At 61.3% G+C, this 54,609-nt stretch carries 58 protein-coding genes and 1 tRNA gene (1 of these 59 only partly in view); 35 read left to right on the forward strand and 24 right to left on the reverse strand.

Annotated features, from left to right (window positions below):
* Window positions 1-418 precede the first annotated feature (418 nt).
* Window positions 419-491 (forward strand) — tRNA-Thr (locus ACK4FZ_RS11890).
* 65 nt (window positions 492-556) lie between these two features.
* Here the strand turns inward: ACK4FZ_RS11890 and fabI are convergent.
* Window positions 557-1,345 (reverse strand): enoyl-ACP reductase FabI, encoded by a 789-nt coding sequence (gene fabI / locus ACK4FZ_RS11895; RefSeq protein ID WP_409821170.1) that lies wholly within the window; start codon window positions 1,343-1,345, stop codon window positions 557-559.
* A gap of 167 nt (window positions 1,346-1,512) precedes the next feature.
* Between fabI and trxA the strand changes: the two genes are divergently transcribed.
* The 4 genes from trxA to ACK4FZ_RS11915 all read left to right on the forward strand — a co-directional run bounded on the left by trxA (window position 1,513) and on the right by ACK4FZ_RS11915 (window position 4,591).
* Window positions 1,513-1,839 carry a thioredoxin TrxA gene (trxA, locus tag ACK4FZ_RS11900; protein WP_144372646.1) on the forward strand — a complete coding sequence of 109 codons (327 nt, stop codon included), beginning with the start codon at window positions 1,513-1,515 and terminating at the stop codon, window positions 1,837-1,839.
* Window positions 1,840-2,007: 168 nt separating this feature from the next.
* The gene (gene rho, locus ACK4FZ_RS11905) at window positions 2,008-3,264 is read left to right on the forward strand and encodes a transcription termination factor Rho (protein WP_144372647.1); all 1,257 of its coding nucleotides are present in this window, start codon (window positions 2,008-2,010) and stop codon (window positions 3,262-3,264) included.
* A gap of 77 nt (window positions 3,265-3,341) precedes the next feature.
* Entirely contained in the window at window positions 3,342-3,980 is a 639-nt protein-coding gene (locus ACK4FZ_RS11910; RefSeq protein ID WP_144372648.1) for a trimeric intracellular cation channel family protein, read from the forward strand.
* Between the two features lie 2 nt (window positions 3,981-3,982).
* Window positions 3,983-4,591, forward strand: coding sequence for a CoA pyrophosphatase (locus ACK4FZ_RS11915; protein ID WP_409821174.1), 609 nt, complete (start codon window positions 3,983-3,985; stop codon window positions 4,589-4,591).
* A 136-nt stretch (window positions 4,592-4,727) separates the two neighbouring features.
* Here ACK4FZ_RS11915 and nadC read toward each other — a convergent pair whose 3' ends face one another.
* Window positions 4,728-5,570, reverse strand: a complete 843-nt coding sequence (nadC, locus tag ACK4FZ_RS11920; RefSeq protein WP_409821175.1) for a carboxylating nicotinate-nucleotide diphosphorylase — start codon at window positions 5,568-5,570, stop codon at window positions 4,728-4,730.
* A 115-nt stretch (window positions 5,571-5,685) separates the two neighbouring features.
* Between nadC and ACK4FZ_RS11925 the strand changes: the two genes are divergently transcribed.
* Window positions 5,686-6,345, forward strand: a complete 660-nt coding sequence (locus ACK4FZ_RS11925; RefSeq protein ID WP_409821178.1) for an energy-coupling factor ABC transporter permease — start codon at window positions 5,686-5,688, stop codon at window positions 6,343-6,345.
* A gap of 8 nt (window positions 6,346-6,353) precedes the next feature.
* Window positions 6,354-6,731, forward strand: coding sequence for an MAPEG family protein (locus tag ACK4FZ_RS11930; protein WP_409821181.1), 378 nt, complete (start codon window positions 6,354-6,356; stop codon window positions 6,729-6,731).
* Between the two features lie 82 nt (window positions 6,732-6,813).
* On the opposite strand, the gene murB is transcribed toward ACK4FZ_RS11930, so the two are convergent.
* The 3 genes from murB to ACK4FZ_RS11945 all read right to left on the reverse strand — a co-directional run bounded on the left by murB (window position 6,814) and on the right by ACK4FZ_RS11945 (window position 9,624).
* Entirely contained in the window at window positions 6,814-7,842 is a 1,029-nt protein-coding gene (murB, locus tag ACK4FZ_RS11935) for a UDP-N-acetylmuramate dehydrogenase (protein WP_409821184.1), read from the reverse strand.
* A gap of 9 nt (window positions 7,843-7,851) precedes the next feature.
* Complete coding sequence (locus ACK4FZ_RS11940) at window positions 7,852-9,252, reverse strand: MATE family efflux transporter (protein WP_144372654.1); 1,401 nt, start codon at window positions 9,250-9,252, stop codon at window positions 7,852-7,854.
* A 78-nt stretch (window positions 9,253-9,330) separates the two neighbouring features.
* Entirely contained in the window at window positions 9,331-9,624 is a 294-nt protein-coding gene (locus ACK4FZ_RS11945) for a hypothetical protein (RefSeq protein WP_409821188.1), read from the reverse strand.
* A gap of 374 nt (window positions 9,625-9,998) precedes the next feature.
* Between ACK4FZ_RS11945 and pcnB the strand changes: the two genes are divergently transcribed.
* The 7 genes from pcnB to ACK4FZ_RS11980 all read left to right on the forward strand — a co-directional run bounded on the left by pcnB (window position 9,999) and on the right by ACK4FZ_RS11980 (window position 15,298).
* On the forward strand, window positions 9,999-11,363 hold the full coding sequence (gene pcnB, locus ACK4FZ_RS11950) for a polynucleotide adenylyltransferase PcnB (RefSeq protein ID WP_409821191.1): 1,365 nt from the start codon (window positions 9,999-10,001) through the stop codon (window positions 11,361-11,363).
* Window positions 11,360-11,839 (forward strand): 2-amino-4-hydroxy-6-hydroxymethyldihydropteridine diphosphokinase, encoded by a 480-nt coding sequence (gene folK / locus ACK4FZ_RS11955; RefSeq protein ID WP_409821194.1) that lies wholly within the window; start codon window positions 11,360-11,362, stop codon window positions 11,837-11,839. Before pcnB ends, folK begins: the two co-directional genes overlap by 4 nt.
* Before the next feature lie 12 nt (window positions 11,840-11,851).
* Complete coding sequence (locus tag ACK4FZ_RS11960) at window positions 11,852-12,490, forward strand: deoxynucleoside kinase (RefSeq protein ID WP_144372658.1); 639 nt, start codon at window positions 11,852-11,854, stop codon at window positions 12,488-12,490.
* A gap of 69 nt (window positions 12,491-12,559) precedes the next feature.
* A complete protein-coding gene (panB, locus tag ACK4FZ_RS11965) occupies window positions 12,560-13,351 on the forward strand; it encodes a 3-methyl-2-oxobutanoate hydroxymethyltransferase (RefSeq protein WP_144372659.1) in 792 nt (263 codons plus the stop codon).
* 55 nt (window positions 13,352-13,406) lie between these two features.
* Entirely contained in the window at window positions 13,407-14,240 is an 834-nt protein-coding gene (gene panC, locus ACK4FZ_RS11970; protein WP_144372660.1) for a pantoate--beta-alanine ligase, read from the forward strand.
* 29 nt (window positions 14,241-14,269) lie between these two features.
* Window positions 14,270-14,650: an aspartate 1-decarboxylase gene (panD, locus tag ACK4FZ_RS11975; RefSeq protein WP_409821199.1), complete on the forward strand. Its 381-nt coding sequence runs from the start codon at window positions 14,270-14,272 to the stop codon at window positions 14,648-14,650.
* 207 nt (window positions 14,651-14,857) lie between these two features.
* On the forward strand, window positions 14,858-15,298 hold the full coding sequence (locus ACK4FZ_RS11980; protein WP_409821200.1) for a GFA family protein: 441 nt from the start codon (window positions 14,858-14,860) through the stop codon (window positions 15,296-15,298).
* On the opposite strand, the gene rraA is transcribed toward ACK4FZ_RS11980, so the two are convergent.
* From rraA to ACK4FZ_RS12040, 12 genes are all read right to left on the reverse strand, one after another.
* Window positions 15,250-15,729, reverse strand: a complete 480-nt coding sequence (rraA, locus tag ACK4FZ_RS11985) for a ribonuclease E activity regulator RraA (protein ID WP_144372662.1) — start codon at window positions 15,727-15,729, stop codon at window positions 15,250-15,252. The genes ACK4FZ_RS11980 and rraA overlap by 49 nt on opposite strands.
* An 88-nt stretch (window positions 15,730-15,817) precedes the next feature.
* Window positions 15,818-17,296: a DegQ family serine endoprotease gene (locus ACK4FZ_RS11990; RefSeq protein WP_144372663.1), complete on the reverse strand. Its 1,479-nt coding sequence runs from the start codon at window positions 17,294-17,296 to the stop codon at window positions 15,818-15,820.
* Between the two features lie 73 nt (window positions 17,297-17,369).
* Complete coding sequence (gene nth, locus ACK4FZ_RS11995) at window positions 17,370-18,002, reverse strand: endonuclease III (RefSeq protein ID WP_409821202.1); 633 nt, start codon at window positions 18,000-18,002, stop codon at window positions 17,370-17,372.
* A complete protein-coding gene (locus ACK4FZ_RS12000; protein ID WP_409821204.1) occupies window positions 17,999-18,703 on the reverse strand; it encodes an electron transport complex subunit E in 705 nt (234 codons plus the stop codon). Before ACK4FZ_RS12000 ends, nth begins: the two co-directional genes overlap by 4 nt.
* Window positions 18,700-19,320, reverse strand: coding sequence for an electron transport complex subunit RsxG (rsxG, locus tag ACK4FZ_RS12005; protein WP_409821207.1), 621 nt, complete (start codon window positions 19,318-19,320; stop codon window positions 18,700-18,702). The genes ACK4FZ_RS12000 and rsxG overlap by 4 nt, the downstream gene beginning before the upstream one ends.
* On the reverse strand, window positions 19,313-20,338 hold the full coding sequence (locus tag ACK4FZ_RS12010) for an RnfABCDGE type electron transport complex subunit D (RefSeq protein ID WP_409821210.1): 1,026 nt from the start codon (window positions 20,336-20,338) through the stop codon (window positions 19,313-19,315). Before ACK4FZ_RS12010 ends, rsxG begins: the two co-directional genes overlap by 8 nt.
* A complete protein-coding gene (gene rsxC, locus ACK4FZ_RS12015; protein ID WP_409821213.1) occupies window positions 20,335-22,437 on the reverse strand; it encodes an electron transport complex subunit RsxC in 2,103 nt (700 codons plus the stop codon). The genes ACK4FZ_RS12010 and rsxC overlap by 4 nt, the downstream gene beginning before the upstream one ends.
* On the reverse strand, window positions 22,434-22,997 hold the full coding sequence (gene rsxB, locus ACK4FZ_RS12020) for an electron transport complex subunit RsxB (RefSeq protein WP_144372669.1): 564 nt from the start codon (window positions 22,995-22,997) through the stop codon (window positions 22,434-22,436). Before rsxB ends, rsxC begins: the two co-directional genes overlap by 4 nt.
* Window positions 22,994-23,575 (reverse strand): electron transport complex subunit RsxA, encoded by a 582-nt coding sequence (rsxA, locus tag ACK4FZ_RS12025; RefSeq protein ID WP_144372670.1) that lies wholly within the window; start codon window positions 23,573-23,575, stop codon window positions 22,994-22,996. The genes rsxB and rsxA overlap by 4 nt, the downstream gene beginning before the upstream one ends.
* A gap of 251 nt (window positions 23,576-23,826) precedes the next feature.
* Window positions 23,827-25,794 carry an acetate--CoA ligase gene (gene acs / locus ACK4FZ_RS12030; RefSeq protein WP_409821217.1) on the reverse strand — a complete coding sequence of 656 codons (1,968 nt, stop codon included), beginning with the start codon at window positions 25,792-25,794 and terminating at the stop codon, window positions 23,827-23,829.
* A gap of 70 nt (window positions 25,795-25,864) precedes the next feature.
* Window positions 25,865-27,550 carry a cation acetate symporter gene (locus ACK4FZ_RS12035; protein WP_409821218.1) on the reverse strand — a complete coding sequence of 562 codons (1,686 nt, stop codon included), beginning with the start codon at window positions 27,548-27,550 and terminating at the stop codon, window positions 25,865-25,867.
* Complete coding sequence (locus ACK4FZ_RS12040) at window positions 27,547-27,855, reverse strand: DUF485 domain-containing protein (protein ID WP_409821220.1); 309 nt, start codon at window positions 27,853-27,855, stop codon at window positions 27,547-27,549. The genes ACK4FZ_RS12035 and ACK4FZ_RS12040 overlap by 4 nt, the downstream gene beginning before the upstream one ends.
* 326 nt (window positions 27,856-28,181) lie before the next feature.
* On the opposite strand from ACK4FZ_RS12040, the gene ACK4FZ_RS12045 reads away from it, so the two are divergent.
* Window positions 28,182-29,063, forward strand: a complete 882-nt coding sequence (locus ACK4FZ_RS12045) for a LysR family transcriptional regulator (protein WP_409821222.1) — start codon at window positions 28,182-28,184, stop codon at window positions 29,061-29,063.
* A gap of 22 nt (window positions 29,064-29,085) precedes the next feature.
* Window positions 29,086-29,529, forward strand: coding sequence for a hypothetical protein (locus tag ACK4FZ_RS12050; RefSeq protein ID WP_409821224.1), 444 nt, complete (start codon window positions 29,086-29,088; stop codon window positions 29,527-29,529).
* 75 nt (window positions 29,530-29,604) lie between these two features.
* On the opposite strand, the gene ACK4FZ_RS12055 is transcribed toward ACK4FZ_RS12050, so the two are convergent.
* On the reverse strand, window positions 29,605-30,456 hold the full coding sequence (locus tag ACK4FZ_RS12055; protein WP_409821227.1) for a DMT family transporter: 852 nt from the start codon (window positions 30,454-30,456) through the stop codon (window positions 29,605-29,607).
* 109 nt (window positions 30,457-30,565) lie between these two features.
* Between ACK4FZ_RS12055 and ACK4FZ_RS12060 the strand changes: the two genes are divergently transcribed.
* The 3 genes from ACK4FZ_RS12060 to ACK4FZ_RS12070 all read left to right on the forward strand — a co-directional run bounded on the left by ACK4FZ_RS12060 (window position 30,566) and on the right by ACK4FZ_RS12070 (window position 33,783).
* A complete protein-coding gene (locus ACK4FZ_RS12060; protein WP_409821230.1) occupies window positions 30,566-31,543 on the forward strand; it encodes a YgfZ/GcvT domain-containing protein in 978 nt (325 codons plus the stop codon).
* Between the two features lie 95 nt (window positions 31,544-31,638).
* Window positions 31,639-31,968, forward strand: a complete 330-nt coding sequence (locus tag ACK4FZ_RS12065; protein WP_409821233.1) for an H-NS family nucleoid-associated regulatory protein — start codon at window positions 31,639-31,641, stop codon at window positions 31,966-31,968.
* Between the two features lie 282 nt (window positions 31,969-32,250).
* The gene (locus ACK4FZ_RS12070) at window positions 32,251-33,783 is read left to right on the forward strand and encodes a hypothetical protein (RefSeq protein ID WP_409821236.1); all 1,533 of its coding nucleotides are present in this window, start codon (window positions 32,251-32,253) and stop codon (window positions 33,781-33,783) included.
* A gap of 64 nt (window positions 33,784-33,847) precedes the next feature.
* Here ACK4FZ_RS12070 and ACK4FZ_RS12075 read toward each other — a convergent pair whose 3' ends face one another.
* The gene (locus ACK4FZ_RS12075; RefSeq protein WP_144372680.1) at window positions 33,848-34,975 is read right to left on the reverse strand and encodes a carboxypeptidase family protein; all 1,128 of its coding nucleotides are present in this window, start codon (window positions 34,973-34,975) and stop codon (window positions 33,848-33,850) included.
* Between the two features lie 134 nt (window positions 34,976-35,109).
* On the reverse strand, window positions 35,110-35,658 hold the full coding sequence (locus ACK4FZ_RS12080; protein WP_144372681.1) for a phasin family protein: 549 nt from the start codon (window positions 35,656-35,658) through the stop codon (window positions 35,110-35,112).
* 214 nt (window positions 35,659-35,872) lie between these two features.
* Here ACK4FZ_RS12080 and phaR point away from each other — a divergent pair, with 214 nt between their 5' ends.
* On the forward strand, window positions 35,873-36,445 hold the full coding sequence (phaR, locus tag ACK4FZ_RS12085; RefSeq protein ID WP_144372682.1) for a polyhydroxyalkanoate synthesis repressor PhaR: 573 nt from the start codon (window positions 35,873-35,875) through the stop codon (window positions 36,443-36,445).
* A 102-nt stretch (window positions 36,446-36,547) separates the two neighbouring features.
* Entirely contained in the window at window positions 36,548-37,867 is a 1,320-nt protein-coding gene (rimO, locus tag ACK4FZ_RS12090) for a 30S ribosomal protein S12 methylthiotransferase RimO (protein WP_144372683.1), read from the forward strand.
* A gap of 73 nt (window positions 37,868-37,940) precedes the next feature.
* Here the strand turns inward: rimO and ACK4FZ_RS12095 are convergent, their stop codons facing one another.
* Window positions 37,941-38,720, reverse strand: a complete 780-nt coding sequence (locus ACK4FZ_RS12095) for a DeoR/GlpR family DNA-binding transcription regulator (protein WP_409821239.1) — start codon at window positions 38,718-38,720, stop codon at window positions 37,941-37,943.
* Window positions 38,721-38,874: 154 nt separating this feature from the next.
* Here ACK4FZ_RS12095 and ACK4FZ_RS12100 point away from each other — a divergent pair, with 154 nt between their 5' ends.
* Window positions 38,875-39,657, forward strand: coding sequence for a Cof-type HAD-IIB family hydrolase (locus ACK4FZ_RS12100; protein WP_409821241.1), 783 nt, complete (start codon window positions 38,875-38,877; stop codon window positions 39,655-39,657).
* Between the two features lie 108 nt (window positions 39,658-39,765).
* Here the strand turns inward: ACK4FZ_RS12100 and ACK4FZ_RS12105 are convergent, their stop codons facing one another.
* Together ACK4FZ_RS12105 and tsaD are read right to left on the reverse strand one after the other, a co-directional pair.
* Window positions 39,766-41,679 carry an ATP-binding cassette domain-containing protein gene (locus ACK4FZ_RS12105; protein WP_409821243.1) on the reverse strand — a complete coding sequence of 638 codons (1,914 nt, stop codon included), beginning with the start codon at window positions 41,677-41,679 and terminating at the stop codon, window positions 39,766-39,768.
* A gap of 124 nt (window positions 41,680-41,803) precedes the next feature.
* Window positions 41,804-42,829 (reverse strand): tRNA (adenosine(37)-N6)-threonylcarbamoyltransferase complex transferase subunit TsaD, encoded by a 1,026-nt coding sequence (gene tsaD, locus ACK4FZ_RS12110; protein WP_409821244.1) that lies wholly within the window; start codon window positions 42,827-42,829, stop codon window positions 41,804-41,806.
* Window positions 42,830-42,933: 104 nt separating this feature from the next.
* Between tsaD and ACK4FZ_RS12115 the strand changes: the two genes are divergently transcribed.
* The 13 genes from ACK4FZ_RS12115 (at window position 42,934) to ACK4FZ_RS12175 (ending at window position 54,515) form a co-directional block, all read left to right on the forward strand.
* Window positions 42,934-43,353 carry an OsmC family protein gene (locus ACK4FZ_RS12115; protein ID WP_409821246.1) on the forward strand — a complete coding sequence of 140 codons (420 nt, stop codon included), beginning with the start codon at window positions 42,934-42,936 and terminating at the stop codon, window positions 43,351-43,353.
* A 229-nt stretch (window positions 43,354-43,582) separates the two neighbouring features.
* Complete coding sequence (gene flgB / locus ACK4FZ_RS12120) at window positions 43,583-43,993, forward strand: flagellar basal body rod protein FlgB (RefSeq protein ID WP_409821249.1); 411 nt, start codon at window positions 43,583-43,585, stop codon at window positions 43,991-43,993.
* Window positions 43,994-43,995: 2 nt separating this feature from the next.
* On the forward strand, window positions 43,996-44,406 hold the full coding sequence (gene flgC / locus ACK4FZ_RS12125) for a flagellar basal body rod protein FlgC (protein ID WP_409821252.1): 411 nt from the start codon (window positions 43,996-43,998) through the stop codon (window positions 44,404-44,406).
* Between the two features lie 15 nt (window positions 44,407-44,421).
* A complete protein-coding gene (locus tag ACK4FZ_RS12130; protein WP_409821254.1) occupies window positions 44,422-45,099 on the forward strand; it encodes a flagellar hook assembly protein FlgD in 678 nt (225 codons plus the stop codon).
* A gap of 28 nt (window positions 45,100-45,127) precedes the next feature.
* The gene (gene flgE / locus ACK4FZ_RS12135) at window positions 45,128-46,408 is read left to right on the forward strand and encodes a flagellar hook protein FlgE (protein WP_409821256.1); all 1,281 of its coding nucleotides are present in this window, start codon (window positions 45,128-45,130) and stop codon (window positions 46,406-46,408) included.
* Window positions 46,409-46,428: 20 nt separating this feature from the next.
* Window positions 46,429-47,163 carry a flagellar basal body rod protein FlgF gene (locus ACK4FZ_RS12140; protein WP_409821259.1) on the forward strand — a complete coding sequence of 245 codons (735 nt, stop codon included), beginning with the start codon at window positions 46,429-46,431 and terminating at the stop codon, window positions 47,161-47,163.
* A 30-nt stretch (window positions 47,164-47,193) separates the two neighbouring features.
* Window positions 47,194-47,973 (forward strand): flagellar basal-body rod protein FlgG, encoded by a 780-nt coding sequence (gene flgG, locus ACK4FZ_RS12145; protein WP_409821262.1) that lies wholly within the window; start codon window positions 47,194-47,196, stop codon window positions 47,971-47,973.
* A 122-nt stretch (window positions 47,974-48,095) separates the two neighbouring features.
* Window positions 48,096-48,692 (forward strand): flagellar basal body L-ring protein FlgH, encoded by a 597-nt coding sequence (locus ACK4FZ_RS12150; protein WP_409821265.1) that lies wholly within the window; start codon window positions 48,096-48,098, stop codon window positions 48,690-48,692.
* Between the two features lie 21 nt (window positions 48,693-48,713).
* Window positions 48,714-49,802 carry a flagellar basal body P-ring protein FlgI gene (locus tag ACK4FZ_RS12155; protein WP_409821267.1) on the forward strand — a complete coding sequence of 363 codons (1,089 nt, stop codon included), beginning with the start codon at window positions 48,714-48,716 and terminating at the stop codon, window positions 49,800-49,802.
* A 131-nt stretch (window positions 49,803-49,933) separates the two neighbouring features.
* Window positions 49,934-50,848, forward strand: coding sequence for a flagellar assembly peptidoglycan hydrolase FlgJ (flgJ, locus tag ACK4FZ_RS12160; RefSeq protein ID WP_409821269.1), 915 nt, complete (start codon window positions 49,934-49,936; stop codon window positions 50,846-50,848).
* A gap of 50 nt (window positions 50,849-50,898) precedes the next feature.
* Window positions 50,899-52,776, forward strand: coding sequence for a flagellar hook-associated protein FlgK (flgK, locus tag ACK4FZ_RS12165; RefSeq protein ID WP_409821271.1), 1,878 nt, complete (start codon window positions 50,899-50,901; stop codon window positions 52,774-52,776).
* Between the two features lie 15 nt (window positions 52,777-52,791).
* Entirely contained in the window at window positions 52,792-53,691 is a 900-nt protein-coding gene (gene flgL / locus ACK4FZ_RS12170; RefSeq protein WP_409821273.1) for a flagellar hook-associated protein FlgL, read from the forward strand.
* A gap of 92 nt (window positions 53,692-53,783) precedes the next feature.
* Window positions 53,784-54,515, forward strand: a complete 732-nt coding sequence (locus ACK4FZ_RS12175) for a pseudouridine synthase (RefSeq protein WP_409821274.1) — start codon at window positions 53,784-53,786, stop codon at window positions 54,513-54,515.
* A 78-nt stretch (window positions 54,516-54,593) separates the two neighbouring features.
* Here ACK4FZ_RS12175 and ACK4FZ_RS12180 read toward each other — a convergent pair whose 3' ends face one another.
* Window positions 54,594-54,609, reverse strand: the end of a protein-coding gene (locus ACK4FZ_RS12180; RefSeq protein WP_409821276.1) for an HD-GYP domain-containing protein. The gene runs 1,151 nt beyond the window's last position; only the last 16 of its 1,167 coding nucleotides appear in the window; its start codon lies off the right edge, out of view; the stop codon is at window positions 54,594-54,596.

Raw genomic sequence — 54,609 nt, forward strand, 5'->3', positions numbered from 1 at the left:
CGCCTCAGCGCCGATGATAGTGCGGGTTCCCGTGTGAAAGTAGGACACCGCCAGACTCCCTTAAGACAAAGCCCAGCTCAGACGAGCTGGGCTTTGTGCATTGGCGCGGTGAAAGTGCGAGCACGCATTGCCGTGCCCAACCAACGCGTGCGATATCCCCGACGTCCCGCCGATGTTCCCCTGGCGGCCAACCTTGGCTGCAACATCGCTCCCGTCTGGGCTAATCACTCACTCGATACACCATCGCCGCCACTTACCGACCAACCTCGGCCACGTTGCCCCCACCCCATGCCGGCCTGCGGCCGGCCCCCGGATGCGCCTGCGGCTTATGCCGGGCTACGATGTATTAGCGTTTGCACGGTAATCGCACCTTATTTTCAAGCGTGAAGCCTGCTGATATAATGTGTTTTAACGGTTAGCCGGTATAGCTCAGTTGGTAGAGCAGCGCATTCGTAATGCGAAGGTCGGGGGTTCGACTCCTCTTACCGGCACCGTGCCAGATACGAAAAGCCCGATCATGCAGATCGGGCTTTTTCTTTTGAGGTTGCCGCTACGCTCAGTCTTCCATGACGTTCAGCGCGTTGATGCTGAAGCCGGCGTCAACGTAGGTGATTTCGCCGGTAATGCCGGAGGACAGATCGGAGAGCAGGAAGGCGGCGGTGTTGCCGACTTCTTCGGTGGTGACGTTGCGGCGCAAACAGGACTGGTTGGCCGCCATGTTCAGCAGCTTGCCAAAGCCGGAGATGCCGGCTGCGGCCAGCGTCTTGATCGGGCCTGCAGAAATGCCGTTGACGCGGATGCCATCCTTGCCCAGGCCGGCGGCCATGAAGCGCACCGACGCTTCCAGGCTGGCTTTGGCCAGGCCCATCACGTTGTAGTTGGGTACCGCGCGTACTGCGCCCAGGTAGGAGAGAGTAAGCAGTGCCGCATTACGCCCTTGCATCATTGGACGTGCCGCCTTGGCCAGCGCGGGGAAACTGTACGCCGACACGTCGTGGGCAGTGTGGAATGCTTCGCGGCTGAGGGCGTCCAGAAAGTCACCTTCCAGCGCTTCGCGGGGTGCATAGGCGATGGCGTGTACCAGCCCGTCCAGCCCGTCCCATTCTTTGCCGAGTGCGTCAAACAGGCAGGCGATTTCGTCGTCGTTCTGTACGTCGCAGCGGTAAACCAGTTTACTGCCGAAATCGGCGGCCATTTCACGCACGCGGTCTTCCAGCTTGTCTACCACGTAGGTGAATGCCAGTTCTGCGCCCTGGCGATGGCATGCCTGCGCGATGCCGTAGGCAATAGAACGGTTCGAGATCATGCCGGTGATCAGGATTTTCTTGCCTTGCAGGAATCCCATGTCAAATCCTTTACTTGTAAAGCAGCCGTGCATTATAGCCTTCAATCGACCGACCGTCTTGTAGCGCTGGCCGGCTTGCCATGCTGCGGTAAGGGTTGTCGGGGCGGGGGGGAGTTGTTACCATCGCTTGTAATTTGAAATATCGACACCCTACCGAGAGGAAAACGATGAGCGACCTGATTCTGCACGTAACCGACGATTCGTTCGAACAACAAGTCCTGAACGCCGAGAGCCCGGTGTTGGTGGACTACTGGGCAGAATGGTGTGGTCCTTGCAAGATGATTGCCCCGATCCTGGACGACGTGGCCAAGGAATACCAGGGCCGTCTGACCATCGCCAAGCTGAACATCGACCAGAACGAAGCCACCCCGCCGAAATTCGGCATTCGTGGCATCCCGACCCTGATGCTGTTCAAGAACGGCGAAGTGGCTGCTACCAAGGTAGGCGCCCTGTCCAAGACCCAGCTGATCGAGTTCCTGAACGCACACCTGTAAGCGTCTGGCACCGGTAACGGATTGACAGATAATGCCTCTTGGACTATCTTCCCACTAGTCCTGTACGCGAGCGGCCAAGGCCGCTCGTTTCATATTCCCCTTCTATTTCTTTCCTCAGTCTCGGTGCGCATTGCCGCCTTGTTACATTCTTAGGCTGACCGTACATATATGCATCTATCTGATCTGAAGCGCCAACATGTTAGCGAACTTGTGGAAATGGCCATTTCCAACGAGATCGATGGCGCCAACCGCCTGCGCAAGCAGGACCTGATTTTCGCCCTGCTGAAAAACCAGGCCAAAAAAGGCGAAAGCATTTTCGGCGAAGGTACGCTGGAAGTGCTGCCGGATGGTTTCGGCTTCCTGCGCAGCCCGGACTCGTCCTACCTGGCGGGCCCGGACGACATTTACGTCAGCCCGTCGCAGATTCGCCGCTTCAACCTGCATACCGGCGACACCATCGAAGGCGAGATCCGCACGCCGAAAGAAGGCGAGCGCTACTTTGCGCTGGTGAAGGTAGACAAGGTCAATGGCGGTTCGCCGGAGCAGGCCAAGCACAAGATCCTGTTCGAGAACCTGACCCCGCTGTTCCCGACCGAGCGTCTGAACCTGGAACGCGACATCAAGGCCGAGGAAAACATCACCAGCCGTCTGATCGACCTGATTTCGCCCATCGGCAAAGGCCAGCGCGGTTTGCTGGTGGCGCCGCCGAAATCCGGTAAGACGGTGATGCTGAAACACATTGCGCATGCGATCACCACCAATCACCCGGAAGTGGAAATGATCGTGCTGCTGATTGACGAGCGTCCGGAAGAAGTGACCGAGATGCAGCGTTCGGTACGCGGCGAAGTGGTGTCTTCCACCTTCGACGAGCCGGCCACCCGCCACGTGCAAGTGGCCGAGATGGTGATCGAAAAGGCCAAGCGCCTGGTCGAGCACAAAAAAGACGTGGTGATCCTGCTAGACTCCATCACCCGTCTGGCCCGTGCCTACAACACCGTGATCCCGGCTTCCGGCAAGGTACTGACCGGCGGTGTGGACGCCAACGCGCTGCAACGGCCGAAGCGTTTCTTCGGCGCGGCACGTAATATCGAAGAGGGCGGCTCGCTGACCATCATCGCCACCGCGCTGGTTGATACCGGCTCGCGCATGGACGACGTGATCTACGAAGAATTCAAGGGCACCGGCAATATGGAGATCCATCTGGATCGCCGCATGGCCGAAAAGCGCATCTTCCCGGCCATCAACATCAACCGCTCCGGCACCCGTCGCGAAGAGCTGCTGATTCCGCAGGAACAGCTGCAGCGCATCTGGGTACTGCGCAAGCTGCTGTACCCGATGGACGACCTGGAGGCGATGGAGTTCATGCTGGACAAGCTGCGCGTTACCAAGTCCAACTTGGCCTTCTTCGATTCGATGCGCCGCTAAGCTGCCACGAAACGACTACCCCTACGCCAGGCCATGCGGTCTGGCGTTTTTGCATTTGAAACAGAAAGCGACACACTATGCTGCAATGGTTGCTCGATCTGGATGGCTACTCGGTCATCGGGACAGTGGCATTTGCCATTTCCGGCTATTTGCTGGGGGTGCGCAAGCACCTGGACTTGCTGGGCATCATCATCGTGACCCTGCTCACCGCCATTGGCGGCGGCATCATTCGTGACGTGCTGGTTGGCCGCATGCCGCAAGTGTTTCTGGATAACACCAACCTGATCATCATCGCGCTCAGTGTACTGGCGGCGATGGCGGCGCGGCTGCACAAGCGCGAAAACGAGCTGCTGACCACGTTGTTCATTCTCGCCGATTCGATAGGCCTGGTTGCGTTCAGTCTGGCAGGGGCTAAATTGGGAGTGGAGTACCACATCAATGCGTTCGGCGTCATCCTGCTGGGCTTTGTCACGGCAGTCGGTGGTGGCATCGTGCGCGACATGATGGTGAACGACGTGCCCTTCATCTTGCACAAAGACTTCTACGGCACGGTGTCGATCGTGGTGGCGGCGGCTTTGTACCTGCTGTCGCTGCCGGGGTGGGACCACGGCGTGGCTGTGCAGCTGGTCTTTGTCGGCGGTGTGGCCCTGCGGCTGTTTGCTCATTGGGGCGAGCTGTCGTTACCCAAGATCGGTGCCAATAAAAAAAGAGGCTGAACATGCAGATTGCCCGCGACGAGCATGCGTTGTCACAATTGATGCAACAGTTGGCCGCCACGCCCTTGCCGGCCGACGGCGAGGGCCTGCTGCCGCGCGAACGCGGCTACAAGCCGGCCGCGGTACTGGTGCTGTGGCAACAGCTGGCCGACGGTTGGCACGTGGTGTTGACGCGGCGCACGCCGCATCTGCGTAGCCATGGCGGGCAGATCAGCTTTCCCGGCGGGCGGCTGGAGGACGGCGATGCCAGCGCTGCCGAGGCTGCCCTGCGCGAGGCGGAAGAAGAAATCGGTGTGCCACCCACTGCGGTGGCGGTGCTGGCCGAGATGGCGGAATACCAGACCGTTACCGGCTACGCGGTGACGCCGGTGCTGGGCCTGTTGCGCGAGGCGGTAACGTTCCGGCCTTCGCCGGACGAAGTGGACGAGGTGTTCAGCGTGCCGCTGACACTGGTGCTGGATGTTCGGTATTACGAGCGCCACGCCTACGAGCGCGATGGGGTGCGTGGTCATTATTATTCGCTGCGCCACGGCGACTATTTCATCTGGGGCGCGACGGCGGCGATGCTGAGACGGCTGGCGCTGGCCTATCACCAGCACTATCCGCACTAAGCCGCACCTGCTGGCGCAGCGTGCCAGACCGCGCTGCTGCGTGATGGCCAAAGAAAAGCCTGTTTGCAACGCAAACAGGCTTTTTCATTGCGACCAAGCCGCTACGTGAGGGGCGGCTGAAGACTGCCGTGCACGCCTACTGGCTAAAGCGCATCGACAGGTCGATGGCGCGGACGTCCTTGGTGAGCTTGCCGATGGAGATGCGGTCGACGCCGGTTTCGGCAATGGCGCGCACGGTATTGAAGTCCACGCCGCCGGAGGCTTCCAGCAGAGCGCGGCCGGCACTCAGGCGCACGGCCTCGCGCATGTCGTCCAGCGACATATTGTCCAGCAGGATCAGCGTGCAGCCGGCGTCCAGCGCCTCTTGCAGCTCGGTCAGGTTTTCCACTTCCACCTGGATACTTACCTGCGGCGGTGCCAGCTCGCGGGCACGCTGCAGCGCCCGGGTAATGCTGCCGGCGGCCATGATGTGGTTTTCCTTGATCAGGATGCCGTCGTACAGGCCGATGCGCTGGTTGACGCCACCGCCGACGGTAACCGCGTATTTCTGCGCCAGGCGCATGCCGGGCAGGGTCTTGCGGGTGTCCAGGATGCGGGCGCGGGTGCCGGCGATGATGTCGGCGTAGCGGCGCGTTTCGCTGGCGACGGCCGATAGTGTCTGCAGCAGGTTCAGCGCGGTGCGTTCGGCGGTCAGCAGCGCGCGCGCCGGGCCGCTGATCTCGCACAGTACGGTATCGGCGGCTACCTGCTGGCCCTCGGCTACCTGCCACTTTACCTGACAGCGGCCATCTACCTGACGGAAGGCTTCGTCGAACCAGGCTTGGCCACAGACGGTGGCGGCCTCGCGGGCGATCACGCGGGCGTGGCCCGGCGTGGTGGCGTCGATCAGCAGGGCGGTCCAGTCTTGCTGGCCGATGTCTTCGGCCAGGGCCTGGCTGACCAGGCTGGCAATATGGTGGGCAGGGGGCAGGGTAAACATGCGTGCTCTCGTCTAAAGGTTGGCCGCATTTTACCGCAATGCACGGCTGGCGGGTTTTTGCGGCGGCGGGGCGGCTGTTATGATGGCGTTTGTATTGCGATGCAAGGTGGAGCAGATGAATTTTCTGGCCGGGCAGTTTGCCCAGCCCTGGGTATGGGGCGCAAATCTGGTGTGGGGGCTATTGCTGTTGCTGTGCATCCGCAAGGTGGCGTGGCGGGCGCTGCCGGAGCTGGCGGTGTCGGCTTGGTGCGGCGCCTGTGTGGTGTTGCTGGGCTTTGCGCTAGCGCGTGCCGGCTTGCAGCCGGGCTTGTCGTTTCATTTGCTGGGTGCCACCGTATTCACGCTGATGATGGGCCCATGGTTGGCCATGCTGGCCTTGTCACTGGTGCTGGTGGTGCTGGCGGTAGCCGGTTTTCTGGACCCGCTGGCGCTGGGCCTGAACGCCTTGTTGAGCTACGCTCCGGTGGTAGCGCTGACGGCGGCGACGCTGCAGTTTGCCCGCCAGCGGTTGGCGCCCAATCTGTTTGTCTACGTGTTCGTCAACGCGTTTCTCACCGGCGCCGCAGGCATGCTGCTGGCAGCAGCTTGCGGCCTGTTGGCCTTGGGTCTTGCCGGCGCTTATGCTGCCGACCATCTGCTGGAAAACGTCATGCCGTTCTATTTTTTGCTGGCCTGGTCCGAGGCGTTTACCAGTGGCCTGGTGATGGCCATCCTGATTGTTTACCGCCCGCACTGGGTGGCTACCTTTGACGATCGCCACTATCTGGCGAGTTAGGAGTGATGATGCAGTTTGCATTCTGGGCGATTCTGATCGCAGCGGTATTGCCGCTGCTGTATGCCGCGCTGAGCAAGAGTGGTGGTTTGAGTAACCGGGCACCGCGCCCGGCGCAGGCGGCGTTGCAAGGCTGGCGTTTGCGCGCGCACTGGGCGCAGCAAAACAGCTGGGAGGCGTTTCCGGTATTTGCTGCCGCGGTAATAGTGGCCTTCTTGAACCTGGTGCCACAGCAGCACATGGACGCGGCGGCGGCGGTGTTCGTGCTGGCGCGGCTGGCGTATGGCGTGTGCTACGTGATGGACTGGCCGACGGCGCGATCATTGGTTTGGGCGGTGGGTTACGCTGCGGTGCTGTACCTGTTTCTGGCTGCCGCGCATCTGTTCTGATCGCCGTGGGCAGGGCGGGCAAACAAAACGGCGGCCAACCTGGCAAGGTTGGCCGCCGTTTTATCGTGCTGTGGGCGGGGCCTTACAGCACGATCGGTTCCGCCTCCAGCTGCACGCCGTAGTGTTGCAGCACGGTGGCGCAGACGTGTTCGGCCAGCGCGCGCATCTGGCTGCCGCTGGCTTGGCCGTGGTTCACCAGTACCAGCGCCTGGCGGTCGTGCACCCCGGCGTCGCCGTCGCGGTAGCCCTTGAGGCCGGCTTGTTCGATCAGCCAGCCAGCGGCCAGCTTCACGCTGCCGTCGGCTTGCGGGTAGTGCGGCAGCGCCGGGTGGCTGGCTAACAGCGCCGCGGCTTGTGCTGCCGGTACGATGGGGTTCTTGAAGAAACTGCCGGCGTTGCCCAGTACTGCCGGGTCCGGCAGCTTGCTTTGGCGGATGCGGATGACCGCCTGGCTCACCTGCTGGGCGGTGGGCGCTTCGGCGCAGCCCATCTCGGCCAGCATGCGGCCGATGTCGCCGTAGCCGGTACGCGGGGTGAACTGTTTGGCCAGCCGGAAGCGTACGGCTGTGACCAGGTAACGGCCGGCCAGCTCGCGCTTGAACACGCTGTCGCGGTAGGCAAAGCGGCAGTCGGCGTTACGCAGCACCACTTCGGCACCGCCTTGCTGCAAGTCGGCACACACCACTTCGTGCAGCGTGTCTTTTACTTCCACACCGTAGGCGCCGATGTTCTGGATCGGGCTGGCGCCGACGGTGCCGGGGATCAGGCTGAGGTTTTCCAGCCCGCTCCAGCCTTGCTGCAGCGTGTACTGCACGAAGTCGTGCCACACTTCGCCGGCGGCGGCTTCGATCAGCACGTGTTCGTTATTCTCTTCCAGCACGCGCAGGCCCTTCAGCGCGTTACGCACGATGAGGCCGGGGTAATCGCGGGTGAACAGCATATTGCTGCCGCCGCCCAGCCACAGCACCGGGCCTTGGCGGTAGGCGTCGCTGGCCAGCAGTGCCGGCAGCTGCGACAGCTGTTGCAGCTCGGCAAAGTAGGCGGCTTTTACGTCCATGCCGAAGGTGTTGAGGGCGCGGATCGGGTAGTCGTGATGCAGGGTAAAGGTCACGATGGTCTCTCAAACAGTTTGGCGATGCAGCCGGCGGCGGCTCTCGCGGGACAGGTAGCTAACCAGCAGCATGCCGGCCAGGGTAAGGCTGATTACCAGCGCCAGCCAGAAGCCGTGCACGCCCAGCGGCAGCGTGAGGCCGGGCAGGCTGGCGTGGCCCAGCCCCAGGAAGGTGCCCAGCCCCAGGCCCACTACCCAGAACGACACGATGTGGATCACCATCGGCATGGTAGTCACCTTATAACCGCGCAGGGCGGCCGAGGCTATGGTCTGCATGGCGTCGGTCAATTGGTAGAAGGCGGCAAACAGCATCAGCGTCATGCCCAGGCTGATCACCGCCGGGTCGCTGCTATAGGTGCGCATGATGCCTTCGCGGCCCAGCAGCACCCAGATCATGGTCAGCGTGGCCAGCGCCACGCCCAGCGCCAGGCCCACGCCGCAGACGGTGCGGGCGCCTTGGTAGTCGCCGGCGCCGACGCGCTGGCCGACGCGGATGGTGAGCGCCACGCCGATGCTCTGCGGAATCATGTAGATCACGCTGGAAAAATTCAGCACCGCCTGGTGGGTGGCCACCACGGTGGTGCCCAGTTTGGCGATCAGCAGCGCAATGAAGGAAAACAGGCTGACTTCCACAAAGAACGACAGCCCGATCGGCAGGCCCAGCTTGAAGAACGCCGGAAAGCGCGCCCATTGCGGCCAACTGAACTGGCCGGTGAACGCGTAGCGGCGATAGGCGGCCTTGTGTTTGATCACCAGGAACAGTGCCAGCGCGTTGAACCACATCACCATGCCGGTGGCCCAGCCGCAGCCGGCGCCACCCAGCGCCGGCAGGCCGGCCAGACCGTGGATCAGCGCGTAGTTGAGCGGAATGTTCAGCAGCAGGCCGCAAATGCTTACCAGCATGATGGGGCGGGTATGGCCCAGGCTGGAGCTGAACGCGTACAACGCGCGGTGCAGGATGGCGGCCGGCATGCCCATGGCGCTGCCAGTGATGAACAGCATGGCCTTATCTTCCACCTCCGGCGGCAGGCTTAGCCACAGCCGCAGCAAGGGCTGCATCGCCAACATGGCCAGCATGCCCAGCACGCCCAGCAGCAGGCCGAACCACAGTCCCTGGCGGGCGGTGTCGCCAATCTCGTGGCTGTCGCCGCGGCCAACCTGCTGCGCCAGGATGGGGTTCAGTGCGGAGGCGATGCCCATCAGTGTGACGTAGACGGTGATGAACACGCTGGAACCCAGCGACACGGCGGCCAGATCGTCGGTACTGACGTGGCCGGCCATCACGGTATCGACAAAGCCGGTACCTACCTGGGCAATCTGCGCCACCATGATCGGTAGCGCCAGTTTGCTGACGGTGAGGGCTTCGCTGCGCAGCGTGGCAGCAGGGGTACGGTTCAGATCAAACAGCATGCAAGGCGGGTGGGTACAGTCAAAACCGCATTATACGGTGCCGTTGTGGCCCGTGCCGCCAGCCATGCGACAGTTTTTTCAGCCAAAACGCGCCGGCGGGTCGCGGCGCAGGTGGCAGCTGATCAGCAGGTCGTGGCCGAAGCGGGCATTGATGTTGAGGGCTTCGGTCAGCGACAGCGCGGCAATCTGCAGCGTGCCCTGGTGCAGGTGGATATCCAGGCCGCGTTCGGTGGCGTAGGCCGCCAGCTCGGTCAGCTTGTGGCGCAGGGCAGGGTTGGCCGCGGTGGCGGTCAGCGAGCCGCTGAGGGCCGGGGCGGCCGGGCGCGGGGTGATGGCGAAGTCGGTGTAGCGGTCTTCCTGGCAGTCGTACATGGCAGTCTCCGTTGCGGTGTGCGCGCCCGGTTTTGCTGGCCGAGCGACGCTTTAGCAGTATTTCGATGGCGCCCTGCAAGTTGTCGATTAACTCGGCGCATAAACCTTGGTGTGCGGATGGTGACTGCCAATGCAAAAACCCGCCGACGCAGCGTAAGCGTCCAGCGGGTGTGGGTACGCTTTAGCTGGTATTTGTCAGGCGCCCCGCAAGCAGTCACAAATCGGCGCAACCGAGAAATTAGAGCAGTCTATCGATACTGTCAAGCGCCGTCGCGGCGCAAAACTGGAGCCGGCATAAAATATCGGGCTATAATCCTCGCCTTGAATCCGGGCAGCGACCGCTGCCTCCCACCTTCTTCCAGATACTGTCCCTGATGATTCGCAAACTGATCAGTCGCGTTTTCGACCTGCCTGCCGGCATCAGCCGCAACAAACCCAAGCCGCGCGTGCTGTCGCTGGCACAGCACGGCGTTCGTCGCGATGCACTCAGCCAGGCCGCGCTGCGCGTGGTGTCGCGGCTGCAGGAGTCCGGCCACAGCGCCTACGTGGTAGGCGGTGCGGTTCGCGACCTGCTGCTGGGCGTGTCGCCCAAGGATTTTGACGTGGCCACCAGCGCCACGCCGGAAGAGGTGCACCATCTGTTCCGCCGTTCCCGCATCATCGGTCGCCGCTTCCGCATCGTGCACGTGATGATGGGCCCGGAAACCATCGAGGTCACCACCTTCCGGGGTGGCGAAGTGGGCAAAACCAACGAAACCGGCCGCATCATGGCCGATAACACCTACGGCAGCCAGATCGAGGACGCGCAGCGGCGTGATTTCACCGTCAACGCGCTGTTCTATAACCCCACCGATGAAACCATCATCGATTACCACCATGGGGTGAAAGACCTGCAGGCGCGCAAGCTGGTGATGATCGGCCAGCCGGCCCGCCGTTACCAGGAAGACCCGGTGCGCATGCTGCGCGCGGTGCGCCTGGCGGCCAAGCTGGGTTTCGAGATCGACGAGCACACCCGCAAGCCGATTGCCGCCCACGCCCACCTGCTGAAGAACGAACCGCCGGCCCGCCTGTTTGACGAGCTGCTGAAGCTGCTGCACTCCGGCCACGCCTACGCCTGTCTGAAAAAGCTGCGCGATGAAGGCCTGTCGCGCGGCATCTTCCCGCTGCTGGACGCGGTGATGGACGAAGAGGGCGGCGAAGGCTTCCTGCAGCTGGCGCTGGCCAGCACCGACGAGCGCATCCGCGCCGACAAACCGGTATCGGTGGGTTTCATGTTGGCCGCACTGCTGTGGGCGCAGGTAAACAACCGCTGGAAGGCGCGCATGGCCGCCGGCGAAAAATCGATTGCCGCGCTGATGGCCGCCATGGCCGAGGTAGAGTCGCTGCAGGACGAAGACTTCGCCATTCCGCGCCGTTTCTCCGCCACCATGCGCGAGATCTGGTCGCTACAGCCACGCTTTGAAAGCCGCACCGGTGCCCGCCCGTTCCGTTTTCTGGAGCAGCCGCGCTTCCGTGCTGCCTTCGATTTCTACTGCCTGCGCGCCGAAGCCGGCGATGTGCCGCGCGAGTTGGTGCAGTGGTGGGCCGAGTTCCAGCACGCCGATCACGACGATCGCCAGCTGCTGGTCGAAGAAGCGCGCCAGGCGCCGCAGCCCTCTGCAGCTGCCGACAGCGAGCGCAAGAAGCGCCGCCGTCGCCGCAAGCCGAATGCGCGCCCGACCGAAGGTGGCGCCGAGTGAGTCGTGCCATCATCGCGCTGGGTAGCAACCTGGACAACCCGGTGCAGCAGGTAGAAGCAGCCCTGCACGCCATCGGCAAATTGCCCGGCGTCAGCCTGCTGGCACGTTCGTCCTGCTACCGCACCGCGCCGGTGGGTTATGCGGACCAGCCGGACTTCATCAATGCCGTGTGCCAGGTAGACAGTGCGCTGGCGCCGCAGGACTTGCTGGCCGCCTTGCTGCAGCTGGAGCAGGCCTTTGGCCGCGTGCGCACCTTTCGTAATGCGCCGCGCGTGCTCGACCTCGACCTGCTGCTAGTAGACGGCGTCTGCCTTGAAACCGAATTTCTTACGCTGCCGCACCCGCGCATGCACGAACGCGCTTTCGTGATGCTGCCGCTGGCAGAAATGGCTCCCGATACCCTGGTGGGCGGGCACGGCCGGGCGGCAGACATTGCCGCCGCGCTGGACGCCGCCGGGGTGCAACGTTTGCCCTGAACAGGAAACGCCATGTCCCATTTGCGCTATGTTGTGGTGGAAGGCCCGATCGGCTGCGGCAAATCCGGCCTCGCCCGTCGTCTGGCCGATTACTGGCAGGTTCGCCTGTTGGCCGAAGAGGGCGGTCAGAACCCCTTTCTGGAACGCTTCTACCGCCACCCGCCGTACCACGCCCTGTCTACCCAGCTGCACTTCCTGATGCGTCGTGCCGACATGGCGCACGGCATGCTGGATGGCGACCTGCTGGCCGCGCCGCTGGTGGCCGACTTCCTGTTCGACAAGGACGCCATGTTCGCCGAGCAGACGCTGGACAAGGACGAGCTGGCGCTGTACCAGCGCATCGTGCAGCGCTTCCTGCCCGAGCACCCGGTGCCGGATCTGGTGATCTACCTGCAGGCGTCGCCGGAAACGGTCAGCAAAAGGTTGGCCGCACGCTCGGCTGCGGGCGAGACCATTGCCATGCCGGAAGGCTACGTGCAGCGCATGCACGAGGCCTACAGTACCTTTTTTCACGCCTACGAGGCGGCCCCGCTCCTGATCGTCAACACCGACCATCTTGATCTGGTTGAAGGTGAGGAAGATTTCGGGCTATTGTTGCGCTGCATCAGCGAGATGCGTGGCCAGCGCAGTTACTTCAACAAGGGCGCATGACGCCCTGGGCGCGCCCCGGCCACAAGCTGGGCAACGCGCAACCGGAAGAAGCAACAAGGATAAAAACACATGAAAGTCACCGTTAACACACTGCACACCATGGCGGCCGAGGGGCAAAAAATCGCCATGATGACCTGCTACGACACCAGTTTTGCCAGCCTGCTGGACGGCGCCGGTGTCGATATCATGCTGATCGGCGATTCGCTGGGCATGGTCATCCAGGGCGAAGACTCCACCCTGCCGGTGTCGCTGGACGAAATGGTGTACCACACCCGCTGCGTGGCACGCGGTGCCAAGCGCGCGCTGGTGCTGGCCGACCTGCCGTTCGGCGCCTACCAGGAAAGCCCGGCGCAGGCATTTGCCAGCTCGGCGCGCCTGATGCAGGCCGGTGCCCACATGGTGAAACTGGAAGGCGGTGCCTTCATGGCCGATACCGTGCGCTTCCTGGTGCAGCGCGGCGTGCCGGTATGCGCCCACATCGGCCTGACCCCGCAGTTCGTCAATACCTTTGGCGGCTACAAGGTGCAGGGCAAGAGCGAAAGCGACGCCGAGCGCATCATCGAAGAAGCGCGCGTACTGGCCGAAGCCGGCGCCAGCCTGGTGCTGATGGAGTGCGTGCCGGCAGCGCTGGCCAAGCGCGTGACCGAGGCGGTGAAGGTGCCGACCATCGGCATCGGCGCCGGCCCGGACGTATCCGGCCAGGTGCTGGTGTTGCACGACGTGCTGGGCGTGTTCCCGGGCAAGAAGGCCCGCTTCGTGAAGAACTTCATGGACGAAGCCCAGAGCATTCAGGGCGCAGTTGGCGCCTACGTCAGCGCGGTCAAGGACGGCAGCTTCCCGGCGCCGGAACACTGTTTCTGAGTCACCTGCTGCTGCCCGGCCACGGCCGGGGGGCAGCCTTCTCTGAGTGAGAACCATGCAAGTCATCCGTAGCATTGCCGAGCTGCGCGCCTGGCGCAAAACCGCCGGCCGCGTGGCCTTTGTGCCTACCATGGGCAACCTGCACGCCGGCCATTTGGCGCTGGTAGATGCCGCGCACCAGCACGCCGACAAGGTGGTGGTCAGCATTTTCGTTAACCGCCTGCAGTTCGGCCAGGGTGAGGACTTCGACGCCTACCCGCGTACTTTCGAGGCCGATTGCGCCAAGCTGGAAGCTGCCGGTGTGGACGTGCTGTTCTTCCCGGACGAGCGCGAGCTGTACCCGCGCATCAAGCAGGACTTCAATGTGGAGCCGCCGCATATCCAGAACGAGCTGTGTGGCGCCTTCCGCCCCGGCCATTTCCGTGGCGTGGCCACGGTAGTGAGCAAGCTGTTCAACATCGTGCAGGCCGACGTCGCCTGTTTCGGCAAGAAGGACTTCCAGCAGCTGCACGTGATCCGTGCCATGGTGGACGACCTGAACATGCCGATCGAGATCGTGCCGGTGGATACCGGCCGCGCCGAAGACGGCCTGGCGCTGTCGTCGCGTAACGGTTACCTCAGCCCGGAAGAGCGCGCTGAAGCGCCGCGCCTGTACCGTCACCTGTCCGCCATCCGCGACGCGCTGCTGTCTGGCGACAACCGCTACGCGGTACTGGAAAAAGCTGCCGCCGACGACCTGACGGCGCACGGCTGGCGCGTGGACTATATCGAAGTCCGCCAGGCCGACACGCTGGAAATCGCCCATGCCGGCGAAAGCCGTCTGGTGGTACTGGCTGCCGCCCGCCTGGGCCGCACCCGTCTGATCGACAATATCGAAGTAACGCGCTGAGTTAGCAGCGCCCGTAACAGGAAAAAACCATGCAGCGCTCCATGCTGAAATCCAAGCTTCACCGCGTCACCACCACCCACGCCGAGCTGCACTACATCGGCTCCTGCGCCATCGACGAAAACCTGCTGGAAGCGGCAGACATTCGCGAATACGAAGAAGTGCAGATCTGGAACGTGACCAACGGCGAGCGTTTTGCCACCTACGCCATCCGTGCCGAGCGCGGCTCCGGTGTGATCTCGGTCAACGGTTCTGCTGCGCGCCGCGCCGCCCCCGGCGACCTGCTGATCATCGCCAGCTTTGCGGCCTACGAAGACAGCGAGCTGGCCCACCACAACCCGAAGCTGGTGTTTGTGGACGAGAACAACGTGATCACCGAAGTAAAAGGCGCCACCCCGGTACAACCGGCCTGATGCCTGCCGCGCGTGGCGCGGCCAACACGCAGCCCCTGTCTGCCGATGCAGCAGGGGTTTTTTGTTGCCAGCTGGTAAGGTTGGCCGCGGCGGCGTTCGGCAGTGCGGCAGGGCAGGCCATCGACATTTTGCAGTGCAGCGCTTCCGCCGGCTACGCAGCTTGGCTATAGTGGCTAAGTAACGGATTTGTCAACGAAAGGGGGGCTCATGCAAGGCAGATGCTTGTGCGGTGCGGTAAGTTACCGGTTTCGCGGCCAACCCTATCACGTCACCCATTGTCATTGTGCGTCCTGCCGCAAGGCCAGCGGCGCCCCGTTCGTGACCTGGTTTACCGTGCGCAGCATCGACCTGCAGTGGCAGGGCGAGCTGCGGCTGTACCATTCGTCGATCGGGGTAAAGCGCGGCTTCTGCCCGCAGTGCGGCACCACGCTTAGCTACCGTACCGAAGACGCACCGGACGAAATCGACATTACCGCCGCCACACTGGACCAACCTGAGTTGCTGGTGCCGGAAGACCATACCTGGACCGATCAGATGCTGCACTGGGTGCGCAGCAGCATTTTTCCGCTACTGCCGGCGCACCCGCGCCACCGTCAGGCTCAGAGCAGGGCCGTGGGCGAGACCAGTACGCCGTCTTCGTCGGCGTAGAGCCAGTGCCCGGGCGTGAAGTCCACGCCGCCGAAATTCAGCACCAGGTCGCGTGTGCCCTCATTGCGCTTTACCGATTTTTTCGGGTTGGTGTCCAGCGCACGCACGCCCAGCGGCAGCGCAGCGATGGCAACCGAATCGCGGATGCAGCCGTAAATCACCACGCCTTCCCACTGGTTCTTCACCGCCAGTTCGGCAATCTGGTCGCCCAGCAGCGCGCAGCGTAGCGAGCCGCCACCGTCTACTACCAGCACCTTGCCGGCGCCGGCTTCGCTCAGTACCTCGCGCACCAGCGTGTTGTCTTCGTACAGTTTCAGGGTGACGATCTGGCCGGCAAAACGCGCCTTGCCGCCGTAGCTTTTCAGCATTGGCTGTAGTACCGCTACTTTGCCCTCATTGGCGTCGTACAGGTCGGTGGTCAGGAAGCTCATGGTTTCTCCTTTGTGTCATGACGTTGGCCGCCTGGCCGTGTGCCCGGCCTTGGCGGCGAAAAAAAAGCCGCCTGGCGGCGGCTGGAAATCAGTTCATGCGCAGCGGCACGAACAGTGTGCTGTCGCCGCGCCTTACCAGTAGCGCGATATTGCCACGGGCGTCGTTCAGCGCTTTCTCGAAGCCTTTTACGGTGGTGACTTCGGTCTGGTTCAGGCCGATGATGATGTCGCCGTGTTGCAGGCCGGCACGCGCCGACAGGCCTTGCACCTTCTGCACGAACAAGCCGCCGCGGATGCCCAGCTCTTCGCGGTCGGCCACCGACAGTTCGGACAGGGTCAGGCCCAGTTTGCCGAACTGGTAGCTCTGCGGTTGCTCCGGCTGTGCCTGCTCCGGCTGCGCCTGGCTTTGCTCGGCGGCCAGCTCGGCCAGCGTGGCTTCCACGTTCTGTTCGCTGCCTTTGCGCCATACGCCCAGCTTGATGCGGGCGCCCGGCGGCTGGTCGCCCACCATGCGCGGCAGGTCGCGCGAGCTTTCCACCAGCTGGCCGTTCAGGCGCAGGATGATGTCGCCGATCTGGATGCCGGCGCGGCTGGCCGGGCCGGATGGCTCCACGCGGACCACCAGCGCGCCGCGGGCGCGGTCCAGGCCGAACGACTGCGCCAGTTCTTGCGTCACTTCCTGGATATGCACACCCAGCTGGCCGCGGCTGACCTTGCCCTTGGCCTTCAGCTGGTCGGCTACCTTCATGGCCAGATCGATCGGGATGGCAAACGAAATGCCCATGAAACCGCCGCTACGGCTGTAGATCTGCGAGTTGATGCCGATGACTTCGCCCTTCAGGTTGAACAGCGGGCCGCCGGAGTTGCCCGGGTTGATGGCGACGTCGGTCTGGATAAACGGCACGTAGCTTTCGTCGGGCAGACTGCGGCCTTTGGCCGAGACGATGCCGGCAGTGACGGTGTTTTCAAAGCCGAACGGCGCGCCGATGGCGGCTACCCATTCGCCTACTTTCAACTCGTCCGGGGTGCCGGTCTTGACGGTGGGCAGGTTGGCCGCGTCGATCTTCAGCACGGCCACGTCGGTACGTTTGTCCAGGCCCACCAGCTTGGCGCGCATTTCGCGCTTGTCGGTCAGCATCACCTTGATCTGGGTGCTGCCGGTGACCACATGGGCGTTGGTGAGGATGTAGCCGTCTTCGGTAAAGATGAAGCCGCTGCCGAAGGACACGCTTTCTGATGGTGGCGGCGTTTCCTGTTGCTGGTTGGGGTTGGGCATGTAGCGGCGGAAAAACTCGTAGAACGGGTCGTCTTCCGGTACCGCGTACGGGTTGTCGCTCTGGCTGGTGCGCGTTTCAGCGCGCATGGCCTGGATGTTGACTACAGCCGGGCCTTCGCGCTCAACCAGCTGGGTAAAGTCGGGCAATAGCATGGCCACGCTGCCGTCCGATTTGGCGGGTACGGCAACGGTGACCCCCTTGTCGTCCTTGAACAGGGCTTCGATTTTGCCGCAGCCTCCCAGCGAGACGGCTACGGCGGTGATGAGGGCCAAGCGTGTGCAGGCGTTCACCTGGGCAATCCTTTTCAATGCGTTGGTCGCGCCCGGCGGGCGACGACAGTAAAAATCAATCGGCAGGCGATCATCATAGCGGTTTTGCCGGATATTCGCAGAGGTCTGCAATCACGCAGCGCTCGCAATCGGGCTTGCGCGCCTTGCAGACGTAGCGTCCGTGCAGGATAAGCCAATGATGCGCGTCCTGTTTGTACTCGGCGGGCACAAAACGTAACAGTTTTTCCTCTACTTCACGCACGTCCTTGCCCGGCGCCAGCCGGGTGCGGTTGCTGACACGAAAAATGTGGGTGTCTACCGCGATGGTGGGGTGGCCAAAGGCGGTATTCAGCACCACGTTGGCGGTTTTGCGGCCAACCCCGGGCAGCGCTTCCAGCGCCTCGCGGTCTTCCGGCACCTCGCCACCGTGCTGTTGCAGCAGGATGCGACAGGTTTCGATGCTGTTCTTGGCCTTGGTACGGTACAGGCCGATGGTCTTGATGTATTCCTCCAGCCCGGCCACGCCCAGCGCGTACATCTTGTCCGGCGTGGGCGCTACCTGGAACAGCACGCGGGTGGCCTTGTTGACGCCGACGTCGGTGGCCTGCGCCGACAGCAGCACGGCGATCAGCAGCTGGAACGGCGTGGCGTATTCCAGCTCGGTGGTGGGGTGCGGGTTGTGGGCCTGCAGGCGGGCAAAGATTTCCTGGCGTTTCTGCTTGTTCATGGCGCGGGGCTCGCTTCGGCGTCGGGGGCTGGGTGGGCCGCGGTGGCGGCACGCTGGCGCGCACGGGCGTCCAGCACGTTCTTGCCGGCAATCAGCAGCGCCAGGCCAAGAAAGGCGCCCGGCGGCAGCATCAGCAGCAGGAACTGGTAATCCGGGCCGGCCAGGTGCAGCGTCAGCTGCTGGCCGATGGGGCCAAGCAGCTTGTCGGCGCCGGCCAGCAGCGTGCCCTTGCCCAGCAGCTCGCGCAGCGCACCCAGCGCCACCAGCACGCCGGTGAGGCCCAGCCCCATCATGGCGCCGTCCCACGCCGCCTCGCGTACCGGCTGGCGCGAGGCAAACGCCTCGGCGCGTGCCATCACGATGCAGTTGGTGGTGATCAGCGGAATGAAAATGCCCAGCACCAGATACAACTCGTGCAGCCAGGCGTTCATGGCCAGGTCCACGCAGGTAACCAGGCTGGCGATGATCATGATGAACACCGGGTTGCGGATATCGTGTGGCACCCAGTGGCGCACACTGGATACGGTGGCGCTGGACAGCGCCGTCACCAGTGTAGTGGCCAGGCCCAGCGCCAGCGCGTTGATCACGTTATTGCTGATGGCCAGCACCGGGCACAGGCCCAGCAGCTGCACCAGGCCCGGGTTCTGTTGCCACAGGCCCTTACGGCTGATGTCTTGCCACACGGAAGGGGTATTGCTCATGGTTGTCCTTGCAGCAGGCGCGCTTGCGCCGTGCGGTAGTAATCGCTGCAGCGTGCCACCGCCGCGCTGACGGCGCGGGCGGAGATGGTGGCGCCGCTCACATAATCGGTATCGCCGCCGTCCTTTTTCACTGCCCAGCGGCTGGTGGCCGGCTTGCCGGCAAACTGGTGCGCCCACGGGCTGACGGCCAGGTCGATGTAATCGCCCAGCCCCGGCGTTTCGCGGTGGCTGACCACGCGCACGCCCTGCACCGTGCCGTCGCGGGCGATGCCGACCAGCAGTTCGATGCGGCCACCGTAGCCGTTGGCGGCGGCGGCTTCCACCACTACGCCGCTGAGCTGGCCGTTACGGCGCGCCAGGTAGACGTTGGCCGCGTCGCGCTGCGCCAGGTGCTGTGCGATGGCCGCCGGCAGCGCTACCGCGCTGGTGGTCAGGTTGTTGTCGAAACTGCCGGCCGGCAAGGCCTGCGCCAACAGCGCGGCGCGGGTAGCGGCTTCGTTGGCGGCCACTTGCTGGTGGGTGGCCAGCCAGGTGCCGGCCAGCAACAGCGTGGCCGTGGCGGCAAAGGCGGCCAGCGTCAGCGCACTACGGCGTGCCTGGGCAGCGGCATTACGCATGGCGGCCCCCTTTGCGGCCGAACACGCGCGGCTGGGTAGTTTGGTCGATGAAGGGCACCGCCATATTCATGATCAGCACGGCAAACGCCACCGCGTCGGGGAAACCACCGAACACACGGATCACCACCACCAGCACGCCCACCAGAAAGCCGAAGATCAGCCGGCCCAGCGGCGTGGTGCTGCCGCTGACCGGGTCGGTAACGATAAAGCCGGCCGCCAGCAGGGTAGCGCCATTCAGCAGATGGAATAGCGGGCTGGCGTAGTGTGCCGGCTGCCACAGCCACAGCGGCAGGCTGACGGCCAGCACGCCGGCCAGCATCGCCAACGGCGTGCGCCACGGGATCAGCTTCTGCTGCCACAGCCACAGGCCGCCCAGCGCCCACGCCAGCGCCACCCATTCGCCGCCGGCATTGCCCCATTGGCCGAAGCGCGGCTGTTGCAGCAGCTGGCTAACCGTTTGCCCGCCCTGCAGCAAGCCGGTTTTCAATACGTCGAGCGGTGTGGCGCTGGAGATGGCATCCAGGCTGCTGCCGGCGGGCAGCGTGTGGGTGAAGATCCACTGCAGCTGCGCGGTGGCGTCCAGTGCGGCCAACGGTGTGCCCCAGGCCGCCATCTGCGCCGGGAACGACACGATCATCACCGCAAAGCCGACCATGGCCGGGTTGAACGGATTATTGCCCAGCCCGCCGTACGCCTGCTTGCCCAATACGATGGCAAACAGCGTAGCCAGCACGATCATCCACCAGGCGCCCAACGGTGGCATCGACAGCGCCAGCAGCCAGGCGGTTACCACTGCCGACAAGTCGGCCAGCGCCGGCGCCACCGGCCGGCGACGCAGTTGCAGTACGGCGGCCTCTGCCGCCAGCGCTGTAACGGTCGCCAGCAGCAGTTGCACCAGCACGCCGGGGCCAAAACAATAGGCGGAGACGGCAATGCCGGGCAGCAGCGCCGCCAGTACTTTCAGCATCACCCGCGATACGGTGACGGGGCGGGCGATATGGGTAGCGTGAATGCTCATGGTGCGGGGTCTTTCTTGGCCTCGGCAGCCGCCGCCTTGCGGGCAGCGGCGCGGGCCATCGCGGCTTCGATGGCGGCTTTCTTGGCGTCGTCGATACTGGTTTGCGGTGCCGGGGCGGTGGCGGCGTGGTCGGGGTTGGCCGCAGTGGCGTTATCCGCTTGCGCTGCTTGGGCGGCGGCCTTGCGGGCAGCAGCACGGGCCATCGCGGCTTCGATAGCCGCCTTCTTGGCGACGTCGATACCAGTTTGCGGCGCCGGGGCGGTGGCGGCGCTGTCGGGGTTGGCCGCAGCAGTGTTATCCGCTTGCGTGGCCTCGGCAGCCGCCGCCTTGCGGGCGGCAGCACGGGCCATCGCCGCTTCGATGGCGGCTTTCTTGGCGTCGTCGATACCGGTTTGCGGCGCCGGGGGGATGGCGGCGCTGTCGGGGTTGGCCGCAGTAGTGTTATCCGCTTGCGCTGCCTGGGCAGCGGCCTTGCGGGCAGCAGCGCGGGCCATCGCCGCTTCTATCGCAGCTTTCTTGTTGTCGTCCAGTGCGCTGGTGTGCGCTTCCGGTAGCGGCTGGGCGGCTTTCTGGGCGCTGGCACGCGCCAGGGCAGCGGCAATGGCCGCTTTCTTGGCATCGTCGCCGGTGCCAGGGGTGGCCGCTACCGTGGGGGCGGCCGGGGTGCTGGCTGCCAGCTTGATGGCTTGCTCGGCGGCGCGGGCAGCCAGGCGCTCGGCTTTTTCGGTTTTGTCGCGTTCGATACGGAACTGGCGGAATTCGTGACGCTGGCGCGCCAGGGTGGCGCTTTTCTTGTCGCGCTCGGCGGCCCAGATCTCGCTCTTGGCAAAGCGGTAGTAGTCCACCAGCGGGATCTGGCTGGGGCACACATAGCTGCAGGCGCCGCATTCGATGCAGTCGAACAGGTGGCGTTCTTGCGCTTTGCCGAACTGGCGCGACTTGGCAAACCAGAACAGGTCCATCGGTTGCAGCTCGGCCGGGCACACGCTGGCGCAGTCGCCGCAGCGAATGCAGGCCTGCTCGGCCGGGCGCGGCGGGAACAGCGCGGCGCTCTTGGCGATCAGGCAGTTGCCGGCTTTTGGCAGGCCGGCGGCCAGGTCGGGCAGGGTGATGCCCATCATCGGGCCGCCCATGATCACGTCGGCGTTCGGGTCGGCCACGCCGGCCTGCTGCAGCAGCCAGGCCAGCGGCGTGCCGATGGCCACTTCGTAGTTGGCCGCACGGGTGACGGCGCCGGTAACGGTGACGATGCGGCTGAGCAACGGCTCGCCGTGCAATACGGCGCGGGCGATGGCGTACAGCGTGCCTACGTTCAGGCACTGCACGCCCAGGTCGGTGGCGCGTGTGCCGTGAGGCACTTCGATGCCGGTCAGGATGCGGATCAGCTGCTTGGCACCGCCGCTGGGGTATTTGGTGGGAATGGTCACCACGCGGTACGCGGTGCCGGCGCAGGCGGCCTGCATGGCAGCGATGGCTTGCGGTTTGTTGTCTTCGATGCCGATCAGCACCTCGCCCGCCTGCAGCGCATGCGCGGCGATGCGGATGCCGTCCACAATGCCGGCGGCGCGCTCGCGCATCAGCAAGTCGTCGCAGCTGATGAACGGCTCGCACTCGGCGCCGTTTACCACCAGCGTGGCAAGCTTGCTGGCGGCCAACTTCAGGTGGGTGGGGAACACCGCGCCACCAAGGCCGACCACACCCATGGCTTGCAGGTGCTGGCGCAGCGTGGCGGCGTCGGCTTGCTGCCAGTCCAGCGGCTGGCGCGGCAGCCATTCGTCCAGCCCGTCCGGTTGCAGCGTGAGGGTGTCAACCGGCAGGCCGGAGGGGTGGGCAAACGGGTGCGGGCCGATGGCGGTGATGGTGCCCGACGTCGGCGCGTGCACGGCGGCCGACAGGCGGCCGTCCGGCTCGGCCAGGGTTTCGCCCTTGCGTACGCGCTGGCCCACGGCCACGGTGGGCCGCGCTGCATTGCCCACGCTTTGCGCCAGCGCGATGTGCAGCAGCGGTGGCAACGGTAGCGCCTGGATCGGGCTACCGGTGGCGGCGTCTTTGTGCTGCGGCGGGTGGATACCGCCGTGGAAGTCGTACAGCCGGCTCATGGCTTCACCGCCTTGATCGGAATGGTGGGGTAGCGCCATTTCCAGTTGGTGAGGTCGGTGCCGTGCGGAATCATGCGGATGCAGTCCACCGGACAGGGCGCCAGGCACAGTTCGCAGCCGGTGCATTCGCTGGCGATGACCGTGTGCATCTGCTTGGCCGAACCCAGAATGGCATCCACCGGACAGGCCTGGATGCACAGCGTACAGCCGATACAGGTGGCTTCGTCGATCAGCGCCACCGCTTTCGGTTTGGGCTGGGCGGCGCCGGCGTCGAACGGTTTGAAGTCTACGCCCAGCAGCTCGGCCAGCTTGCGGATGCCGTCTTCGCCGCCCGGCGGGCATTTGTTGATGTCTTCCTCGCCGCTGGCAATAGCCTCGGCGTAGGGGCGACAGCCCGGGTGGCCGCACTGGCCGCACTGGGTCTGCGGCAGGATGTCGTCGATCTTGTCGACCAGCGGGTCGGCGTCCACCTTGAAGCGTACCGACGCGTAGCCGAGGATGGCGCCCAATAGCAGTGCCAGCGCCACCATCACCAGCAGCGCGTAAAGCAGGGTTGTCATCGTGTCAGGCCTCCGAAGCCCATGAAGGCCAGGCTCATCAGCGCGGCAGTAAGCAGCGCGATGGCGTTGCCCTGGAACGGCGCCGGGATGTCGGCACCTTCCAGGCGCTCACGCATGGCGCCAAACAGGATCAGGATCAGGGTAAAGCCCAGCGCGCTGCCAAAGCCGAATACCAGCGATTCGGCAAAGCTGTGCTGCAGCTGGGCGTTGAGCAGCGGAATGCCCAGTACCGCGCAGTTGGTGGTGATCAGCGGCAGGTAGATGCCCAGCACCTGGTACAGCACCGGGCTGGTTTTGTGGATCACCATCTCGGTGAACTGCACGATGCCGGCGATGATGACGATGAACGACAGCGTACGCAGGAATTCCAGGTTGGCCGCGATCAGCAGCTGGTTCACCAGGTGGCTGCTGCCGGCAGCCAGCGTCAGCACAAAGGTGGTGGCGGCGCCCATGCCGATAGCGGCTTCCAGCTTTTTGGAAACGCCCATGAAGGGGCAAAGGCCCAGTATCCGGACCAGCACCACGTTGTTGACGAGCACGGTGCTGACCAGGATGAGCAGATAATGTCCGAGGTCCATTGCGGGGGAGGGGTGGCGTTAATGGCGGGATTATCCTAGTTCACCGGTACCGCTTCAACCTTCATTGCCGCAGGGTTGGCCGCAAGGTGTGCTGGCATAGGCCCTGCGTGCGCTGTCTGCCGGGCCGAAAAGAAAAATGCCGCGCGGTGATTGCAGCACGCGCGCGGCCAAGGAGGGTAAAACAGTACTTCTGCAAGGAACATCAAAAAACAAGGGGTGGCCAACCCGCCGTGGCGGGCTGGCTAGGTACATCACACCGCGGCTTCCTGCAGTTGCGACAGGATTTGCGGGTTTTCCAGGGTGGAGGTGTCCTGGCTGATCTCTTCGCCTTTGGCGATGGAGCGCAGCAGACGGCGCATGATCTTGCCGGAGCGGGTCTTCGGCAGGTTCTCGCCAAAGCGGATGTCGTCCGGTTGCGCGATCTTGCCGATTTCGTGCGCTACCCAGCTCTTCAGCTCGGCTGCCACTTTCTTGGCGTCCTCGCCTTGCGGGCGGTTACCTTTCAGTACCACGAAGGCCACCACGGCTTCGCCTTTGATGTCGTGCGGTTTGCCTACCACGGCCGCCTCGGCCACCAGTGGGTTGGCCACCAGTGCCGACTCGATTTCCATGGTGCCCAGACGGTGGCCGGACACGTTCAGCACGTCATCGATACGGCCCATGATCCAGAAGTAGCCGTTTTCGTCGCGGTTGGCCGAGTCGCCCGCCAGGTAGTACTGGCCGTTGAATTCGTCCGGGAAGTAGGTTTTCTTGAAGCGTTCCGGGTCGTTCCAGATGGTACGTACCAGCGACGGGAACGGCTTCTTGATCACCAGGAAACCACCGCGGCCCGGTTCTACCTGGGCGCCGGATTCATCAACGATGTCGGCGATGATGCCCGGCAGCGGCAGGGTGCAAGAGCCCGGCTTGGTGGGTACTGCGCCCGGCAGCGGGGCGATCATGGCAGAGCCGGTTTCGGTCTGCCACCAGGTATCGACGATCGGGCAACGGCCGCCGCCTACCACTTCGTAGTACCACATCCAGGCTTCCGGGTTGATCGGCTCGCCCACGGTGCCCAGGATACGCAGGCTGGACAGGTCGAACTGCTTGGGCAGGTCGGCACCCAGCTTGATCAGCGAACGGATGGCGGTGGGGGCGGTGTAGAAGATCGACACCTTGTGCTGCTCGATCATGCGCCAGAAGCGGCTGGCGTCCGGGTAGGTCGGTACGCCTTCGAACACCACCTGGGTGGCGCCGTTGGCCAGCGGGCCGTAGCAGATGTAGGAGTGACCGGTAATCCAGCCCACGTCGGCGGTGCACCAGTACACGTCATTCGGTTTGTAGTCGAAGGCCCAGCGGAAGCTGTTCATCGCACCCAGCAGGTAGCCGGCGCTGCTGTGCTGGATGCCTTTCGGTTTGCCGGTGGAGCCGGAGGTGTACAGGATGAACAACGGGTCTTCGGCATTCATCCATTCCGGTTCGCAGTACTCGGCTTGGCCTTCGATCAGTTTGTGCCACCACACGTCGCGGCCTTCGGTCCAGTTGGCGCCACCATTGGTGCGCTGGTACACGATGACGGACTGGATGCTTTCGCAGCCTTCCATGGCCAGCGCTTCGTCCACGGTGGCTTTCAGCGGTACGGTCTTGCCGCCGCGCAGGCCTTCGTTGGCGGTGATGACGGCTTTGGCGCCGGCATCCTGGATGCGGTCACGCACGGCGCCGGCGGAGAAGCCGCCGAAGACCACCGAGTGGATGGCGCCGATACGGGCGCAAGCCTGCATGGCGACGATGGCTTCGATCACCATCGGCATGTAGATCACCACGCGGTCGCCCTTGGCAATGCCCTGGCTCTTCAGGCCATTGGCAAACTGGCACACACGGCGATGCAGTTCGGAGTAGGTGACGCGGGTAACTTCACCGTCGTCAGCTTCAAAAATCAGCGCAATCTTGTTGGCGTTGACGGCCAGGTGACGGTCCAGGCAGTTGTAGGACACGTTGAGCACGCCGTCGTCAAACCATTTGAAGAACGGGGCGTTGCTGTCGTCCAGCACGCGGGAGAACGGCTTTTTCCAGGTAATCAGTTCGCGCGCCAGGTCCCCCCAGAAGGACAGGTAGTGATCGTCGGCCTGCTCGCACAGCGCGTTGTAGGCATCCATGCCGGATACGGTGGCCTTGCGGCGGAAGTCTTCGCTGGGTGCAAAGCTGCGGGTTTCCTTCAGGATCGATTCGAGGGTAGACATAGTGGCTCCTTAATTATCTCTTCTTGGTTGGCCGCACCGCGAACGGTGCGGCCAGTGCTACGGGTAGGGCTTAGTGTTTGGACGCGCCGGAGGCACCGATACCGGTCATGGAGCGAACAAACTGGGCATCAAACTTGGCTTTTTCTTCTTCCGCTGCCTTGGAGGTATCCAGCACCGAGAACAGCCAGGTGAAGAAGAAGGCCAGGGTCATCGAGAAAATGGCCGGGTTTTTGTACGGGAACGGAGCGGAGCCTTTGGCGTGGCCCATCACGTCTACCCATACTGCCGGCCCCAGGATGATCATCACTACTGCCGACACCAGACCGATGGCACCACCGATGACGGCGCCGCGGGTGGTCAGGCCTTTCCAGAACATGGACAGGAACAGTACCGGGAAGTTGGCCGAAGCCGCGATGGAGAAGGCCAGACCCACCATGAAGGCGATGTTCTGCTTCTCGAACACCAGGCCCAGCACGATGGCGATGACACCCAGCGTCAACGTGGTGATCTTCGATACGCGCATTTCGTCCTTCTCGTTGGCCTTGCCCTTCTTGATCACGGAGGCGTACAAGTCGTGCGATACGGCAGAGGCGCCAGAGAGGGTCAGGCCGGCAACTACCGCCAGAATGGTAGCGAAGGCCACGGCAGAGATGAAGCCGTAGAACAGGTCACCGCCCACTGCGTGCGACAGGTGGATGGCTGCCATGTTGTTGCCGCCCAGCAGCTGGGTGATCGGCTTGCCGTCTTTCACGATGGTTTCCATGAAGGCCGGCTGGTTCAGTACCAGTACGATGGCGCCGAAGCCGATGATGAAGGTCAGGATGTAGAAGTAGCCGATAAAGCCGGTAGCGTAGAACACCGATTTGCGAGCTTCTTTGGCGTCGCTCACGGTGAAGAAACGCATCAGGATGTGCGGCAGGCCCGCAGTACCGAACATCAGGGCTAGGCCCAGCGAGATGGAGTCGATCGGGTCGGCTTTGGACGGTTCCATGATGGCAGCGCCCTTGGCGTGTACTTCCACGGCTTTCTGGAACAGCACTTCCGGGCTGAAGCCAACAGAAGACATCACCATGAAGGCCATGAACGACGCGCCGGACAGCAGGATGACGGCCTTGATGATCTGTACCCAGGTGGTGGCCAGCATGCCGCCGAACATCACGTACATCACCATCAGCACACCCACCAGGATGACGGCGGTGCTGTAGTTCAGGCCGAACAGCAGCTGGATCAGCTTGCCGGCACCGACCATCTGCGCGATCAGGTACAGGGCTACCACCACCAGCGTGCCGGTCGCGGCAAAGGTACGCACCGGGGTTTGTTGCAGGCGGTAGGAGGCCACGTCGGCGAAGGTGAACTTACCCAGGTTGCGCAGGCGTTCGGCTACCAGGAACAAGATCACCGGCCAACCGACCAGGAAGCCCATGGAGTAGATCAGGCCGTCGTAGCCTTTCTCGTACACCATGGCGGAGATACCCAGGAAGGAGGCGGCAGACATGTAGTCGCCGGCGATGGCCAAGCCGTTCTGGAAGCCAGTAATGCCACCGCCACCGGTATAGAAGTCGGAAGCGGACTGGGTACGGCGCGCCGCCCAGTAGGTGATGTACAGCGTGCCCGATACAAACAGCAGGAACATCACGATGGCGGTCCAGTTAGTGGCCTGCTTTTGCACATCGCCGTCAATGGCACCAGCGGCCATGGCCAACGCTGGCAGCGCACACAGGCCCGCAGCAGAGGCGGTTTTCATCCAGTTCTTCATTTTTTCGCCTCCTCCACAATCTGCTGGTTCAGCTGGTCAAACTCGGTATTGGCCTTGCGCACGTAAATACCGGTCAGCACGAACGCCGAGACGATGATGAAAATGCCGATGGGGATGCCAACGGTCGTGACGCCGCCGGACAGCGAAGCGCCCAGCGATGCCGGGGCAAAGGCAAGTATCAGGATGAAGCCGTAATAGATTGCCAGCATGACGATGCTGAGCAGCCATCCGAGGCTGGTTCTTTTGCGGACCAGTTCTGCGAATTTCGGATTGGCCTGCACCCGTTTCAGGATGTCTTCGTTCATTGTTCCTCCCTGTTCTCTCGATGCGAACTGCCGAAAGACAGTAATCGCTGAGGGGACATTACGACTTTGGTGCAAGTGCCAGCTAATCGTATTTTCTGATGTTCGGAATAAGTTCCGCTACGAGGTTAAAATTTATCACTTAAAAAACAATTACTTGCAGTCGAGCATTTGCTTTATTGATGTATGACATAAGTCAATTTGATGCAGTTTTGTGCTGCCTTGCCCTTGTCGTCGTGCGGGGGCTTGTACAGAATGGTGCAAAACTTATCGAACTCGACACGCACGCCAGCGCGGGTGCGCAACACAGAGCAGAGGGCCGTACCGGGATGGAAATCTATCAGCTGAGAACCTTTGTGACGGTGGCGCAGCAAGGCCACCTGACACAGGCTGCTGAGGTCTTGCATTTGTCGCAGCCGGCAGTGACGGCGCAGATCAAGGCCATTGAGGAAGAAGTGGGCATGCCCCTGTTCGAGCGCACTGCCGGAGGGGTGGTACTCACCCTTGCCGGGCAGGAGTTGCTGCCGCAGGCGCAAGACATTCTGGCGGCAGCCCGCCAGTTGCTTAACCACGCACGTGCGCTTAAAGGGCAGCTCAGCGGCAAGTTGCAGCTGGGCATCACGCTGACGCCCGACATGCTGCGCGTTGGCCCTCTGGTAGCCCGTCTTAGCGAACGTCATCCGCTTTTAGAGGTGTGCCTGCACCAGGGGGTAACCGGCGACGTACTGAATGCCGTGCGCAAAAAGGAGCTGGACGGTGGCTTCTATCTGGGTAAAAACCCCTACGTCAACGTGCATACCCTGTTGCTGGATAACCTGCCGCTGCGCATTGTGGCGCCGGTAGGTTGGCTGGCACGCATTAATGCGGCCAACCCTAAAGAGTTGGGGCGGTTGCCCTGGGTCGGCATCTCGCAGTTTTCCAGCCTGTCCAAGATCGTTAGCGAGTTGTGGCGGGAGCTGAATATTTCCCCGAAGAAAATCTCCGAATGCGATAACCTGTTTACTGCCATCGAGCTGGTCAAAGCGGGGGTGGGCCTGTCGCTGATACGCGAGCAGGAGGCGCTGCACGCCGAACAGCAAGGCCTGCTGGAGGTGGTGCCGGGTATCGTCAAGACTGCCGAGCTGCAGTTTGTCTTTGCTGCCGATAAAGTCGCCGATCCCATGCTGGCAGTGCTGATGGAGGAGCTGTCACAAATCTGGCAGCTTGGCTGAAATAATGCATGCAGGAGTGGCGATGGATAAAGTGTGGCAGCAGTATCTGGATGTTTGCCAGCGTGCGCAGCAGCGCTGGATGGCGGCGCAAGCCGATTACTTGCGGCATTTTTATCCGCAGGCAATCAATGCACCGTTCTGTCCTACCCAGCTTAACCAGCGGCTGGAAGGCTCGTTACAGTCCGGCGCTGCCATATTGCAAGTGTCAGCCGATCTGCAGCACGAACTGCTGGTGATGGGTGAGCGCTGGGTAGGCAAGCAGCAAAAACAGTGGCAGCAATACCTTGACCACAGCCCGAAGTCGCTGGCGCCCTGTTTGTTGCCGCTGGAGGCGGGTCTGTCTGGCTGCATGATTGCCAGCCGTGCTTCGCGCCAGATTCATCACTTTGCTTCTACCCAGCTATCTACCGCGCCATTGAACGCGGTGCGCGGTGCGCAGCGTGTTTATCGTCGAACCATGAAATAACCCTTGCTGGCAACGGTTTTTATTCCTGCCTGCAAGGTCTAGAATGCACGCCGTCCTGCTGGATGGCGTGCATTTTCATTTGCGCCCCGCCAGGCTGCCCAGAATGGCGCCGCCCAGAATCAGCACGGCTGCCAGCCAGCTGCTAGGGGTCATGCTGCTCAAGCCGCTCAGTGTCAGCATCAGCGTAGACAGTAATGGGGTGAGGTAAGACAAGGCGCCTACCTGGCGCGGGTCTGCATGTTTCATTGCCAGGTTCCAGCAAAAGAACGACAAGCCCAGCGGGCCAACGCCCATGGCAATCAGTGCCAGCCACTCGCTACCATTGGGTACCACTCGTGGTTCAAACCACAGGTGACAGCCCGCTGCCAGCACTGCAGACCCCATGCAGAAGCCGCCAACGGCCGCATTGGGAAAGTGGGGTAGTTTGCGCGTCTGCAGGCTATAGCAGGCCCAGGTCAGTGCCGCTGCCATTGCAAACAGATAGCCGCTTGGCAGGCTGTCTGGCAAGCGTAACTGGCCTTGGGTAACGATAAGTGCGGCACCAGCAAAGCCCAGTGCCGATGCGCAAAGGTGTTGCCAGCGCAGCTTGCCCAGCTTGAAAACCGGGCTCAGTAGCACAATCAATAATGGCCACAGGTAATTGAGCAGATTGGCTTCTAATGGTGGCGCGGTGCGGAAGGCGGTAAACAGTAGGCAGTGATAGCCAAAAATACCTGCCAGGCCGGTGATTAATGTGCTGGTGGGTACGCGCCATTGCGCAATATGACGCACGCTGAGCAGTCCGCCGATAGCCAATGCAATGGCCGTTACCAGAAAAGGTGGCAGGCGTTGGGTATAGGTGCCCAGTGTGGCCAGCGACGACCACAACAGAATGGCCATCAGGGCATAGCCTAGTGGATGAAACGGGGTGGATTCGGGTTGCGACATGGTGCTGGCGGTTTTTTTATAAAGGGTTTCAGGTTGGTGTCGGGCATTCTGAATGCGCCGGTCCCCAAGATCAATATCAATGACATCGAGGTGTGCAATGCAGCAAAACTTGAGCGAATGGCTGGTGAAACATAGTGCAGAGCTGGATGAGGCGGGGAACCTGCTGTTGCCGGAATATCATACGCAATTGCAGGCAGTAACGGATGGCCATGCTTATTCACCGTTGACTCGCTATACGGTGTTGGCTATTTCCGGCGATGATGCCACGGCCTTTTTGCAGGGGCAGTTTTCTTGTGATGTGGCCGCCATTGCGGCCAACGGTGTCACGCTAGGCAGCTATTCCACCGCCAAAGGCAGAATGCAGGCCAGTTTTGTGCTTGCTGCTGTTGACGGAGTTTACTATCTGATACTGCGTCACGATATTGCCGAAGTATTCCGCCGCCGTCTGAGTATGTTTGTACTGCGTGCCAAGGTGAAAATCGCTGATGCTTCTACCATGTTGTTGCCGTGGCTGGTGCAATTGCCCGCATTGGGGGCGCCTGGCGTTACGCCAATGTCCGCGGGCGCCATAGCTATCGATCTGGGTAATGGCATTGGCCTGCATTTGCTGCCGCCTGGTCAGACGCCTGTTTTGGCGGCAGGCCAGCTGGCAGTTGGCAGTATGGCGGCCGAATTGGTATTTATTCGTGCAGGTTTGGGTTGGGTCTCTCAGGCGACCTATGAAGAATTTGTACCGCAAATGCTTAATCTGGAATTGATCGGCGGCATCAGTTTCAAGAAAGGTTGCTACCCCGGGCAGGAAATCGTGGCGCGTACCCAATATCTGGGTAAAGTAAAGCGACGCATGTACCGTGCATTGATTCGCAATGCGGCCAACCTGTCTGAAGGTGCGCCGCTGATTGCGGCTGCAACCGGCGATCAGGTAATTGGCAGGGTGGTTCAGCTATGCCCGGTGGCAGAAAACTGCTTCGAAGTGCTGCTGGTTATCCAGCGCGCGGCGTGGGATGATCAGGTGCGGTTGCAACATGTTGCCGATGCCAGTATCGAAAAATTAACCCTGCCGTATGCGTTTCCTGATGCCGATTGATTGTTATTGACTTTCTGGCCGATATAATCTTGACTGAACCTACCTGCTGATTTATTTTGTCGCCAGGTAGGTTTTTTTAATTTAGGGGGTTATCAATGGATCTGTCTACTTTCGATTTTTCTGCTCTGCTGCAATTGCGCGCTGACGTTGATGCGGAAATCCGTCGCCGTGAAAGCGAAGAAAAGGCCAAGGCCGCCAAACAGGTGCTGGAGCTGATTCGCACCCACGGTCTGGATATTGAAGATCTGGCCAGCAAATCTGCCAAGCTGGGCACTGCAGCGACTGCCGCGCGCAAGCCGGTAGAGGCCAAATACCGCCACCCGGATGACGCCAGCCTGTCTTGGACCGGTCGTGGTCGCAAGCCGCTGTGGGTGGTTTCCTGGCTGGATGAGGGTAAATCGCTGGACGATCTGCTGATCAAGTAATGCGGTTTGTCTCATAAAACAGGCGCCATGCAGCTTTGCATGGCGTTTTGTTTTTGGAGTCTGATAACGTCGCGTATACTGTAGCTATCGAATTCCGAATGGAAGATGGCAGCGCATGCATAACCTGTCGTCAGGTACAACATGGTCAAGCTAGACTTTTTCTCTTTTGGCAGCAAAAAACCGTCCCATCCGCTGGACTCTGTCAAGCTGATGGCGGAGTGGTATGCGCCGCTTTCACGGGAAACGGGCCCGGTAGCCCATGCCAAAGCTACCGAGCTGCTGATGCAATTCAATGCCCAAAGCGAAAACTACAGCCCGGAGTCCCTGGAGGCGGTGCTGGAGCTGGACAAGTTGCTGTCGCAAGCGCACGAGCAGTTATGCGAGCAGTACTTGCTGAACACTCGCATGCCCAAACCGCTGGAGGCACAGCTGCGTGCCCAGATTCTGGGTTATGGTCGCCAGATACTGGCTGCTTACCAGCGCTTCATGAGCTTTGATCCCGATGACAGCTCTGCGGCGGCGGTACGTATGATGTTGCCGCTGGTCATCGCCAGGATGATGCATTACCTCACCGAATTTGCCCTGTGGCAGTACTACCGCCACTATCAACCCGATGAAATGTTCTGGCGCAATGTGCATCAGCTGTTTTCGTATGCCGAGCAGCATCACATCGATGCGGCACCGGTGCAGCTGTTCCCAGAATGGGGCAGTACTACCGTTCACGACCTGTATTTGTCCCTGCTGATGGTGTCCATGCTTACCAGCGGTAACCTCAGTATCCGCCAGACACGTTTTGCCTATCAGCTCAGCTTGCTGACCTCCAACACCATGACGCTAGGCCAGGACTTCATGGGTGAAACCAGTTTTGTGGTGAACCTGGCTGGCGGCCAACCTCCGGGCCGGGTGCGTGGGGATCTGCCCAAAGGCGTGTTGCGAGTCTGGCATACCGGGGAGTTGGTAGACCGGTTGACACAGTGGGCGTCCGTATTCGAGGCCGGTGGTGTGCCTTCCGAGTTGAAAGCCATCATGACGGCGGGTGTGGATGCGGCTCTGCTACGCCATTTGTGTCGGGAATGGGCGGTACGACCCTTCCGTTTCGAGCGTGCCGAACGCGTGCGGGTACAAAGCCAGCAGGTAGAAGTGGCACAGCGTTTGCCGATGTTGCACAAGCTGGTACGAGAGCAAGAGGAGCGCGCGAGAGACGATGCTCGTCGTACAGGTGGGGGCGGCGACGGTTTCGAAACTGAAGAAGAAGTGCGCATTTACGGTTTTGTCACTAGCCGTCGTCGCGAGCGGCAACTGGTATCACCGCTTCAGGTGAAGGAAACCCTGCCGTTCTGGGACGTTGATAACAAAAGTGAGACCGGGCTTGGTTTGAGTTTGCCCGCGCAGGGTAATGAGTGGGTGGCCTTAGGCACCTTGCTGGGTTTTCGGGACCGCGATGCGGACGAGTGGTCGCTGGGTGTGGTGCGCCGTTTGCAGCGCCCGGGTCAGGACCGCATCTACCTGGGGGTGCAGATTCTGACCAGTCGCCCGGTGGCGGCGGCCCTGCGTCAGGAAGAAGGTCGCCCGGTTGACCCGTCCATGCCCTCGGAGATGGTGTGGAACCAAGGCGAGATTGCCCTGTTTGTGCCCTTGCTCAAGGACGGCAAGAAACTGAATACCTTGTTGATCTCTACCGGTAGCTACGCCATGGGCAAGCAGTTCCATATGGTGGCGCGCGGCAAGATGTTCCTGATCAGCCTTGGCCGCGTTGTAGAGCGTGCTACCGAGTGGTGTCAGGTGGAAGTGGAACTGATCAAGACCTTGTCCTGATGTGGTTGTCGCTCAAGAAAAAAGCCGCGTTGAGCGGCTTTTTTCTTGGGTGCCGTGGTGTGGCTTAGCGCAAGTCCTTCAGTACGCCGTAGATGGCACTGAGCGTGGCCTCGCCCAGGCGCAGGCTGCGTTGGCCGTTCCAGCCGGTGTCGTCATCCGGCAGGTTGTCGTTGTCCTTGAACGGCATCTCCAGTGTGTAGGCCAGGCACTGGAACTGGTTGCCTACCCAGGCGGTGGCCATAGACAGGTTGGCCGCACCCGGTTCGTCACGGTCGTAGCCGTGTTCGTCCTGGAAGTCGGGTGACGCCACCTTCAGCTGCTGCTTGAAGCTTTCTTCCAGTGCTGCGATACGCGGGCTGTAAGTGGGGACGCCTTCGGTGCCGGCGACAAAGATGTAGGGAATGGTTTCGTCGCCGTGAATATCAAGGAACAAGTCAACGCCGGTTTCCAGCATCTTGTTGCGGACGTGGTAAACCTCCGGGCTGGTTTCCAGGCTGGGGTTCAGCCATTCGCGGTTCAGGTTGGCGCCGGCGGCGTTGGTGCGCAGGTTGCCCAGTACCGAGCCGTCCGGGTTCATATTGGGTACCACATAGAAGGTAGCCCGGTCGAGCAGGGCGCGCGAGGTGGGGTCCTGTGCGTCCAGCAGGCGGGTCAGGAAGCCTTCGACGAACCATTCGGCCATGGTTTCACCCGGGTGTTGGCGCGCGGTAATCCAGATCTTGAGATCGGATTCCACTTCATGGCCGATGGTTAGCAGGTTGATATCCCGCTGTTGTACGGTAGCGCCCAGATCGCTGACCTGGCACAGGCCGGAGCTTTGCGCCATGCCGATCAGGTTCAGATGCTGCTCGTGCGAATAGGGCTCGAAGTAGGCGTAGTAAATGCTGCCGGCCAGTGGCGCGTGCTCGATCACCAGCTCGTTGCCGTCCAGATAGGTGGGCACACGGAACCAGTTGACGCGATCGTAGGAGGCGACGGCCTGGTAACCATCCCAGCTCTTGGGGTAGGCAGTCTTGTCGATGTCCAGGAAACGGATGCGGCAGGTTTCGTAGGCGGCGCCTTGCAAGCGGAAGTAAAACCATTGGGCAAAGTCCGAGGCATTGTCGGGACGGATCCGTAACTGGATGTCGTCAAAGCCGTTAAGGGCGACTACGTCGATGCTGCCTGCGTCGAAGTTGCTGCTGATTTTCATGCTGCTTTTATTCCGGTTTCTAGCGTAATGCGCGCATTGTACCCCCTGACGGGGCATGCGGCCACGCTTGCGCCACAAAAGAAACATCCCCGCGCAGTGGCGGGGATGTGGGCTTTGTCAGACGATGCTGTCGATCAAGCAGTGCGCTTGGCTGCAGCTTTCACGGCATCAGCAGTGGCGCTGGTGGCGGCTTTCACGCTGCTGTCGGCGAACTCGGCGACTTGCTGGCCGGTCTTGCTCAAGGTGCTGAATGCAGCGGCGGAGGCGGCCAGACCGGATTTGAATGCATTGATGGCAGCTTCGGAGCCAGCCGGGGCGTTTTTACCCAGGCTTTCCACGTTGCTGATCAGCAGTTTGTTCAGGTCGCTGAAGTTGGTCTCGGCTACCTTGCCCAGCTCGCTCTGGGTTTGCGACACGATGTCGTACACGTTGCGGCTGTTGGCAACCGCTTGCTCCAGGCCTTGGGCGGTCAGTTTGTTGACGCGGCTCAGTGCTTCTTGCGGGTCTTTCACTTCGCTCAGTTCGCGGGCCAGCTTGACGTTTTCTTCCAGCGTCTGCTTGGACAGTTCCAGGCTCAGCTTGGCAAAGCGCTCGGCGCTATCCAGTGTGATTTGTGCAACGCGGAAAGCGGCTTCCAGGCCGTTTGCGGACAGTTTGGCGAATTGTTCGTTAGAAGTAGTCATACTGGTATCCTCGTAACACAATAGATGTAGATTGCATGGATGGGCACAGCAGCATTGTTTGATCGCTGTCTGATGCAGCGTTTTTGTGCGATGCACAATGATGAGCGAATGTTAGCTTGGTCGCAGATGTGTGACTAGGAGTTTTGCTCTAGGCTGTTGCATTTATGGTAATGTGGCGGCACACAACAAAACAGATAAGCTGGGAGAGTGTTTCATGAGCGTAGAAAAGCGGGTGATCAAGAAGTACCCGAACCGTCGTCTGTACGATACCGCCACCAGTTCCTACATCACGCTGGGTGATGTAAAGCAGCTGGTGCTTGATAATGTCGACATCCAGGTGCTGGATGCCAAAAGCCACGAAGACATTACCCGCGGCGTGCTGCTGCAGATCATCCTGGAAGAGGAAAGCGGCGGCTCCCCGATGTTCAGCTATGAAGTGCTGACTCAGTTCATCCGCTTCTACGGCCAGGCCATGCAGGGCATGATGGGCCCCTTCCTCGAGAAAAACCTGCAAATCTTCGTGCAGTTGCAGCAGCGCATGCAGGAACAAACCAAGGCCATGTACGGCGACAACCCCATGCTCAGCAGCAAGCTGTGGGGGGATTTCCTCAACTTCCAGGGCCCAGCCATGCAGAACATGATGTCCAGCTACCTCGACCAGAGCACCAATATGTTCCTGGACATGCAAAACCGCATGCAGGAGCAGGCGCGTACCATGTTCAGCGGCTTCGGTTTCCCCGCCTACCCGCCGGCGCGGGACGATAAGGAAGAGCCGGGCAAGAAGTAGTTTTCTTCGCCGTTTTTTCTTATAATCCAGCCATCTAGCCGGGCGCTGATCAACACAGCGTCCGGCTTTCTGTCTTTATCGAACTACAGGGTTGACGTTTACATGTCGCATGTTGCACCGAAAGTAGGGTTTGTGAGTCTGGGCTGTCCGAAGGCGGCGTCGGATTCCGAGCAGATCCTGACCCGCCTGCGCGCGGAAGGCTATGAAATCTCCGGCACCTACGATGGCGCCGACCTGGTGGTGGTCAACACCTGTGGTTTTATTGATGCGGCAGTACAGGAATCGCTGGATGCCATCGGCGAAGCGCTCAATGAAAACGGCAAGGTCATTGTTACCGGCTGTCTGGGAGCCAAAGGCGACGTGGTGAAAGAAGCGCACCCGTCGGTACTGGCCATTACCGGCCCGCACGCCACTGACGAAGTGATGACCCACGTGCATACCCATCTGCCCAAGCCGCACGACCCGTTCGTCGACCTGGTGCCGGATATCGGTGTGCGTCTGACGCCCAAGCACTACGCTTACGTCAAGATTTCCGAAGGCTGTAACCACCGTTGCACCTTCTGCATCATCCCGTCCATGCGTGGCGACCTCGATAGCCGCCCGATCGACAGCGTGCTGGCCGAGGCGGCCAACCTGGCCAAGGCCGGCGTGAAAGAGCTGCTGATCATCTCGCAAGATACGTCGGCCTACGGTGTGGACCAGAAATACAAGCTGGGCTTCTATAACGGCCGCCCGATCAAGACCCGTCTGCTGGAACTGTGCGAAGAGTTGGGCAAGCACGGCATCTGGGTGCGTCTGCACTACGTGTACCCGTACCCGAGCGTGGACGACATTATCCCGCTGATGGCCGAAGGCAAGATCCTGCCGTACCTGGATATCCCGTTTCAGCACGCCAGCCAGAAGATCCTGAAGCTGATGAAGCGCCCGGCCAATAGCGAAAACGTGCTGGGTCGCATCAAGAAGTGGCGCGAGATCTGCCCGGACCTGGTGATCCGCTCCACCTTTATCGTTGGCTTCCCCGGCGAAACCGAAGAAGACTTCGAAGAACTGCTGGCTTTCATCCAGGAAGCGCAGCTGGATCGCGTCGGCTGTTTCACCTATTCGCCGGTAGAAGGCGCGGCGGCCAACGAACTGGCCGACCCGGTGCCGGAAGACGTGAAAGAAGCCCGCAAAGAGCGCTTCATGGCGGTACAGGCGGAAATTTCTGCCGCCCGCCTGGCGGCACGGGTTGGCCGCACGCTGACCGTGCTGGTGGACGAGATTGACGAAGAGGGCACTGCCATTTGCCGCAGCTACGCAGATGCGCCGGAAATCGACGGTCTGGTGTTCATCGAGGACGCTGACGATTTGAACGTGGGCGACTTCGTGCAGGTAGAGATCGTCGATGCCAGCGAGCACGACCTGTGGGGCGAGCGCGTGTAAACGCACTGGCCACTCGGCAAAAACGGCGCCCGGTTACCCGGCGCCGTTTTTTCATGCCTGCGTTGCGGCGGGCTCAGGCCCTGGCCAGCAGCACCGGTACGCCGCAATCACGCAGCCGCTGCAGCTTGTGCGGTTCGGCGTCTGCTTCCAGTACCAGTTGACCGATATCGGCCATGGCGGCCACCGAAAACGGGCTGGCGGTATCCAGCTTTTCATTGGTGACGCACAGCACCACCTGGCTGCTGTGGCGTACCAGCTCGCGTTTCAGCGCGGCCTCTTCCGACAGCGTGGTGCCGACGCCCAGTTCGATATCCAGCGAGCAGGTGCCCAGAAAGCAGATGTCCGGTCGCAGCGTCTGGATTTCCAGCATGGCACTGCTGCCCATGGTGCCGCCGATGCGATGGTCCATGCGGCCGCCCACCACCAACACCTCCAGCGCGCTGCGCCCCAGCAGCGCAGCGGCGATGGGGATGGCGTTGGTGGCGATGGTCAGCGGCAGGCCGTCGGGGATGGCGCGGGCAATTTCCAGGTTGGTGGTGCCGGAATCCAGAAACACGAATTGCCCGGGGCGCAGCAACTGCACCGCGGCGGCGGCCAACCTGGCCTTGCGCGCGATGTTCTCGTGGCTGCGCTGGCTGAAGTTGCCGGTATTCGGCGTCATGGCGATGGCGCCGCCGTACACGCGCTGGCAGACGCCGCTGCTGGCCAGCTCGCGCAGGTCGCGGCGGATGGAGTCTTCCGATACGCCCAGCGTTTGCGCCAGTTCGGCAGCAACCACGCGGCCATCCTGCTGCAGGCGCTGGCGGATGTAGGTCTGGCGGTCGCTGGGCAGGCCGGTGGCGGGTTGAGTCATGGCGGGCAATCGGGCGTGGGAAAACGACATCGTGCAACATTCGGCAAGCCTAGGTCAATGTTTTGCCGAATGTTGCGGGATTGAACGCCAGATTGCTTGCCTGTTTCTGCATGATTGTGCACAATGATGCCAGATTATTCGATGGGAGCCTGTGATGCTACGCGCCGTGATTACCGATCTGGATGGCACTTTCCTGGGGGCGGACTCGCAACCGCTGCCGGCCAATATGGACGCCCTGCGCCGTGCTGCCGCCGCCGGCAGCCAGGTGATGGTGGCCACCGGCCGCCATTACCCGTTCGTGCAAGCGCTGCTGCAACAGCTGGGTGTGCCGGCCTGGGTGCTGAGCGCCAACGGCGCACGGGTGCACGCGCCGGATGGCAGCCTGTTTGCTGCGGCCAACCTGGCGCCGGCGCTGGTACAAAAACTGGTGCAGCCCGAGCTGGTGATGGGCGCCGAGATGGCTTTGTACCTTGATGATCGCCGGCTGGCCTGCCGCTATCACGGTGGTGGTCTGGACTGGTACGCACAGGCTGCAGAGCAGCAGGACAGCCTGGCCGACTACCACGGCCGCGACGTGGCGAAGATCGTGTATTGCGGCGAGCCGGCGCTGCTGGCGCGCATCGAGGCCGATATCCTGTACCGCTTCGAGGGCCAGCTGGCGCTGACCTATTCGCAGGACTGCTATCTGGAAGTGATGGCGCCCGGCGTTAGCAAGGGCAGTGCCTTGCTGGGTGTGCTGCAGCAGCTGGACATCGACCCGGCCGATTGCGCGGCTTTTGGCGATGCGCTGAACGACGCCGAGATGCTGGCACTGGTGGGCCACCCGCATGTGATGGCCAACGCCAGTGCGGCGCTGCGGCAACGGGTGCCACAGGCGCCGGTGATCGGCGATCACCGCGACGCGGCGGTGGCGCAGGCATTGGCGCGCTGGTTTTGATGCAGGCTATCCAAGGTTGGCCGCACGCCGCGCGGTGACGTGGCTGACAACAAAAAAGCCCTTGCTGTTGCGGCAAGGGCTTTTGCTTGTTTGCGGCGTGGCGGCAGCTCAGCCGGCGGCGTGCTCGCGCTCGATCGCTTCGATCTCTTCCTGTAGCAGCATCCAGTCTTCTTCCACGCTTTCCAGCTGGCTGGCCACCTCGCCCTGGCGGCGGATGCTGTCGGCCAGCTTGGCTTTGTTTGCGTCGCTGTACGCGTCTTCACTGGACAGGAAGGCATCCAGCTCGGCTTTTTCCTTGCCCAGCGTTTCCAGTGATTTTTCCAGCTTGTTCAGCTTGGCCAGCAGCGGTTTCTTGGCGGCGGCCAACTTCTGTCGTGCCTCGGCCTCCTGGCGTTTCTGGTCTTTGCGGTTCACCGTTTGGGCGTCACCGCTGGACGGGCGGTTGGCGTCGGCCAGCTGCGCCAGCCGCCACTGGCGGTAGTCTTCCAGGTCGCCATCAAACGGCTGTACCGTGCCGTCGGCCACCAGCCAGAACACGTCGGTGGTGGATTCCAGCAGCGAGCGGTCGTGCGACACCACCACCAGCGCGCCGCCGAAATCCTGCAGCGCCAGCGTCAGCGCGTGGCGCATTTCCAGGTCCAGGTGGTTGGTCGGTTCATCCAGCAGCAGCAGGTTGGGCTTTTGCCACACGATCATCGCCAGCGCCAGCCGCGATTTCTCGCCACCGGACATCGGGCCTACCGGGTCGCTGACCATGTCGCCGCGGAAGTTGAAGCCGCCAAGGAAGGTACGCAGCTCCTGCTCGCGCACCTCCGGTGCCAGCCGCTGCATGTGGCGCAGCGGGGATTCCTCCGGGCGCAGCGTATCCAGCTGGTGTTGGGCAAAGTAGCCGATCTTCAGCGTTTGTGCGCAGATCAGCTCGCCGCTTTGTGGTGGTAGCTCGCCGGCCAGCAGCTTCACCAGCGTGGACTTACCGGCGCCGTTGACGCCCAGCAGGCCGATACGGCTGCCGGCCTCTACCGATACCGCCAGCCGGTGCAGGATGGTGGTGGCACCGTAGCCAACGTTGGCCGCATCCAGTCGCAGCAGCGGGTTGGGCAGGTTGTCCGGTGTATCGAAATGGAAGTCGAACGGCGAGGCCACGTGCGCCGGCGCGATGCGTTCCAGCTTTTCCAGCGCCTTGACGCGGCTTTGCGCCTGGCGTGCCTTGCTGGCCTTGGCCTTGAAGCGGGTGATGAACGATTCCAGATGCGCGATCTGGCGTTGCTGCTTCTCATAGTCGCCTTGTTGGCGCGACAGTTTTTCGGCGCGCATCACCTCGAACTGGCTGTAGTTGCCGGTGTAGAGGGTGAGCGTCTGGCTGGACACGTCCACGATGTGGCTGGTGATGCTGTCGAGGAAGTCGCGGTCGTGCGAGATCACCAGCAGCGTGCCTTCGTAGGCTTTCAGCCAGTCTTCCAGCCACAGTACCGTTTCCAGGTCCAGGTGGTTGGTGGGTTCGTCCAGCAGCAGCAAGTCGGAGCGGCACATCAGCGCCTGTGCCAGGTTCAGCCGCATGCGCCAGCCGCCGGAGAACGTCGATACCGGGCGCTGGTGGCTGTCCGGCGCAAATCCCAGGCCATTCAGCAGCTTGGCGGCGCGTGACGGTGCGGCGTAGCCGCCGATGCGGTCCAGCTCGCCGTGCAGGCTGCCGATGGCGTGGCCGTCGCCGCTGGTCTCGGCGGCGGCCAGTTTGTGCTGCAGGCCGCGCAGTTCGGCGTCGCCGTCCAGCACGTAGTCGAGTGCCGATTGCGCCAGCGCCGGGGTTTCCTGCGCCACATGAGCCAGGGTCCAGTGCGGCGGTACGATGGCGTCGCCGCTATCGGCGTGCAGTTCGCCCTTCAGCAGCGCGAACAGGCTGGATTTGCCGGCGCCATTGGCGCCGACAATGCCGGCCTTGTTACCGGGGTTGATGGTGAGGTTGGCCGCAATCAGCAGTTCTTTCAGGCCGCGGCGCAAGGTAAGGTTTTTTAGCTGGATCATGGTTGTCTTTTGCCACCGCAGCAGACTGCTGGCGCGGCAAAAGTCAGCGCGCGTCAGGTTGGCATGGTGGAGAGTGTAGGGCTGACGCCGCCGGGGCAGCGTCAGTCTGCATGGGTGGTTGTGCTTAAACGGCCGGCAGGCTGGACAGCTCCCAGCGCGGCTTTACGGTGAAGCCGCCGGCCGGCATGGCGTATTTCAGGCGCATGGCGCCGGCAAAGGCGATCATGGCGCCGTTGTCGGTGCACAGCTTCAGCGGCGGGTAGAACACCTGGTATTTGCGGCGGCGGGCCGCCTCGTCCAGCGCGGCGCGCAGTTGCTTGTTGGCGCCGACGCCGCCGGCTACCACAATGCGCTGCATGCCGGTCTGTTTCAGCGCCTTCATACACTTGCTGACCAGTACCTCGACGATGGCTTCCTGGAACGCGCGGCAGATGTCCTTGCGTGCTTGCTCGTCGATACTGCCGTGCTCGGCTTCCACTTGCTTGCTCAGCGTCAGCACCGCCGTTTTCAGGCCGGAAAAACTCATGTCCAGGTTGGGCGAGTGCAGCATCGGGCGCGGCAGCTCGAAGCGGGCGGGGTCGCCTTCTTCCGCCAGTTTCGACAGCAATGGCCCGCCAGGGTAGGGCAGGCCCAGCAGTTTGGCGGTTTTGTCGAACGCTTCGCCGGCGGCGTCGTCCAGCGTCTCGCCCAGGATCTCGTACTGGCCGACGCCGCGCACGGCCATGATCTGGGTGTGGCCGCCGGAAACCAGCAGCGCCAGGAACGGGAAGTCCGGCCGCGGCGTGGCTAGCAAGGGGGATAGCAGGTGGCCTTCCAGGTGGTGGACGGCAATCACCGGTTTGCCCAGGCCGACGGCCAGTGCGTTAGCAAAGCCGGCGCCAACCAATAGCGCGCCGCCAAGGCCTGGCCCTTGGGTGTAGGCAATGGCGTCGATGTCTTGCAGGGTGACGCCGGCTTCGGCGAGGCAGGCTTCGGTGAGCGGGCGCACGCGACGGATGTGGTCGCGGCTGGCCAGTTCGGGCACCACGCCGCCGTATTCGGCGTGCATGGCCATCTGGGAGTGCAGCTGGTCGGCAATCAGGCCGCGTTCGGTGTGGTACAGGGCAACACCGGTTTCGTCACAGGACGATTCGATACCAAGAACAAGCATGGGAGCCGTTTCAAAACTAAACAATCTTTCCATTTTACCGGTGATTCTTTGTCCGCCCAAATCGGCGATGTTAGGCTTGGGGTCTGTATTCCTCGGAGATAGGCATGAAAGCAAGACTGAAGTGGGTGGACGGCGTGTGTTTCATGGGCGAAACCGGCAGCGGCCACGCCGTGGTGATGGACGGCGCGCCGGAAGGTGGCGGGCGTAATCTGGGTCCGCGTCCGATGGAGCTGCTGTTGCTGGGCACCGCCGGCTGCACCAGCTACGACGTGATCACCATTCTGAAGAAATCGCGCCAGGACGTGCGCGATTGCTGGGTGGAGATGGAAGCCGAGCGTGCCGATACCGACCCGAAGGTATTCACCAAGATCCACTTCCACTTTGTGGTAGTTGGCCGCGATCTGAAAGAAGACACCGTGGCGCGCGCCATCAGCCTGTCGGCCGACAAGTACTGCTCGGCGTCCATCATGCTGGGCAAGACCGCGGACATTACCCACGACTTCGAGATTCGCGACGACGCGTAAGTTTTTGTTGTTGTCCGCATCCCGATAACCCCGGCCTGGTGCCGGGGTTTTGCTTTTTTGCCGTGATCACTGGCTGTTGGCCGCTGGCCGGCAAGTTTTGCCGCTGTCTTTGCCGCTTGCCGGCGTTGCGGGCTGCCATTCGGCTGCAGCTGGGCTTTCTTTAGCCTTTTTTGCAAAAAAAAGCTGGCACGCTTTGTGCTGTAGAGGCGCATCAACGAGATTGACTGCCATGCTGAACAAAATTGCTAACCACCTCGACTTCTACCAGCGTTCGCTGAACCTGCGTGCCGCCAAGGCAGAAGTCATTGCCAGCAATATCGCCAACGCCGATACCCCTGGCTACAAGGCGGTGGACTTTGATTTCGGCAAGGCACTGAAAAGCCAGACCGATGCCCAGCAGGCTAACGCCATGGGTTTGGCCCGTACTGATGGGCGCCATATGGCGGCATCGGCCAGCGTGCCGCAAGAGGGTGGCTTGCAGTACCGCAGCGCGGTGCAGCGCAGTCTCGATGGCAATACCGTGGATATGGACGTGGAGCGCTCGGCCTTTGCCGATAACGCGCTGAAATACCAGTCCACGCTGACATTTCTGAATCGCCGCATCAGCGGCCTGATGGATGCCATCAAGGGAGGTCAGTAATCATGTCGCTGTCCAATGTCTTCAATATTGCGGGTTCCGCGTTAACTGCCCAGTCGATGCGCCTTAACTTGGTGGCCAGCAATATCGCCAACGCCGAAAGCACTGCGTCTTCGACCGGCGAACCCTACCGTGCCCGTCATGCCGTGTTTACTGCGGTGCCGGTCAGCGCGGCTACGCCGGCAGTGGCTGGTGTGCGTGTGACTGCCGTGGCAGAAGATACCTCGCCGTTTCGCATGAAGTACGAGCCGGGTCATCCGCTGGCGGATGACAAAGGTTACGTGCGCATGCCTAACGTCAACCCGGTAGAAGAAATGGCCGACATGATCTCGGCGTCGCGTTCCTACCAGACCAACGTTGAAATCGTGAATACCGCCAAGAGCCTGCTGCAGAAAACCCTGCAGATGGGGCAGTGAGCAGGAGCGTAAATCATGGCTACCAGTATCGCCTCTACCAATTTTGACTACAGCACGCTGAATCCGACGCAGTCGACCGCCTCAACGGCAACCGGCAACTCGGCAACCGAGATTCAGAACCGCTTCCTTACCCTGCTGACCACCCAGCTGCGGGCGCAAGACCCGATGAACCCGATGGATAACAGCCAGATGACCAGCCAGATGGCGCAGATCAGCACGGTAAGCGGTCTGGAGGGCGTCAACGCCTCGATCAAAGCGATGACCGAGAGCCAGGCGGCCAGCCAATCCTTGCTTGCCACCATGCTGATCGGTCGCCAGGTGCTGAGCCCCAGCAACACCCTGTCCATGGCAGATGGCAAGGCGGTGGGTACTATCGAGTTTGCCAAAGCGGCAGACAAGGCAATTGTTACTGTGACCAACAGCAATGGTGCGGTAGTGGATACCTTCGACATGGGTGCGCAGAAAGCTGGCCAGTTTGTTTTCAACTGGGATGGCAAGGGTGCGGATGGCACTACGCTGCCCAATGGTGAGTATACCTTCAAGGTAGAGGCTTCGGCGGGTGGTACTGCGGTTCAGGCCACCATGATGGCACCCAGCAAAGTGACCAGTGTGGCTTGGGAAAAAGGTGTGCCGATGTTTGTGATTTCGAGCGGCCAGCGTGTGCCGGTTAGCCAAATCAGTCAGATTTTGTAATCTGCGGTGTGAAAGTTAGGAGAGCATCATGAGTTTTCAGCAAGGTTTGAGTGGTCTGAACGCCGCAGCCAAACAATTGGACGTCATCGGCAACAACGTGGCCAACGCCAGCACTGTTGGTTTCAAGTCCTCCCGTGCCGAGTTTTCCGACCTGTATGCAACCAGTTTGTATGGTGTTAGCGATACCGAGTCCGGTATCGGTTCGCAAACCATCAAGGTGGCGCAGCAGTTCCAGCAAGGCAATATCACTGCCACCAAAAACCCGCTGGACATGGCTATCTCCGGTTCCGGCTTTTTCAAGCTGTGGAGCGACACTACCGCCACTGCGACCTATTACACCCGTAATGGCCAGTTCAAGCTGGACAAAGACGGTTACTTCGTCAACAACGGCAACTATCTGGTGGGTGAGCCCATCGGCGGCGGCGACGATGCGCCATTGAAGATTGACCGTGCCGGTTTGCCGGGTACGGCCTCTACCGAGCTGGACTGGCAGTTCAACCTGGATGCCGACCAGAAGTCGCCGCTGATCGACTATACGGTGACGCCGAATGTGCTGAAAACCCCGGCCCCGGCAATCAACCCGACCGATGCTACTTCTTACAACTTCACCACCAGCATGCGGGTGTACGACAAAGTGGGTAGTGCCCATACCGTTTCGCTGTACTTCCAGCGTCAGGCGGTGGCAGGTCCGGCGGTTAGCAACACCTGGAACGTAGCTTACAAGCTTAATAATAATACCACCCAGAACGTGGGTTCGGTTTCGTTTACTTCGGATGGCAAGCTGACTGCGCCGTTCACCTTTACCATTCCGGGTGGTGCTGCTGCGGCCAACCTGCCAGTGCCTGGTCAGCCCAATCAACTGGACGACGCCGGTATTGTGGTTAGCCTGGCGGGTACCACGCAGTACTCCGGCAGTTTTACTGTGGCTCGGGCTCGGGTGGACGGTAACCCGAAAGGCGAGCTGGTTGGTGTGGAAACGGCTGATGATGGCAATATCATTGCCAAGTACTCCAATGGCCAGGCGCAAAGCGTTGGTCGTGTCCGTCTGTACACTTTCGATAATGCCCAAGGCTTGCAGCCCAATGGTGAGAACAATTGGGCAGCCACGGCTGCATCGGGTGATGCCAAGCCGGGCTTCCCGGGCGAGGGCAGTTTCGGCAAGTTGCAATCGTCAGCGATTGAAGAGTCCAACGCCGATACCACGGCCGAACTGATCAACATGATTGTTGCGCAGCGCTTCTACCAGGCCAATGCGCAGACCATCAAGACGCAGGATGCCATCCTGCAGACCCTGCTCAACCTGCGTTAATGACTAACGGGTAGCGTGATATGGACAAGATGCTGTATCTGGCAATGACCGGTGCCAAGCATGTAGAACTGCAGCAGGCCACCACTGCCAACAATCTTGCCAATGTGCATACCAACGGCTTCAAGGCCGAGCTGAATGCCTTTCGTTCGCTGCCTGTCGTGGGCGATGGCGCGCCTACCCGTGTCTACCAGGTGGATAACACCGTTGGTCACGACCTGTCGCAAGGCCCGCTGCAGGTCACCGGCAATAATTTCGACTTTGCCATTGCCGGTCCGGGTTTTTTTGCCGTCGAATTGCCGGATGGTGGCGAAGCCTACACCCGAGATGGCGGTTTTTTGCTGGATTCGACCGGAATTCTGCGTACCAGAACTGGCATGGTAATTGCTGGAGAGGGTGGTCAGTTGCAAATGCCGGAAGGTAGCCAGCCGGACTTACGGCAAGACGGCACGCTGTTTGCCATTCCTGCCAATGGCGGTGCGCCGCAGGAAATCGGCAAACTCAAGCTGGTCAATCCGGCGCAGGGTGAAGTCTACAAAGGTGAAGATGGCCTGTTTCGCCTGAATAGCGGCGAGGAAGCCGAAGTGGATGCTACCGTAAGGGTGCGCGCGGGTTACTTGGAGGGCAGTAATGTCAATGCCGTCGACAGCCTGGTGCAGATGATCAGTCATGCCAAGCACTACGACCTGAATGTGAAACTGATGCAGACGGCAGAACAGAATGCCAAGTCGGCCACCCAGATTCTGGCGCCGACCTAACGAAAACGGATACCGGGTAGATAATTCATCATGATGCGTTCGCTTTACACCGCCAAGTCGGGTATGGAGTCCAGCCAGTTCCGGTTGGACGTCATCTCCAATAACCTGGCCAACGTGGGTACCAAAGGCTTCAAGCGCAGCGCCGCAGTATTTGAAGATCTGATGTACCAGACGCTGCGCACGCCCGGCTCCCGCCTGCAAACCGGCGAAACACTCCCTACCGGCCTGACCGTTGGCCTGGGTGCAGCACCGGCAGCAACCGCGCGTATTCACACCGAGGGTGGTTTGGCGACTACTGGTAATGTGTTTGACTTGGCAGTCAATGGTCGGGGCTTCTTCCAGGTATTGACGCCGGATGGTCTGACTGCCTACACCCGCAATGGCCAGTTCCAGCGTGGCGCTACCGGGCGCCTGGAAACGGCAGAGGGCTACCCGATACAGCCGGAGATTACCGTGCCGGATGGTACCGCTTATCAGGTTGCCGAAGATGGTGTGGTGTCTTACCTGGCCCCTGGTGCTGCCGAACGAACTCAGGTAGGGCAGCTGGAGCTGGTGGATTTCATCAACCCGGCAGGTCTGGATGCACTGGGTGGCAATCTGTACCGCGAAACGGCGTCTTCAGGTGCGCCGGTGGTGGGAACCGGTGGCTTGCTAGGTTTTGGCAAGATCAAGTCCGGGTATCTGGAAGAGTCGAACGTAAACGTGGCGGAAGAACTGGTGGGCATGATTCAGGCCCAGCGCGCCTATGAGATGAACTCGCGCGCCATCAAGACTTCCGACGAGATGCTGCAGCGTCTGACGCAGCTTTAATCGTCTGGCGCAGGTTTCGGGAGAGCATCATGGATAAATCCAGGCAAATCGTAGGCTTGTTGCTGCTAGTAGCGGCCATGGCTGGTTGCAGTACGCAGTCTGCGCCTATTACGCATCAGCCGATGTCTGTACGCCCGCAGCCGGTGCCGATGGCCATGCCGTCAGATGGTTCCATCTTCCAGGTCAGCAATTACAAGCCGTTTTTCGAAGATCAGACCCCGGTACGGGTAGGCGATCTTCTGATGGTGCAGATCAATGAGCGTACCTCGTCTTCCAACAAGGAAGACTCCTCCGGGCAGCGTAATTCATCGATTAATGGCAGCATTGCCGGCAGTCTGGCCTTGCCGTTCTTTCCGGGGGCAATTGAGAAAAAGCTGGCAGGTACGAGCCTGAGTGGTTCCGGCACCGCCAGCGAGCAGGGCAAAAGCAGCAGCAACAATACCAGCTCGTTCAATGCATCGATCACGGTAACTGTCATCGATGTGTATCCGAACGGCAATTTGCTGGTTAGCGGCGAAAAACAGATCAAGATCAATGGCGAGCATGAGTTTGTGCGTTTGTCCGGTGTGGTAAACCCGCGGGACATCAAGCAAGGCAATACCGTCGAATCTACCCGGGTTGCCGATGCGCGCATCGAGCAGCTCAACGATGGCCGTAGCCGTCTTTACAATGACACCGGCTGGTTGCAGAAGGTGTTTCTGTCGGTGTTGCCGTTTTAGGCGGGCATGATGATGAAACGCATGTGTCTGTTGCTGAGCTTCTGCCTGCTGGCTGTACCGGCTACCGCAGCCCAGCGCGTAAAAGAGCTGGCATCGGTAGCGGGTGTGCGCTCCAACCCCTTGCTGGGCTATGGCTTGGTCGTGGGTCTGGATGGTAGTGGTGACAAGGCCGGATCGTCGCCGTTTACCAGTCAGTCGCTGGCCAGCATGCTGAACCAGCTGGGTGTGCAGGTGCCAGTGGGAACCAAGCTGGACCCGAAAAACGTGGCTGCGGTAACGCTGACGGCAACCATGCCGCCGTTTGCCCGTCGCGGCCAGCCGATGGACATCACGGTATCGTCGATTGGCGATGCCAAAAGCCTTAAAGGCGGCACCTTGTTGATGTCGCCGCTGAAAGGTGCTGATGGCATGATTTATGCCTTGGCGCAAGGTAATGTAGTGGTAGGTGGTGCGGGTGCGTCGGCAGGTGGCAGCAAAGCGCAGGTAAATCACCTCAGTGTTGGCCGCATCCCTGGTGGTGGTACGGTAGAGCGCGAAGTGGCAAACGGTTTTGCCAATAGCGAGGTGATATCGCTGAATCTGCAAGAGTCTAACTTCACCACCGCTAATCGCATGGTGCAGGCCATTAACAAGCAGTTTGGTGCCGGATCTGCCAGGGCGCTTGATGGGGGTACCATTGAGGTACGCGCACCGCAAGACAGTAATGCGCGGATACAGTTTTTGTCGCAGCTGGAAAATATTGCCGTCGAGCCGGCAGAAGTTGCCCCACTGGTCATCATCAATGCCCGTACCGGGTCGATCGTCATGAATCGTGCGGTCAAGCTGGAGCCGTGTGCCATTGCCCACGGCAACCTTTCGGTGACAGTGAGTGGCAACAGCAACGTTAGCCAACCGCCGGCACTGAGTGGCGGGCAGACTACCGTCACTAATCAGGCCGACATTTCGATCAAGGCCGATAACGGCAAAGTACTTAACCTCCCCGGCAGCGCCTCGTTGTCGCAGGTGGTGAATGCACTCAACTCGGTGGGTGCAACCCCGCAGGATCTGGTTTCAATCTTGCAGGCCATGAAGTCATCAGGTGCACTGAAGGCTGACCTGCAGGTGATTTGACACAAGTTGATAGGCACTCCGTTATTATGGAGTTTTGGTGGGCGATACCGTCGGTATCGCCCTTTTTTTTGTTGTGGCGTGCTTGGCCCGGATTTTGCTGTGTTAGCGCGTGACCACAAGGAATTGCCGCCATGATCAACCCTGCTGCTACTGCTAACCGCCTGGTGATGGACCCGGAAGCTACCCGCTCGTTGAGCGAGTTGGCTCGTAAAGATCCGCAGGCGGCAGTGAAGCAGGTGGCCGGACAGTTCGAGGCTTTGTTGATGAGTCAGCTGATGTCATCGATGCGGGCCTCTTCGTTAGATGACGAAGATGCCAGCCAGGAGATGGATACCTACCGCGGCATGTACGACCAGCAGGTAGTACAGACCATGGTCAATGCCGGCGGTTTCGGTCTGGCCGAGTCGTTGTCCAAGTACCTGCTGAAAGCCATGCCGCAGCAGCAAGATGCTGAGTCTGCCGCCGAGTTGGCCGCAGCTGCCCCCATGCCGCCGTTACCCGCCTCGGTACGCAAGGCGGTAGATAGCTACGCCGCGATGGCGCCGCAGGCAAATATTGCCACCACGAGCGGCAAAGACGAGCTGCCTGCCGGCAAGCAGGCCTTTGTGGAAGCACTGCTGCCGCACGCCCGCCCGGCGGCGGCCAGGCTGGGTGTGGCGCCCGAAGTGCTGGTGGGCCACGCTGCACTGGAGTCGGGCTGGGGGCAGCGAGCTATCCGTCACCCTGATGGTCGTCACAGTTACAACCTGTTCGGTATCAAGGCCACGCCAAGCTGGAAGGGTGATGTTGTCGCCACGCTGACTACCGAGTACGAAGGTGGCGTGGCACAGAAGCAGGTAGACAGCTTCCGTGCCTACCCCTCGCTGCAGGCGGCGTTTGACGATTATGCACGTCTGCTGGCCGATAGCCCGCGTTATCAGCAGGCCTTGAACCAAGGGCAGAACGCTGCCGCATTTGCCACTGCCTTGCAGCGTGGCGGTTACGCTACCGATCCTGCTTATGCGCAAAAACTGCAGGCAGTGATTCGCACGGTAAGCAATAGCTGAGCTTCAGTAATTGGCTACCGTGTCGATAAACAGTATTAAGGAGAGTTGATATGAGCGGCAGCATTTTCGGTATTGCCGTTACCGGCCTCAATTCAGCCAAGGCAGCGCTGGAAACTACCAGCCACAACATCGGTAACGTGAATACCCAGGGCTACACCCGACAGTCCACTACCCAAAAAGCCAGCGACCCGCTGTTCGAGGGGTATGGCTTTGTGGGTACCGGGGTAAATCTGACCGGCGTGAACCGTGTGTATGACCAGTTCACCGAAAAGCAGCTGCGCGATGTCAATGCCAAGGTAGCCTCGCTGGATGCCCAGACGCAATACCTGCAGGATCTGGACAACCTGATGGCCGACTCTACCGCAGGTATTTCTTCGGTGCTGCAGGGCTTCTTCAGTAGTATCCAGACGCTTAACTCGCAACCATCTTCTACCGCCGCGCGGCAGTCGGTACTCAGCCAGGCGCAGGCACTGGCAGGCCGTTTTGCCGCCATTGGCGGGCGAGTGGAAGAGCTGCGCCAGGGCATGGCGATTCAGGTCAACTCCAGCGTGGAAAGCATCAATGCTTTCTCTGGCGAGATCGCCAGCATTAACCGGCAGATCGCCACCCTGCAGCAGGGCAATGGCCGCTTGCCCAATGATCTGCTCGACCGTCGCGATGTGCTGGTGCAGAAACTCAACGAACTGGTCAAGACCGATGTGGTAGTGCAGGATGATGGCAGCTACAGCATTTTTATCGGTCAGGGCCAGGCGCTGGTATTGGGCGATCAAGCTGGCAAGATGGTGATGGAACGCGTTAATCCGGACGACCCGGACGCCGTATCGGTCGGCATTAGCATTCCCAATGTCAGCGGCACCATTACCATCGACCCCAGCCGTATGGGTGGCGGCAAGCTGGAAGGCATCATGCAGGTATTGGGCACCGATGTGCGCCGTATCCAGACCGATCTTGGTCGCATGGCAGTTGAACTGTCCGACGCCTTTAACCGCCAGCACGCGCTAGGTTACGATCTGGATGGTTTGCCGGCGACAGATGCCTTGTTTTTCAACGACCTGACCGCTGAGCGTACCGCGGCCGAGGCTACCGGCATCAGCCCGGACCGGCAGGCATTTTTCATGCGTCAGGCGCTGGATAAATTCGGCGTTGCTTTGTCAGAGCCCTCCAAGATCGCTGCGTCGTCCGGCTTGCAAGCTACTCATGTTGGCGATCCGGTAGCGGGTAAACCCAGCATTGCCTCGATCTGGCAGGTGGCCAATATGCACCAGTCAGCCACGCCGGCGCTGGATACCAACAAGACGCTGGGCGAGGTACTGGGGCAGGCGACTCCGGCAGTATCCAGCCTCAACCTGCGTTACGACCCCAGCGCGTCGATGCCATACTCGATCAGTCCGGTGCCTGCAGGTCTCTCTGTCACGGCGGTTAAACTGTCGACAACACAGTCCGGCGTTTACGAGTTCACTGTGCAAAGTGGTAACGACAAGGTCAATATCTCCTTCAAGCCAGAGGGCTCGTCCACCACGGTGCAGAACATCACCTTGGGCCAACGTACGCCAGGTACCCTGGCAGCGCAGAATAACGCCAACATGCTGGAAATGGGCAAGCTGCAAACCAAGCCGCTGCTGCGGCCAACCCCCACCGCCAGCAGCAATCTGATACCGCCGCTGACGGGTAGTGCCACTACCAACTTGCAGGCTTTCTACGGCCAGATGGTCAGCTACATCGGTAACCGTGCCAATGTGTCCGATGTGGCGCTAACGGCGCAGCAGGCATCGCAGCAGCAGGTGATGTTGAACCGGGAGGAGATTTCCGGTGTCAATCTGGATGAAGAAGCGGCCAACCTTATCCGCTACCAACAGGCCTACCAGGCGTCCAGCCGGGTTATCCAGGTGGCGCAGGATATGTTCAAGAACCTGCTGGAACTGCGTTGATCAGGGAGATGAATCATGCGTGTAAGTAGCAACTCACAGTACATGCTGGGCACTTATGGGCTGCAAACCAAGCAGGCCCAGCTCAATCATCTGCAAGAGCAACTTTCCACCTTGCGGCGTGTAGTGCGGCCATCGGACGACCCGGTAGCGGCCACGCTGGCTGTGTCCGTTGCACAGACGCAGTCGATGAACGAGCAGCAGGTAAAAAGCGCCAAGATGGCTTCATCGCAGCTGGCTATCACTGACACCGCATTACAAAGCGCATCGACCACCATTTCCAGCATCAAGTCGCTGGCAATCCAGGCTGGCAACGGCGCGCTAAGTGATGATAACCGCCGCGCCATCCAGAACGAGATGCGCGAGCGGGTGAAAGAGCTGATCGGTCTGGGCAATACCTCGGATGGCGCCGGCAACTACATTTTTGGTGGTACCCGCAAGGATGCCGTGCCCTTCCAGCAAAGCGGCCCGGCCACTGCCACCTATCAGGGTAACCAGCAGCGGCAGGACGTCCAGATCGCTTCCGGACGCCAGCTGTCACTGACCGAAGTGGGTAATGACGTGTTCACCCCTGACCTGTGGAATAGTCTGGCGGCGCTGGATAGTGCCCTGTCGCTGGGGCCGTCCGGCTCGCCTACCTATACTCAGGACCTCAGCGCCGCCATGGGCGGGCTGGATCGTGGCCTGGGCAGTTTGCTGGCTGCGCAGGCCAGCGTAGGCGGCCGTCAGCAGGAAATCGATGCGTTGCAAAACCTGGGGGAAAGCATGGCCGTGCAATACGCCAGTCAGATGAGCAATCTGGTAGATCTGGATTTTGCCAAGGCTACCTCCGACTTCCAGCTGGCCATGACTGCGCTGCAGACCAGCCAGAAAACCTATGCCCAGATCGGCCAGTTGTCACTGTTCAACTACATCTGATTCCGCTTTGCGGCCAACCTTGGCTGCCGTACAATAGCGCCCCTCGTTTACCGGTGGGGCGCTTTGTTTTCCCGCCACTTTCTGGAGTTGTCATGGAACCCGTACGCTTGTCCAAACGCATGGCCGAGATGAAGCTGTGTTCCCGCCGCGAGGCGGATAGCTATATCGAGCAGGGCTGGGTCCGTGTCAACGGCCAGGTGGCCGTGCTGGGGCAAAAAGTCACCCCCGATGACAAGATCGAGTTGGACAAGCGCCTGGGGCAGGCGCAGGCGCAGCGTGTCACCATTCTGATCAACAAGCCGATGGGCTATGTGTCTGGGCAAGCCGAAAAAGGCTACCTGCCGGCTGCCGCACTGATTACGCCCGACAACCACTGGCGCGACGACAAATCCGGCGTGCGCTTCTCGCGTGACCACATGAAAGGCCTGGCCCCAGCGGGTCGTCTTGATATTGATTCCGTCGGCCTGTTGGTACTGACGCAAGATGGCCGGGTAGCGAAAGAGATCATCGGCGAGCGTTCCGACGTAGAGAAAGAGTATCTGGTGCGGGTGGATGGCAGTTTGTCGCCAGAAGGCTTGAAGCTGCTCAACCATGGCCTGTCACTGGATGGCGAGGCCTTGCTACCGGCCAAGGTCTGGTGGCAGAACGAAGATCAGCTGCGTTTCATCCTCAAAGAGGGCAAAAAGCGTCAGATCCGCCGCATGTGCGAGCTGGTGGGCTTGCGCGTGGTTGGCCTCAAGCGCATCCGCATCGGCAACATCATGCTGGGTGATCTGCCCACTGGCCAGTGGCGTTATCTGTCCAGTGACGAACAGTTTTCCTGACGCTGCGGCCAAGCTGTTAAACACAAAACCCTGCTTACAAACAAGCAGGGTTTTGTTTTGGCTTGGCCAAGCAGGGGGCTAGGTATTCCAGATC

The organism is Vogesella sp. (genome assembly GCF_046297735.1).
Taxonomy (GTDB): domain Bacteria; phylum Pseudomonadota; class Gammaproteobacteria; order Burkholderiales; family Chromobacteriaceae; genus Vogesella; species Vogesella urethralis.

Bases quoted from the DNA above. Each gene is read 5' to 3' on its own strand.
- ACK4FZ_RS12080 (WP_144372681.1), bottom strand. From the start codon at position 35,658: ATGACTACTTCTAACGAACAATTCGCCAAACTGTCCGCAAACGGCCTG.
- rsxG (WP_409821207.1), bottom strand. From the start codon at position 19,320: ATGCGTAATGCCGCTGCCCAGGCACGCCGTAGTGCGCTGACGCTGGCC.
- pcnB (WP_409821191.1), top strand. From the start codon at position 9,999: ATGATTCGCAAACTGATCAGTCGCGTTTTCGACCTGCCTGCCGGCATC.
- rho (WP_144372647.1), top strand. From the start codon at position 2,008: ATGCATCTATCTGATCTGAAGCGCCAACATGTTAGCGAACTTGTGGAA.
- ACK4FZ_RS11910 (WP_144372648.1), top strand. From the start codon at position 3,342: ATGCTGCAATGGTTGCTCGATCTGGATGGCTACTCGGTCATCGGGACA.
- rsxC (WP_409821213.1), bottom strand. From the start codon at position 22,437: ATGAGCCGGCTGTACGACTTCCACGGCGGTATCCACCCGCCGCAGCAC.
- ACK4FZ_RS11940 (WP_144372654.1), bottom strand. From the start codon at position 9,252: ATGCTGTTTGATCTGAACCGTACCCCTGCTGCCACGCTGCGCAGCGAA.
- ACK4FZ_RS12130 (WP_409821254.1), top strand. From the start codon at position 44,422: ATGGCTACCAGTATCGCCTCTACCAATTTTGACTACAGCACGCTGAAT.
- ACK4FZ_RS12075 (WP_144372680.1), bottom strand. From the start codon at position 34,975: ATGAAAATCAGCAGCAACTTCGACGCAGGCAGCATCGACGTAGTCGCC.
- ACK4FZ_RS11945 (WP_409821188.1), bottom strand. From the start codon at position 9,624: ATGTACGACTGCCAGGAAGACCGCTACACCGACTTCGCCATCACCCCG.
- flgE (WP_409821256.1), top strand. From the start codon at position 45,128: ATGAGTTTTCAGCAAGGTTTGAGTGGTCTGAACGCCGCAGCCAAACAA.
- flgB (WP_409821249.1), top strand. From the start codon at position 43,583: ATGCTGAACAAAATTGCTAACCACCTCGACTTCTACCAGCGTTCGCTG.
- ACK4FZ_RS12055 (WP_409821227.1), bottom strand. From the start codon at position 30,456: ATGTCGCAACCCGAATCCACCCCGTTTCATCCACTAGGCTATGCCCTG.
- nadC (WP_409821175.1), bottom strand. From the start codon at position 5,570: ATGTTTACCCTGCCCCCTGCCCACCATATTGCCAGCCTGGTCAGCCAG.
- ACK4FZ_RS12115 (WP_409821246.1), top strand. From the start codon at position 42,934: ATGAAAGCAAGACTGAAGTGGGTGGACGGCGTGTGTTTCATGGGCGAA.
- panB (WP_144372659.1), top strand. From the start codon at position 12,560: ATGAAAGTCACCGTTAACACACTGCACACCATGGCGGCCGAGGGGCAA.
- ACK4FZ_RS11930 (WP_409821181.1), top strand. From the start codon at position 6,354: ATGCAGTTTGCATTCTGGGCGATTCTGATCGCAGCGGTATTGCCGCTG.
- ACK4FZ_RS11960 (WP_144372658.1), top strand. From the start codon at position 11,852: ATGTCCCATTTGCGCTATGTTGTGGTGGAAGGCCCGATCGGCTGCGGC.
- rimO (WP_144372683.1), top strand. From the start codon at position 36,548: ATGTCGCATGTTGCACCGAAAGTAGGGTTTGTGAGTCTGGGCTGTCCG.
- ACK4FZ_RS12070 (WP_409821236.1), top strand. From the start codon at position 32,251: ATGCAATTCAATGCCCAAAGCGAAAACTACAGCCCGGAGTCCCTGGAG.
- ACK4FZ_RS12140 (WP_409821259.1), top strand. From the start codon at position 46,429: ATGGACAAGATGCTGTATCTGGCAATGACCGGTGCCAAGCATGTAGAA.
- flgK (WP_409821271.1), top strand. From the start codon at position 50,899: ATGAGCGGCAGCATTTTCGGTATTGCCGTTACCGGCCTCAATTCAGCC.
- ACK4FZ_RS12045 (WP_409821222.1), top strand. From the start codon at position 28,182: ATGGAAATCTATCAGCTGAGAACCTTTGTGACGGTGGCGCAGCAAGGC.
- fabI (WP_409821170.1), bottom strand. From the start codon at position 1,345: ATGGGATTCCTGCAAGGCAAGAAAATCCTGATCACCGGCATGATCTCG.
- rraA (WP_144372662.1), bottom strand. From the start codon at position 15,729: ATGAGCTTCCTGACCACCGACCTGTACGACGCCAATGAGGGCAAAGTA.
- trxA (WP_144372646.1), top strand. From the start codon at position 1,513: ATGAGCGACCTGATTCTGCACGTAACCGACGATTCGTTCGAACAACAA.
- ACK4FZ_RS12150 (WP_409821265.1), top strand. From the start codon at position 48,096: ATGTCTGTACGCCCGCAGCCGGTGCCGATGGCCATGCCGTCAGATGGT.
- ACK4FZ_RS12155 (WP_409821267.1), top strand. From the start codon at position 48,714: ATGTGTCTGTTGCTGAGCTTCTGCCTGCTGGCTGTACCGGCTACCGCA.
- ACK4FZ_RS11980 (WP_409821200.1), top strand. From the start codon at position 14,858: ATGCAAGGCAGATGCTTGTGCGGTGCGGTAAGTTACCGGTTTCGCGGC.
- flgC (WP_409821252.1), top strand. From the start codon at position 43,996: ATGTCGCTGTCCAATGTCTTCAATATTGCGGGTTCCGCGTTAACTGCC.
- nth (WP_409821202.1), bottom strand. From the start codon at position 18,002: ATGAACAAGCAGAAACGCCAGGAAATCTTTGCCCGCCTGCAGGCCCAC.
- ACK4FZ_RS12000 (WP_409821204.1), bottom strand. From the start codon at position 18,703: ATGAGCAATACCCCTTCCGTGTGGCAAGACATCAGCCGTAAGGGCCTG.
- flgL (WP_409821273.1), top strand. From the start codon at position 52,792: ATGCGTGTAAGTAGCAACTCACAGTACATGCTGGGCACTTATGGGCTG.
- ACK4FZ_RS12105 (WP_409821243.1), bottom strand. From the start codon at position 41,679: ATGATCCAGCTAAAAAACCTTACCTTGCGCCGCGGCCTGAAAGAACTG.
- ACK4FZ_RS12095 (WP_409821239.1), bottom strand. From the start codon at position 38,720: ATGACTCAACCCGCCACCGGCCTGCCCAGCGACCGCCAGACCTACATC.
- ACK4FZ_RS12010 (WP_409821210.1), bottom strand. From the start codon at position 20,338: ATGAGCATTCACGCTACCCATATCGCCCGCCCCGTCACCGTATCGCGG.
- ACK4FZ_RS12100 (WP_409821241.1), top strand. From the start codon at position 38,875: ATGCTACGCGCCGTGATTACCGATCTGGATGGCACTTTCCTGGGGGCG.
- phaR (WP_144372682.1), top strand. From the start codon at position 35,873: ATGAGCGTAGAAAAGCGGGTGATCAAGAAGTACCCGAACCGTCGTCTG.
- ACK4FZ_RS12050 (WP_409821224.1), top strand. From the start codon at position 29,086: ATGGATAAAGTGTGGCAGCAGTATCTGGATGTTTGCCAGCGTGCGCAG.
- ACK4FZ_RS12065 (WP_409821233.1), top strand. From the start codon at position 31,639: ATGGATCTGTCTACTTTCGATTTTTCTGCTCTGCTGCAATTGCGCGCT.
- rsxA (WP_144372670.1), bottom strand. From the start codon at position 23,575: ATGGACCTCGGACATTATCTGCTCATCCTGGTCAGCACCGTGCTCGTC.
- flgJ (WP_409821269.1), top strand. From the start codon at position 49,934: ATGATCAACCCTGCTGCTACTGCTAACCGCCTGGTGATGGACCCGGAA.
- ACK4FZ_RS12035 (WP_409821218.1), bottom strand. From the start codon at position 27,550: ATGAAGAACTGGATGAAAACCGCCTCTGCTGCGGGCCTGTGTGCGCTG.
- panD (WP_409821199.1), top strand. From the start codon at position 14,270: ATGCAGCGCTCCATGCTGAAATCCAAGCTTCACCGCGTCACCACCACC.
- ACK4FZ_RS12040 (WP_409821220.1), bottom strand. From the start codon at position 27,855: ATGAACGAAGACATCCTGAAACGGGTGCAGGCCAATCCGAAATTCGCA.
- tsaD (WP_409821244.1), bottom strand. From the start codon at position 42,829: ATGCTTGTTCTTGGTATCGAATCGTCCTGTGACGAAACCGGTGTTGCC.
- rsxB (WP_144372669.1), bottom strand. From the start codon at position 22,997: ATGACAACCCTGCTTTACGCGCTGCTGGTGATGGTGGCGCTGGCACTG.
- acs (WP_409821217.1), bottom strand. From the start codon at position 25,794: ATGTCTACCCTCGAATCGATCCTGAAGGAAACCCGCAGCTTTGCACCC.
- ACK4FZ_RS11915 (WP_409821174.1), top strand. From the start codon at position 3,983: ATGCAGATTGCCCGCGACGAGCATGCGTTGTCACAATTGATGCAACAG.
- ACK4FZ_RS12175 (WP_409821274.1), top strand. From the start codon at position 53,784: ATGGAACCCGTACGCTTGTCCAAACGCATGGCCGAGATGAAGCTGTGT.
- panC (WP_144372660.1), top strand. From the start codon at position 13,407: ATGCAAGTCATCCGTAGCATTGCCGAGCTGCGCGCCTGGCGCAAAACC.
- ACK4FZ_RS11925 (WP_409821178.1), top strand. From the start codon at position 5,686: ATGAATTTTCTGGCCGGGCAGTTTGCCCAGCCCTGGGTATGGGGCGCA.
- flgG (WP_409821262.1), top strand. From the start codon at position 47,194: ATGATGCGTTCGCTTTACACCGCCAAGTCGGGTATGGAGTCCAGCCAG.